The 57,671-nt window shown below is 75.8% G+C and carries 51 protein-coding genes (1 of these 51 running past the window's edge); 22 read left to right on the top strand and 29 right to left on the bottom strand.

Annotated features, from left to right (window positions below):
• The 6 genes from ACI8AD_RS16890 to ACI8AD_RS16865 all read left to right on the top strand — a co-directional run.
• On the top strand, positions 1-932 hold the 3' portion of the coding sequence (locus ACI8AD_RS16890) for a RecQ family ATP-dependent DNA helicase (protein WP_456871677.1). The gene continues 781 nt to the left of window position 1, outside the view; only the last 932 of its 1,713 coding nucleotides appear in the window; its start codon lies beyond the left edge, outside the window; it ends in the stop codon at positions 930-932.
• Positions 933-1,003: 71 nt separating this feature from the next.
• The gene (locus ACI8AD_RS16885; protein ID WP_456871676.1) at positions 1,004-1,204 is read left to right on the top strand and encodes a hypothetical protein; all 201 of its coding nucleotides are present in this window, start codon (positions 1,004-1,006) and stop codon (positions 1,202-1,204) included.
• Between the two features lie 4 nt (positions 1,205-1,208).
• Positions 1,209-2,600: an amidase gene (locus ACI8AD_RS16880; protein WP_456871675.1), complete on the top strand. Its 1,392-nt coding sequence runs from the start codon at positions 1,209-1,211 to the stop codon at positions 2,598-2,600.
• 107 nt (positions 2,601-2,707) lie between these two features.
• Positions 2,708-4,366: a carbamoyltransferase family protein gene (locus ACI8AD_RS16875; protein WP_456871674.1), complete on the top strand. Its 1,659-nt coding sequence runs from the start codon at positions 2,708-2,710 to the stop codon at positions 4,364-4,366.
• A 209-nt stretch (positions 4,367-4,575) separates the two neighbouring features.
• Entirely contained in the window at positions 4,576-5,025 is a 450-nt protein-coding gene (locus ACI8AD_RS16870) for a DUF4383 domain-containing protein (RefSeq protein ID WP_456871673.1), read from the top strand.
• Between the two features lie 124 nt (positions 5,026-5,149).
• Complete coding sequence (locus tag ACI8AD_RS16865; protein WP_456871672.1) at positions 5,150-6,361, top strand: acyl-CoA dehydrogenase family protein; 1,212 nt, start codon at positions 5,150-5,152, stop codon at positions 6,359-6,361.
• Positions 6,362-6,416: 55 nt separating this feature from the next.
• Here ACI8AD_RS16865 and ACI8AD_RS16860 read toward each other — a convergent pair whose 3' ends face one another.
• Together ACI8AD_RS16860 and ACI8AD_RS16855 are read right to left on the bottom strand one after the other, a co-directional pair.
• Positions 6,417-6,617, bottom strand: coding sequence for a hypothetical protein (locus ACI8AD_RS16860; protein ID WP_456871671.1), 201 nt, complete (start codon positions 6,615-6,617; stop codon positions 6,417-6,419).
• A 96-nt stretch (positions 6,618-6,713) separates the two neighbouring features.
• Positions 6,714-6,929 carry a hypothetical protein gene (locus tag ACI8AD_RS16855; RefSeq protein ID WP_456871670.1) on the bottom strand — a complete coding sequence of 72 codons (216 nt, stop codon included), beginning with the start codon at positions 6,927-6,929 and terminating at the stop codon, positions 6,714-6,716.
• A gap of 116 nt (positions 6,930-7,045) precedes the next feature.
• On the opposite strand from ACI8AD_RS16855, the gene ACI8AD_RS16850 reads away from it, so the two are divergent.
• Genes ACI8AD_RS16850 through ACI8AD_RS16840 form a run of 3 tightly spaced genes read left to right on the top strand, consistent with a single transcriptional unit; the run spans position 7,046 to position 8,205 of the window.
• A complete protein-coding gene (locus ACI8AD_RS16850) occupies positions 7,046-7,342 on the top strand; it encodes an ArsR/SmtB family transcription factor (RefSeq protein WP_456871669.1) in 297 nt (98 codons plus the stop codon).
• Positions 7,327-7,719 (top strand): VOC family protein, encoded by a 393-nt coding sequence (locus tag ACI8AD_RS16845; RefSeq protein ID WP_456871668.1) that lies wholly within the window; start codon positions 7,327-7,329, stop codon positions 7,717-7,719. Before ACI8AD_RS16850 ends, ACI8AD_RS16845 begins: the two co-directional genes overlap by 16 nt.
• Positions 7,720-7,755: 36 nt before the next feature.
• Positions 7,756-8,205 (top strand): MarR family winged helix-turn-helix transcriptional regulator, encoded by a 450-nt coding sequence (locus tag ACI8AD_RS16840; protein WP_456871667.1) that lies wholly within the window; start codon positions 7,756-7,758, stop codon positions 8,203-8,205.
• A 9-nt stretch (positions 8,206-8,214) separates the two neighbouring features.
• Here ACI8AD_RS16840 and ACI8AD_RS16835 read toward each other — a convergent pair whose 3' ends face one another.
• Together ACI8AD_RS16835 and ACI8AD_RS16830 are read right to left on the bottom strand one after the other, a co-directional pair.
• Positions 8,215-8,841 (bottom strand): FMN-dependent NADH-azoreductase, encoded by a 627-nt coding sequence (locus ACI8AD_RS16835; protein ID WP_456871666.1) that lies wholly within the window; start codon positions 8,839-8,841, stop codon positions 8,215-8,217.
• A gap of 106 nt (positions 8,842-8,947) precedes the next feature.
• Complete coding sequence (locus ACI8AD_RS16830; RefSeq protein ID WP_456871665.1) at positions 8,948-10,528, bottom strand: LCP family protein; 1,581 nt, start codon at positions 10,526-10,528, stop codon at positions 8,948-8,950.
• A 257-nt stretch (positions 10,529-10,785) separates the two neighbouring features.
• Between ACI8AD_RS16830 and ACI8AD_RS16825 the strand changes: the two genes are divergently transcribed.
• Both ACI8AD_RS16825 and ACI8AD_RS16820 read left to right on the top strand, forming a co-directional pair.
• Positions 10,786-11,589 (top strand): exodeoxyribonuclease III, encoded by an 804-nt coding sequence (locus ACI8AD_RS16825; RefSeq protein WP_456871664.1) that lies wholly within the window; start codon positions 10,786-10,788, stop codon positions 11,587-11,589.
• Between the two features lie 255 nt (positions 11,590-11,844).
• On the top strand, positions 11,845-12,411 hold the full coding sequence (locus ACI8AD_RS16820) for a hypothetical protein (protein ID WP_456871663.1): 567 nt from the start codon (positions 11,845-11,847) through the stop codon (positions 12,409-12,411).
• 58 nt (positions 12,412-12,469) lie between these two features.
• Here ACI8AD_RS16820 and ACI8AD_RS16815 read toward each other — a convergent pair whose 3' ends face one another.
• The 6 genes from ACI8AD_RS16815 to ACI8AD_RS16790 form a co-directional block, all read right to left on the bottom strand.
• Entirely contained in the window at positions 12,470-14,719 is a 2,250-nt protein-coding gene (locus ACI8AD_RS16815; RefSeq protein ID WP_456871662.1) for a putative bifunctional diguanylate cyclase/phosphodiesterase, read from the bottom strand.
• A 143-nt stretch (positions 14,720-14,862) separates the two neighbouring features.
• Positions 14,863-15,135 (bottom strand): UBP-type zinc finger domain-containing protein, encoded by a 273-nt coding sequence (locus tag ACI8AD_RS16810; RefSeq protein ID WP_456871661.1) that lies wholly within the window; start codon positions 15,133-15,135, stop codon positions 14,863-14,865.
• Positions 15,136-15,209: 74 nt separating this feature from the next.
• Entirely contained in the window at positions 15,210-16,664 is a 1,455-nt protein-coding gene (locus ACI8AD_RS16805) for an ATP-binding protein (protein ID WP_456871660.1), read from the bottom strand.
• Positions 16,661-18,355 carry an FAD-dependent oxidoreductase gene (locus ACI8AD_RS16800; RefSeq protein ID WP_456871659.1) on the bottom strand — a complete coding sequence of 565 codons (1,695 nt, stop codon included), beginning with the start codon at positions 18,353-18,355 and terminating at the stop codon, positions 16,661-16,663. Before ACI8AD_RS16800 ends, ACI8AD_RS16805 begins: the two co-directional genes overlap by 4 nt.
• Positions 18,352-21,051, bottom strand: coding sequence for a Na+/H+ antiporter NhaA (gene nhaA, locus ACI8AD_RS16795; protein WP_456871658.1), 2,700 nt, complete (start codon positions 21,049-21,051; stop codon positions 18,352-18,354). Before nhaA ends, ACI8AD_RS16800 begins: the two co-directional genes overlap by 4 nt.
• 20 nt (positions 21,052-21,071) lie before the next feature.
• Positions 21,072-22,634 (bottom strand): MFS transporter, encoded by a 1,563-nt coding sequence (locus ACI8AD_RS16790; RefSeq protein ID WP_456871657.1) that lies wholly within the window; start codon positions 22,632-22,634, stop codon positions 21,072-21,074.
• A gap of 284 nt (positions 22,635-22,918) precedes the next feature.
• Here ACI8AD_RS16790 and ACI8AD_RS16785 point away from each other — a divergent pair, with 284 nt between their 5' ends.
• The 4 genes from ACI8AD_RS16785 (at position 22,919) to ACI8AD_RS16770 (ending at position 28,139) form a co-directional block, all read left to right on the top strand.
• Positions 22,919-24,016, top strand: a complete 1,098-nt coding sequence (locus ACI8AD_RS16785; RefSeq protein ID WP_456871656.1) for a spore photoproduct lyase family protein — start codon at positions 22,919-22,921, stop codon at positions 24,014-24,016.
• A 70-nt stretch (positions 24,017-24,086) separates the two neighbouring features.
• Positions 24,087-24,833 carry a peroxide stress protein YaaA gene (gene yaaA / locus ACI8AD_RS16780; protein WP_456871655.1) on the top strand — a complete coding sequence of 249 codons (747 nt, stop codon included), beginning with the start codon at positions 24,087-24,089 and terminating at the stop codon, positions 24,831-24,833.
• A 150-nt stretch (positions 24,834-24,983) separates the two neighbouring features.
• Positions 24,984-27,596 carry a SpoIIE family protein phosphatase gene (locus ACI8AD_RS16775; protein ID WP_456871654.1) on the top strand — a complete coding sequence of 871 codons (2,613 nt, stop codon included), beginning with the start codon at positions 24,984-24,986 and terminating at the stop codon, positions 27,594-27,596.
• A 93-nt stretch (positions 27,597-27,689) separates the two neighbouring features.
• On the top strand, positions 27,690-28,139 hold the full coding sequence (locus tag ACI8AD_RS16770; protein ID WP_456871653.1) for an iron chaperone: 450 nt from the start codon (positions 27,690-27,692) through the stop codon (positions 28,137-28,139).
• Between the two features lie 15 nt (positions 28,140-28,154).
• Here the strand turns inward: ACI8AD_RS16770 and ACI8AD_RS16765 are convergent, their stop codons facing one another.
• A complete protein-coding gene (locus ACI8AD_RS16765; RefSeq protein ID WP_456871652.1) occupies positions 28,155-29,843 on the bottom strand; it encodes a DEAD/DEAH box helicase in 1,689 nt (562 codons plus the stop codon).
• Between the two features lie 52 nt (positions 29,844-29,895).
• On the opposite strand from ACI8AD_RS16765, the gene ACI8AD_RS16760 reads away from it, so the two are divergent.
• Positions 29,896-31,332, top strand: a complete 1,437-nt coding sequence (locus tag ACI8AD_RS16760; RefSeq protein WP_456871651.1) for an amidase — start codon at positions 29,896-29,898, stop codon at positions 31,330-31,332.
• Positions 31,333-31,404: 72 nt separating this feature from the next.
• Here ACI8AD_RS16760 and ppk2 read toward each other — a convergent pair whose 3' ends face one another.
• The 6 genes from ppk2 to ACI8AD_RS16730 form a co-directional block, all read right to left on the bottom strand.
• A complete protein-coding gene (ppk2, locus tag ACI8AD_RS16755) occupies positions 31,405-32,421 on the bottom strand; it encodes a polyphosphate kinase 2 (RefSeq protein ID WP_456871650.1) in 1,017 nt (338 codons plus the stop codon).
• A 21-nt stretch (positions 32,422-32,442) separates the two neighbouring features.
• Positions 32,443-33,171, bottom strand: coding sequence for a 1-acyl-sn-glycerol-3-phosphate acyltransferase (locus ACI8AD_RS16750; protein ID WP_456871649.1), 729 nt, complete (start codon positions 33,169-33,171; stop codon positions 32,443-32,445).
• A 185-nt stretch (positions 33,172-33,356) separates the two neighbouring features.
• Entirely contained in the window at positions 33,357-33,560 is a 204-nt protein-coding gene (locus ACI8AD_RS16745; RefSeq protein WP_456871648.1) for a hypothetical protein, read from the bottom strand.
• A 273-nt stretch (positions 33,561-33,833) separates the two neighbouring features.
• Positions 33,834-38,723 (bottom strand): NAD-glutamate dehydrogenase, encoded by a 4,890-nt coding sequence (locus ACI8AD_RS16740; RefSeq protein ID WP_456871647.1) that lies wholly within the window; start codon positions 38,721-38,723, stop codon positions 33,834-33,836.
• Between the two features lie 69 nt (positions 38,724-38,792).
• The gene (locus tag ACI8AD_RS16735; protein WP_456871646.1) at positions 38,793-39,161 is read right to left on the bottom strand and encodes a phage holin family protein; all 369 of its coding nucleotides are present in this window, start codon (positions 39,159-39,161) and stop codon (positions 38,793-38,795) included.
• Between the two features lie 99 nt (positions 39,162-39,260).
• Positions 39,261-39,977: a GAP family protein gene (locus ACI8AD_RS16730; RefSeq protein WP_456871645.1), complete on the bottom strand. Its 717-nt coding sequence runs from the start codon at positions 39,975-39,977 to the stop codon at positions 39,261-39,263.
• A 72-nt stretch (positions 39,978-40,049) separates the two neighbouring features.
• On the opposite strand from ACI8AD_RS16730, the gene ACI8AD_RS16725 reads away from it, so the two are divergent.
• Together ACI8AD_RS16725 and ACI8AD_RS16720 are read left to right on the top strand one after the other, a co-directional pair.
• Positions 40,050-40,649: a TetR/AcrR family transcriptional regulator gene (locus tag ACI8AD_RS16725; RefSeq protein WP_456871644.1), complete on the top strand. Its 600-nt coding sequence runs from the start codon at positions 40,050-40,052 to the stop codon at positions 40,647-40,649.
• A gap of 54 nt (positions 40,650-40,703) precedes the next feature.
• Positions 40,704-41,891, top strand: coding sequence for an AAA family ATPase (locus tag ACI8AD_RS16720; protein ID WP_456871643.1), 1,188 nt, complete (start codon positions 40,704-40,706; stop codon positions 41,889-41,891).
• An 85-nt stretch (positions 41,892-41,976) separates the two neighbouring features.
• Here ACI8AD_RS16720 and ACI8AD_RS16715 read toward each other — a convergent pair whose 3' ends face one another.
• Both ACI8AD_RS16715 and ACI8AD_RS16710 read right to left on the bottom strand, forming a co-directional pair.
• Positions 41,977-42,993, bottom strand: a complete 1,017-nt coding sequence (locus tag ACI8AD_RS16715; protein WP_456871642.1) for an alcohol dehydrogenase catalytic domain-containing protein — start codon at positions 42,991-42,993, stop codon at positions 41,977-41,979.
• Position 42,994: 1 nt separating this feature from the next.
• A complete protein-coding gene (locus tag ACI8AD_RS16710; protein ID WP_456871641.1) occupies positions 42,995-43,606 on the bottom strand; it encodes a TMEM175 family protein in 612 nt (203 codons plus the stop codon).
• Between the two features lie 165 nt (positions 43,607-43,771).
• Between ACI8AD_RS16710 and ACI8AD_RS16705 the strand changes: the two genes are divergently transcribed.
• Entirely contained in the window at positions 43,772-44,539 is a 768-nt protein-coding gene (locus ACI8AD_RS16705; RefSeq protein ID WP_456871640.1) for a ZIP family metal transporter, read from the top strand.
• A 17-nt stretch (positions 44,540-44,556) separates the two neighbouring features.
• Positions 44,557-45,471: an alpha/beta fold hydrolase gene (locus ACI8AD_RS16700; protein WP_456871639.1), complete on the top strand. Its 915-nt coding sequence runs from the start codon at positions 44,557-44,559 to the stop codon at positions 45,469-45,471.
• Here the strand turns inward: ACI8AD_RS16700 and ACI8AD_RS16695 are convergent, their stop codons facing one another.
• The gene (locus tag ACI8AD_RS16695) at positions 45,472-47,247 is read right to left on the bottom strand and encodes a SpoIIE family protein phosphatase (RefSeq protein WP_456871638.1); all 1,776 of its coding nucleotides are present in this window, start codon (positions 47,245-47,247) and stop codon (positions 45,472-45,474) included.
• A 176-nt stretch (positions 47,248-47,423) separates the two neighbouring features.
• Here ACI8AD_RS16695 and ACI8AD_RS16690 point away from each other — a divergent pair, with 176 nt between their 5' ends.
• Together ACI8AD_RS16690 and ACI8AD_RS16685 are read left to right on the top strand one after the other, a co-directional pair.
• Positions 47,424-49,100: a SpoIIE family protein phosphatase gene (locus ACI8AD_RS16690; protein ID WP_456871637.1), complete on the top strand. Its 1,677-nt coding sequence runs from the start codon at positions 47,424-47,426 to the stop codon at positions 49,098-49,100.
• A gap of 89 nt (positions 49,101-49,189) precedes the next feature.
• Complete coding sequence (locus ACI8AD_RS16685) at positions 49,190-49,648, top strand: ATP-binding protein (protein WP_456871636.1); 459 nt, start codon at positions 49,190-49,192, stop codon at positions 49,646-49,648.
• A 45-nt stretch (positions 49,649-49,693) separates the two neighbouring features.
• Here the strand turns inward: ACI8AD_RS16685 and ACI8AD_RS16680 are convergent, their stop codons facing one another.
• The 9 genes from ACI8AD_RS16680 to ACI8AD_RS16640 form a co-directional block, all read right to left on the bottom strand.
• On the bottom strand, positions 49,694-50,185 hold the full coding sequence (locus tag ACI8AD_RS16680) for a hypothetical protein (RefSeq protein ID WP_456871635.1): 492 nt from the start codon (positions 50,183-50,185) through the stop codon (positions 49,694-49,696).
• Positions 50,182-50,544, bottom strand: coding sequence for a response regulator (locus ACI8AD_RS16675; protein ID WP_089406307.1), 363 nt, complete (start codon positions 50,542-50,544; stop codon positions 50,182-50,184). The genes ACI8AD_RS16680 and ACI8AD_RS16675 overlap by 4 nt, the downstream gene beginning before the upstream one ends.
• Entirely contained in the window at positions 50,541-51,068 is a 528-nt protein-coding gene (locus ACI8AD_RS16670) for a chemotaxis protein CheX (protein WP_456871634.1), read from the bottom strand. Before ACI8AD_RS16670 ends, ACI8AD_RS16675 begins: the two co-directional genes overlap by 4 nt.
• Positions 51,065-51,454, bottom strand: a complete 390-nt coding sequence (locus ACI8AD_RS16665) for a response regulator (protein WP_456871633.1) — start codon at positions 51,452-51,454, stop codon at positions 51,065-51,067. Before ACI8AD_RS16665 ends, ACI8AD_RS16670 begins: the two co-directional genes overlap by 4 nt.
• Complete coding sequence (locus tag ACI8AD_RS16660; protein WP_456871632.1) at positions 51,451-52,275, bottom strand: CheR family methyltransferase; 825 nt, start codon at positions 52,273-52,275, stop codon at positions 51,451-51,453. The genes ACI8AD_RS16665 and ACI8AD_RS16660 overlap by 4 nt, the downstream gene beginning before the upstream one ends.
• Complete coding sequence (locus ACI8AD_RS16655; protein ID WP_456871631.1) at positions 52,272-53,381, bottom strand: protein-glutamate methylesterase/protein-glutamine glutaminase; 1,110 nt, start codon at positions 53,379-53,381, stop codon at positions 52,272-52,274. Before ACI8AD_RS16655 ends, ACI8AD_RS16660 begins: the two co-directional genes overlap by 4 nt.
• A gap of 369 nt (positions 53,382-53,750) precedes the next feature.
• Positions 53,751-54,641: a hypothetical protein gene (locus ACI8AD_RS16650; RefSeq protein WP_456871630.1), complete on the bottom strand. Its 891-nt coding sequence runs from the start codon at positions 54,639-54,641 to the stop codon at positions 53,751-53,753.
• 157 nt (positions 54,642-54,798) lie between these two features.
• On the bottom strand, positions 54,799-55,251 hold the full coding sequence (locus ACI8AD_RS16645) for a chemotaxis protein CheW (RefSeq protein ID WP_456871629.1): 453 nt from the start codon (positions 55,249-55,251) through the stop codon (positions 54,799-54,801).
• A 1-nt stretch (position 55,252) separates the two neighbouring features.
• Positions 55,253-57,580: a chemotaxis protein CheA gene (locus tag ACI8AD_RS16640; RefSeq protein WP_456871628.1), complete on the bottom strand. Its 2,328-nt coding sequence runs from the start codon at positions 57,578-57,580 to the stop codon at positions 55,253-55,255.
• Positions 57,581-57,671 lie beyond the last annotated feature (91 nt).

The raw sequence follows: 57,671 nt of genomic DNA, 5'->3' as shown, positions 1-57,671 counted from the left end.
CCACCCGCAAGGGCACCACCGACCTCGCCGACGCCCTCGTCGAGCGCGGCCTGCGCGCCCGGCCGTACCACGCGGGCCTCAAGAAGAGCGAGCGCGAGGACACCCAGCGCGCGTGGATGGAGGACGAGCTCGACGTCGTGGTGGCCACCACCGCCTTCGGCATGGGCATCGACAAGCCCGGCACCCGGTTCGTCGTGCACGCCGAGCCGGCCGACTCGATCGACAGCTACTACCAGGAGATCGGCCGCGCGGGCCGCGACGGGCAGGCGGCGCTCGCCGTCCTCGTGTACCGGCAGGAGGACCTCGGGCTGCGGCGGTTCTTCGCCGGGGGCGCCCCCGCCGAGGAGGAGCTGCAGCAGGTGGCCGGCCTGGTCGCCGCCGCACCGGCAGCCGGCCTCGAGGACGGCGTCGACGTCAGGCAGCTGCGCGAGGAGACCGGCCGGGGCGCCACGCCGCTGGCCCGCGACCTCAACCTGCTCGAGCAGGTGTCGGCCGTCGTCCTCGACGACGAGGGCGCGGCCCACCCCGCCGACGGCGCCCCCTCCCCCGGCCAGGCCGCCGCCGCGGCCCGCGAACTGGCCGAGCACCACGAGCGGGTCGACCAGAGCCGCGTGGAGATGATGCGCGGCTACGCCGAGACCACCGAGTGCCGCCGCCAGTACCTGCTCGGCTACTTCGGCGAGCAGCTCGAGGAGCCGTGCGGCAACTGCGACACCTGCTCGGCGGGCACCTCGCACGAGCAGCCCTCCGGCGCCGACGCCGACACCCCGTTCGCGCCCGAGACCCCGGTGGAGCACACCGAGTGGGGCCCGGGGGTGGTGATGCGGGTGGAGGACGACCGCGTCGTCGTGCTGTTCGAGGAGGTCGGCTACAAGACCCTCGCGCTCCGGGCGGTCGAGGCCCACGACCTGCTGCGGGTCCGCGGCGGCTGAGCAGGAGCCGGCGGCCCGGGACCCGGGCATGCTGTGGGCCACCACACACCCCGACCGGAGGAGGTGGACCCGTGGCCTCGACACCACGGTCGCCGCTCGGCGACGAGGTCCTCGACCAGCTGCTCGCCCACGCCCGCCTGGACCTCACCGACGACCGGCGGGCCGCGGCCGGTCCGGCCGTGACGATGGTCCTGGGGCTCTACGACAGCCTCGACGACGTCGCGGTCGGGGAGACCCCGCCGGCCTCGGCGTTCGACGCGCGGTGGCGGTGAGGGAGTGCAGCCCCACGAGCTGAGCATCGCCGAGGCCGCCCGGCAGATCGAGCAGCGGACGCTGTCCCCGGTCGAGCTCGTGCAGTCCGCGCTCGACCGCATCGAGCAGGTCGAGGACCGGCTGGGCGCCTTCGTCGTCGTGACCGCCGAGCAGGCGCTGGAGGCGGCCCGCCGGGCCGAGCAGGAGATCGCCGGCGGCGGGTACCGCGGGCCGCTGCACGGCATCCCCGTGGGCATCAAGGACCTCTACGACGCCGTGGGCCTGCCGACGACGTCGAGCTCCGCGGTCCGCGCCGACCACCAGCCGACGGAGGACTCCGCGTGCGTGGCCCGGCTCCGCGACGCCGGCGCGGTCGTGGTCGGCAAGACGCACACCCACGAGTTCGCCTACGGCGTGCTCACCCCGACGACCCGCAACCCCTGGGACACCGGGTGCGTGCCGGGTGGCTCCAGCGGCGGGTCCGGCGCCGCGGTGGCCGCCGGGGAGTGCCTGCTGGGGATGGGCACCGACACGGGCGGCTCGATCCGCATCCCGGCGTCGGTGTGCGGCACCGTCGGCCTCAAGCCCACCTTCGGCCGGGTCTCCCGCGCCGGCATCACGTCGCTGTGCTGGTCGCTGGACCACGCCGGGCCCCTCACGCGGACCGTGCGCGACGCCGCCCTGGCCCTGCAGGCCGTCGCCGGCTTCGACGCCCGCGACCCGGGGTCGGTCCAGGAGCCGGTGCCCGACTACACCCGCGACCTCGACGCCGGGGTCGGCGGCCTGACCCTCGGCGTGCCGACCACCTACTTCTTCGACGACGTCGACCCCGAGGTGGAGGCGGCCGTCCGGGAGGCGATCGCCGTCCTCGAGGCCCAGGGCGCGCGGCTGCGGGAGGTGGAGATCCCCTACGCCGGCCAGATGATGGCCGTCGAGTTCGGCATCGTCATCCCCGAGGCCAGCGCCTACCACCAGGAGATGCTCCGGGAGTCCGGTGAGCGGTACACCACCGACGTGCGGGTGCTCCTCGAGGCCGGGGAGACGGTGCTCGCCACGCAGTACATCAAGGCCCTGCGCGTGCGCACGCTGGTGCAGCAGGAGTTCCGCCGCACCTTCGAGGGCCTCGACGCGCTGGTCTGCCCCACCCTGCCGACCGCCGCGGCCCAGGTGGGCCAGGAGGGCTTCACCTTCCCCAGCGGCGCCCGGAAGTCGGTGATCGACGCCTGGGTCGGCCACTCGGCCCCCGGCAACGTGACCGGCCTGCCGGCGCTGTCGGTGCCCTGCGGGTTCACCTCCGCCGGGCTCCCGATCGGCCTGCAGGTCATCGGCCGGCCCTTCGACGAGCCCGGGGTGCTGCGCGTGGGCCAGGCGTACGAGTCGGCGACGGACTGGACCAGCCGGCGGCCGCCGCTCTGACCCGGCGATCCGCCACCCCGTCGGGTGCTCGCCCTGCGGGGCGGCCGCACCGCGGCGATGATCACCCGAGGACCCGGGCGCGGCGCCCGGGCGGGAGGAGTGCGCACGTGAAGGTCCTCGGCATCAACGCCATCTACCACGACCCCGCCGCGGCGCTCGTCGTCGACGGGCGGGTCGTGGCCGCGGCCGAGGAGGAGCGCTTCAGCCGGCGCAAGCACGGCAAGCGCCCCCTGCCCTGGAGCGCCTGGGAGCTGCCCGAACTGTCGGCCGCGTGGTGCCTGCGGGAGGCCGGCATCCGCCCGGAGGAGCTCGACGCCGTCGCCTACTCCTTCGACCCCGCGCTCATGGGCACCCCGGAGGACTCCGGCCTCTTCGACGACGGCGACACGATGCGCAAGAAGTACGCCGAGATGGCGCCGGACTTCCTCGCGCACGCGCTGCCCGGCCTCGACCCGGCGAAGGTCCGCTTCGTCAAGCACCACGTCGCGCACGCCGCCTCCGCGGGCAAGGCCGCTCCTCAGCGGGACAACGCCGTCCTGGTGCTCGACGGCCGCGGCGAGGCGCACAGCCACCTGGCCGGCCGCTACGTCGACGGGCAGCTGGAGGTCCTCGCCGGGCAGGCGCTGCCGCACTCCCTCGGGCTCATGTACGAGGAGCTCACCGACCACCTCGGCTTCCTGCGCAGCTCCGACGAGTTCAAGGTCATGGCGATGGCCTCCTACGGCAAGCCGCGCTTCCTCGGCGAGCTGTCCGAGCTGATCCGGCCCACCGGCGACGGCGGGTTCGTCACCGAGCGGATCGACTTCACCGAGTTCGCGCCCCGCCTCGGCAAGGGCGACGACTGGACCGAGGCGCACGCCGACCTCGCCGCCAGCGTGCAGACCCGGCTGGAGGAGGTGCTCGTCGACCTCGCCCGCTGGGTGTACGAGCAGACCGGCGAGAAGACGCTGACCATGGCCGGCGGCGTCGCGCTCAACTGCGTGGCCAACACCCGCATCCTGGCCGAGACCCCCTTCGAGGAGGTCTGGGTGCAGCCGGCCGCCGGCGACGCCGGCACCGCGCTGGGCAGCGCCCTGCACGTCGCGCACGAGCTGGGCGAGCGCACCGAGCCCATGCCCGGTGCGGCGCTCGGCCGCGGCTGGGACGACGACGAGATCGAGCGGTGGCTGCAGACCGCGGCCATCGACTACGAGCGGCCCGACGACGTCGCCGAGGCGGTCGCTGAGGTCCTCGCCGACAACGGCATCGTCGCCTGGTTCCAGGGCCGCAGCGAGTACGGCCCCCGCGCACTCGGGCACCGGTCGCTGCTGGCGCACCCCGGCTTCGAGGCGAACCTCGAGCGGATGAACGACGTCAAGGGCCGCGAGCAGTTCCGCCCGGTCGCGCCGATGGTGCTGCTGGAGCGGGCGCCGGAGATCTTCGGCCGCGGCCCGATCCCCTCGCCCTACATGCTCTTCGTGCACGACGTCGCCGAGGAGTGGCGCGACCGCATCCCCACGGTCACCCACGTCGACGGCACCGCGCGCATCCAGACCATCGACCCGCAGACCGAGCCGCTGGTGCACCGGATGATCGCGGCCTTCGAGCGGCGCACCGGGTTGCCGGTGGTGGTCAACACCAGCCTGAACACCGCCGGGCGGCCGATGGTCGACGACCCGCGCGACGCCCTGGAGTGCTTCGGCTCCGCGCCGGTCGACCTGCTCGCCATCGGGCCCTTCGTCGTCCGCCGGCCGCGTCCCACACCGCGTCCCACACCGCGTCCCTGACGGCCTCGCCCCTCCCCCGGACGGGGGAGGGGCGAACCGCGACGGCCACTCCCTGCGAAGACCGGGTGCACGGGATCCGATCGGTGACGATCCGGTAACGACCCTCCCCTGATGGGGGGGTGGTCGTTGCCGGCCCGTTCCCGCCGGGTACTGCCGGACCAGCGCCCGCCAGGACGGCGGAGCGCGACGCACGCGAGGAGACGGACACCATGGCTACCACTGGCAACACCGGCGCGCGGCAGGGGATGACCTGGCCCCAGACGCTCGCACTCGTCTTCGGGGTGGTCTACCTCCTGGTCGGCATCGTCGGTTTCTTCATCACCGGCTTCGACGGCTTCGCCAGCAACCGCACCGACGGCAACGAGGACATGCTCCTCGTCTTCATGATCAACCCGCTGCACAACGTCGTGCACGTCGTGATCGGCGTGGCCGGGATCGCCCTGTCGCGCACGCTGGCCGGCGCCCGCACGTACGGCTGGCTGCTCGCGATCGGCTACGGCGCGGCCTTCGTCTACGGCCTGGTCGCGATCGGCCAGGACTGGGACTTCCTCAACATCAACGCGGCGGACAACGTGTTGCACGTCGCCACCGCCGTCATCGGCCTGGTGATGGCTCTGGGCCCGGTCAACGACCGCACCGCCCGCCCCGCCCGCGCGTAACCGAGGGCCGTTCCGGTACCGCTCCCGGAGCCGGGTCCCCGCCACCTCGGCGGGGGCCCGGCTCCTGCCGTTCCCGGCGCCCCCCGGTGCGACGCCGGTCACGCAGCGGTCTACCTTCCGGGACATGGACTTCGCCCTCTCCGCCCGAGCCGAGGACGTCTGCGGCCGGATGTGGGACTTCATGCGTGAGCAGGTCTTCCCCGCCGAGACCGTCTACGAGGAGTGGCGGGCCGCCCGCGGCCACGACGACCACGCCCACCCGCCGGTCCTCGAGGACCTCAAGAAGGAGGCCCGCGCCCGGGGCCTGTGGAACCTCTTCCACCACGAGCTCGGGGGGCTGACCAACCTCGAGTACGCCTCGGTCGCCGAGATCATGGGCTGGTCGCCGGTGATCGCGCCCGAGGTGACCAACTGCGGCGCCCCGGACACCGGCAACATGGAGACGCTGATGATGTTCGGGACGCCCGAGCAGAAGCAGCGCTGGCTCGAGCCGCTGCTCGAGGGCGAGATCCGGTCGGCCTTCGCCATGACCGAGCCCGACGTCGCCTCCTCCGACGCCCGCAACATCCAGACCTCGATCGTGCGCGACGGCGACGAGTACGTGATCAACGGCCGCAAGTGGTGGACCAGCGGGGCCGCCGACGAGCGCTGCCAGATCTTCATCGTCATGGGCAAGACCGACCCCGAGGGCGCTCCGCACCGGCAGCAGTCGATGATCCTCGTGCCGCGGGACACCCCCGGACTGGAGATCCTGCGCCACCTGCCGGTGTTCGGGTACCAGGACCAGCACGGGCACTCCGAGCTGCGGCTGACCGACGTCCGCGTCCCGGCGTCGAACCTGCTGGCCGGCGAGGGCGACGGCTTCATGATCGCCCAGGCCCGGCTCGGTCCCGGTCGCATCCACCACTGCATGCGCGCGATCGGCATGGCCGAGCGGGCGCTGACGCTCATGGTCGACCGCGCGCAGAAGCGGGTCGCCTTCGGCCGCCCGCTGGCCGAGCAGGGCACGGTCCGGGAGACCATCGCCCGTTCGCGGATGGAGATCGACCAGGCCCGGCTGCTCGTGCTGCGCACCGCCGACCTGATCGACAAGTACGGGGCGAAGGGCGCCCGCACCGAGATCGCCGCCATCAAGGTGATCGCGCCCAACGTCGCCTGTGACGTCATCGACCGGTCCATCCAGGTGCACGGCGGCGCCGGCGTCAGCGGCGACACCCCGCTGGCCCGCTTCTACGCCGCGGCCCGCACGCTGCGCATCGCCGACGGGCCCGACGCGGTGCACCTGCGGTCGGTGGCCAAGGAGGAGCTCGCCCGCGAGCGCCCCTACGTGGGCTGAGCACGACGACGACGGGGCCGGCACCGCGTGGTGCCGGCCCCGTCGCGTGCCCGGGTCAGGGCGTGAGGCTCGAGCCGAACCCCCCGCCGGCGAGCTTGGCCATCAGCTGCGTGCGATCGAGTCCCACGCCGGCCAGCGCGTCGCCGTCCCGGTCGGTGTCGATGTGGTCGGGCAGCTGCGCCTCGACCTTGTCGGCCGTGTCGTTGTCGCCCTCGGTGCGCAGCACCCGCACCAGCTCCTGCTTGTCCAGCTTCACGCGCTTCCTCCGTCCTGGGGACCGCCGATCCTCCCGGAGTGTGGTGCGCCCCACCCCGGGGCGGCAACCGGACGGCGGTCTCAGCGGATCCGGCCCTCAGCGGGGACGGGAGCGCCCGAACAGGAACGCGCTCACGGCGAGCAGGAGGACGCCCACGGACAGCTGGGCCGCCCCGACGCCGCCGCGCTGACCGACGAACCACGTCGACGCGGACACGAGCAGCACGACGCCGACGCCGAGGACGAGCAGCGCCACCAGCCGCCTGCGCCGCGACCGCCCGTCGTCGTCCCGTGGTGCCGGACCGCCTGCCATCTCGCCTCCGCTCCCGGCCCGGCGCCCCGCCGCGGCCTGCCGTCGAGCCAACCAGACGCCCGCAGCCGGCGCGCCGGGACTCGACAGGCAAGCACCAGCTTGCGTATCGTCCCGACGTGGGCGACGTGTTCCGGGCCCTCGCCGACCCGACCCGGCGCGCTCTTCTCGACGAGCTGCAGGAGCGGGACGGCCAGACGTTGTTCGAGCTGTGCACCCGGCTGGTCCAGCGCCACGGGGTGGGCTCGTCACGCCAGGCCGTCTCCCAGCACCTGGAGGTCCTCGAGGAGGCGGGCCTGGTGCGGACCCGTCGGGAGGGTCGCTACAAGTTCCACCACCTGGACACCTCGCCCCTGCGCGCCATCGTCGAGCGGTGGCGGCTGGACACGGAGGAGGGCCCGTGCGGATCACCCTGACCAGCGTCCTGGTCGACGACCAGGACGAGGCGCTGCGCTTCTACACCGAGGTGCTCGGCTTCGTGAAGAAGACCGAGATCCCGATGGGCGAGCACCGCTGGCTGACCGTCGTCTCGCCCGAGGCGCCCGACGGCGTCGAGCTGGTGCTCGAGCCCGACGGCCACCCGGCGGCGCGGCCGTGGAAGGAGGCGCTCGTGGCCGACGGCATCCCCTACACGTCCTTCACCGTGGCCGACGTGCACGCCGAGACCGCCCGGCTCAAGGCCCTCGGCGTGCGGTTCACCCAGGAGCCCCTGGAGATGGGGCCGGTGACCACCGCCGTCTTCGACGACACCTGCGGCAACCTGCTGCAGATCGCGAGCGCCCCGGCCGGCTGAGCCGGCGCCGGGCCGGACATGGCCTAGGGTCCTCCCGTGCCGGAGCCGGGGGACCGCGTGCTCCCGTGGGCGCTGCTGCTGCGGGTCCACGCCGCCGTCCTCCCCCGGCTGGAGCGGGCGCTGGCCGCCCACCAGCTGCCGCTGGCCTGGTACGACGTGCTGCTCGAGCTCAACGCGGCCCCCGGCCGGCGGCTGCGGATGAGCGAGCTGGGCAGCCGGGTGGTGCTCAGCCGGGAGCGGGTCAGCCGGGTCGTCGACGAGCTGCAGCGGGCGGGCCTGGTCCACCGGGAGCCCAACCCGGAGGACCGCCGCTCGCTGTTCGCCGTCCTCACCGACGAGGGCCGGGAGCGGCTGCGCGCCGCCGCCCCGGCCTACCTCGCCGGCATCGAGGAGCACTTCACCGCCCACCTCGACGACGAGGAGGTCGCCGTCCTGACCCGCGCCCTGGGCCGGGTGCTCGCGGCCGAGGAGCCGCCCCGCACCTGACCCGCGGGCTCAGAACGCCTTGCCGGCGTCGCGGGCCTGGGCGTGGGCGAGCGCCCGCCGGACGTCGACGTCGTCGGCGACGAGGTCGGGGCGCAGGTGGATCTCGGTGACGTCCTCGATCCCTGCCCAGCGCAGCCAGTCGGCGAAGAAGGTGCTCTGGAAGTCCGACCCGAAGGCCGGTCCGCGCTCGGGCCCGTAGACGGCGCTGGTGTAGACGACGGCGGCCCGCTTGCCGGTCAGCAGGCCGCGGTAGCCGGTCACCGGGTCGAAGCCGAAGAGCATCCCGGGCTGGCTGACGACGTCGATGAACTGCTTGAGGACGTAGGGCACGCCGGCGTTCCACATGGGGACGCTGAACAGGTAGCGGTCGGCGGAGTCGAACCACCGGAAGGTCGCCTCGACCGCCTGCCAGGCCGCCGCCCCCTCCCCCGTCGGCTCCCGGCCGGCGAAGACGGCCATCTTGGCCTCGACGGCCGCGGGCCCGAAGGCGGGCAGCGTGCCGTCCCACAGGTCGAGGGTCTCGACCGGGACGTCGGGGTGCGTCTCGGCGAAGGCGTCGAGGAAGGTCGCGGCGAGGGCGCGGGACTCGGAGGCGGCGCCGCGGGGCGAGGCGGAGACGTGCAGGAGGGTGGACATCGGGGGTCCTCTCGGTCAAGTGCGTGCGTGCGCACACAGTATGTCCAGATGCGTGCGCACGCACAAGAGTTCCCTCACAGTGGAGGCTGCAGGCCCTCCGGCGGCGTCAGCCCTCGCGGGTCGGCGGCTCGCCCTCGGCGAGCGCGGCCTGCGCCTGCGCGGGGTCGTAGGCGCAGGCGTCGGCGACGTCGGAGGCCGGCGGCGCACCCTCCTGCGGCTGCGGCGGCGACCCGTCGGGCACGTCCCCCGCGGCGTTCGTCCCCGGCGCGGGGGCGGGCGCGGGTGCCGGGGTGTCGGTCAGCGTCTCCTGGACGATCTGCCGCATCCGGTCGTAGTCGGGGTAGGCCGGGTCGATCAGGCTGGTGTCGAAGACGACGCTGCGCACCTCGGCGTCCTTGACGAGGAAGGCGAGGTCGACGAAGTCGTCGAGGGCCGCGCGCGGGATGTCGGTGCTGACGATGTCCTGCGTCGTGGCCGCGAGCTCCTGGTACTGCTCGAGCAGGGTGATCGGGTCGGCCGCCTCGATGATCGCGTCGATCGTGCAGCGCTGCCGGGCCATGCGGTCGTAGTCGCTCAGGCCGAAGCGGCCGCGCGCGAAGTGCAGCGCCGTCGCGCCGTCCATGTGCTGGTCCGGGCCGGGGGCGATGTAGCCGTCGGGGAGGATGCCCAGCGTCGGCTCGCCGTTGATGGGCACGTAGTAGTTGACGTCGACCGTGATGCCGCCCAGGGCGTCGACCAGCCGGCTGAACCCGTCGAGGTTGACCAGCACGAAGTAGTCGATGGGCAGGCCGAGGGCCTCCCCGACGCCGAGCTTGAGCCAGTCGGCCCCCGGGTCGTCGGTCGGCCCGAGGACGTCGGGGTGGTCGGTGGGGCCGTTGCGGTACACCGCGTTGAGCAGGCTCTCGCTCTCGCTGCCGGACTCGAAGCCGTCGGGGTAGAGGGCGGCCAGCGGGCTGTCGGCCGGGAAGGGCAGGTCCTCCAGGTTGCGCGGGAGGCTGAACAGCGTCGTCTCGCCGGTCGCGGTCTCGATGCTGGCCACGATGACGGTGTCGGTGCGCACGCCCTCGCGCCCCTCACCGCCGTCGCCGCCGAGCAGCAGGACGTTCACCCGCTCCTTGTCCCCGAAGGGGTCGGGGGTGTCGATGACGGTGGCCGACCGGCGGTCGCTGGCGAAGACGCCGTCGAGCAGACCGCGCTGGGCCACGGCCACCGTGCCGACCCGGTAGGCCGGGTAGGCCACGGCCGCCACCAGCGCGGCGACCAGCACCGCGCCCACCAGGAGCCGGGGGCGGCTGCTGCGGCGGGGCAGCAGCGCCCGGTAGCCGGTCACGATCACCACGATCCAGGCCAGGGCGAGCACGGCGATGCCGCCGACCAGCCAGGCCAGCTGGTTGGTGTCGACGGCCAGGCGCACCGCGGTGCGCCGGCCTCCGGTGGCCAGCCACACACCGCCGGCCACGAGCAGCGCGGCGACCAGGAGCACGAGGGCACCGATCCGGCGCCGTCCCGTGGCGAGGAAGGCGGTACCGGGGACGAGGGCGTTGAGCGCGGTCAGGCCGAGGACGGAGGCCAGCGACCGCGAGCCCGCGCGTTCGTGCCGGCGGCTGCTCCCCCGGCTGCCGGGCGGCACGGGAGGCAGCGCCGGCTTGTCGCCGATGGGGCGGGTGAGGTCGGAGTCGTCGGTCACAGGCGCACCCGGGACGGGCCGGGCCCGCTCCCGTCGGCTCCACTCGTCCGGGCCACGGTCATCCGCCCATGATCCCACTCGCGACACGTCCGCACGGGCCTCTCGTACCCCGTGGGGGCCGGAGCCACCCGACGCGGGGTGAGCTGCGTCTCCCCCGCAGCCGGGCCGGTCCGGAGCGTCGTCGCAGGTGTGCGGTGGGTGAGCAGCGACCCGGGCGCGGGAGCCGGGAGGACCGCCCGCTCCTAGGCTCGGGGGTCGTGCGCCTCGCCACGTGGAACGTGAACTCCATCCGCACGCGGGTCGACCGGGTGGTCGCCTGGCTGCAGCGCCGCGACGTCGACGTCCTGGCGCTGCAGGAGACCAAGTGCCGTGACGACCAGTTCCCCGAGGAGCGCTTCCGCGAGCTCGGCTACGAGGTCGCCCACGTCGGGTACTCGCAGTGGAACGGCGTGGCCGTGGTCTCCCGGGTCGGGCTGGCCGACGTCGAGGTCGGCTTCCCCGGCATGCCGACGTGGGCGGCCAAGGAGGGTGCCGAGCCCGCCGCGGAGGCGCGCGCCCTGGGCGCCACCTGCGGCGGGGTGCGGGTGTGGAGCCTGTACGTCCCCAACGGCCGGCAGCTGGGCGACCCGCACTACGACTACAAGCTGGCGTGGCTCGCCGCGCTGCGCACCGCCGCCGGCGGCTGGCTGGCCGCCGACCCCGCCGCGCAGGTGGCCCTGGTCGGCGACTGGAACATCGCCCCGCAGGACGACGACGTGTGGGACACGAGCGTCTTCGCGCACTCCACGCACGTGTCCGAGCCGGAGCGGGCCGCGTTCCGCGCCGTGGTCGACGCCGGCTACGCCGACGTCGTCCGGCCCCTGGCGCCGGGCCCCGGGGTCTACACGTACTGGGACTACACCCAGCTGCGCTTCCCCCGCCGCGAGGGCATGCGGATCGACTTCACGCTGGCCTCCCCGACGCTGGCCGGCCGGGTGACCGGCGCGCTGATCGACCGCGAGGAGCGCAAGGGCAAGGGCGCCAGCGACCACGCCCCCGTGGTGGTCGAGCTGGCCGGCTGAGGGGCGTCACGCCGGGCCGGTCGCCAGGGCCCGCCGGATCGCGTCGGCGATCTCGGACAGCGCGGGCTCGGCGTCGGCCTGCGGGTGCAACGGCATGCCGGCGGCCCTACCCACCCGCGGACGGGGACGCCCCGTCGTCGTCGAGCCGGCCGCCCGGTCCACAGGGACGTCACTCTCCGCTGCCAGTGCGTTGACAGGCTGTCCCCGCACGGTGGGGCGACGGTCGGAGACGCCGACCCGGGACGAGGAGCACACGTGCGCAAGAAGCTGGTCATCGCCGCCACCACCGGTGCGCTGACCCTCACCGGCCTGGCCGTGGCCGTGCCGGCCATGGCCGACACCGGCGACACAGGGGACGCGTCGTCGTCCCGGGTGGAGCGCATCCGGGACGCGCTGGCCGACCTCGTCGAGGACGGCTCGCTCACCTCGGAGCAGGCCGACGAGGTGGCCACCACGCTGGGCGAGGCGGACCCGGGGCCCGGCGGAGGGCACGCCGGGAGGGGCGCGGACCTGGCGACGGCCGCCGAGGCCCTCGGCACGAGCGAGGACGACCTCCGCACCGCGCTGGAGGCCGACGGCGCGACGCTCGCGCAGGTCGCCGAGGACCGGGGCATGGCCCTCGACACGCTGGTGCAGGCGCTGGTCGCCGCCGAGCAGGAGCGGATCGCGCAGGCCGTCACCGACGGGCGCCTGACCCAGGAGGAGGCCGACGAGCGGCTGGCCGACCTGGAGCAGCGGGTCACCGACCGGGTGGAGAGCACGGTCCCCGACCGCGGCCCCGGCCGGGACGGCACCGCACCGGAGCGGCCCGCCGGCGACTGAGCGGCGCGGGACGTCCGCGGCGGCGTCGTCCTCCCCGGGACGGCGCCGCCGCGGCCGGCTACGCCACCGGCACCGGCGCGCGGGCGGCCAGCCAGGCGGTGAGGTCGGCCGCCGTCATGGGCCGCCCGTGCAGGTAGCCCTGGACGCTGGTCGCCCCCACGGCGCCGGCGAAGTGCTCCTGCTCCGCGGTCTCCACGCCCTCGGCCACGGTCTCCAGGCCCAGCCGGTGGGCCATCTCCACGATCGCGTAGACGACGGCCTCGTCGGCGACCGAGGTGGCGGCGCCGGTGACGAACGACTTGTCGATCTTGACGACGTCGACGGGCAGCTCGCGCAGCGCGGTCAGCGCCGCGTACCCGGTGCCGAAGTCGTCGATGGCGATCCCGACGCCGAGGCCGTCGAGCTCCTGCAGCGCGGCGCGCACCACGGGGGTGTCCAGCGCGGAGGACTCGGTGACCTCGATGACCAGCCGGTCGGCGGCCAGCCCCTGCTCGACGAGGTTGCGGGTGACGTCGGCGACCACGCCCGGCGCGGACAGCTGGGCGGCCGAGGCGTTGACGTGCACGGCGACGGGCCGCCCGGCGTCATACCAGGAGGCGACGTCGGCGCACGCCCGGGCGAGCACCTGCGCGCCCACCGGGACGATCAGCCCGCGGGCCTCGGCGACGCCGAGGAAGGTGGCCGGCGAGAGCAGGCCCCGCTCGGGGTGCCGCCAGCGGACCAGCGCCTCCACCGCGGTGCAGCGGCCGTCGGCGGTGGCCACGATCGGCTGGTACAGCACCTCGAGCTGCCCCTCGGCGAGGGCGACGCGCAGCTCCGCGGCGAGCGCGGCGTCGTCGTCGGCGGCCAGCAGGTCGGGGGTGAACCGGTGCACCCGGCCCTTGCCGTGGCGCTTGGCGGCGTACAGCGCCAGGTCGGCGTGCTGCACCACCAGCTCGGCGGTCAGGCCCGGGCGGGCGCACGCGATCCCGACGCTGGCGCCGACCTGCGCCGGCCGCCCGTCGAGCTCCACCGGCAGGCCGGAGAGCTCGACCAGGCGCTCGGCGACGTCGACGGCGGTCTGCTCGCTCGCCCGCGGCAGCAGCACGGCGAACTCGTCGCCGCCCAGCCGCGCGAACAGGTCGCCGTCGCGGAGGGACGCCGACAGCCGCCCGGCGATCGCCCGGAGCAGCCGGTCGCCGGTGCCGTGCCCGCGGTTGTCGTTGACGGTCTTGAAGTCGTCGAGGTCGACGAACAGCATCCACGCGGGCTCGCCGTCGGGGTGCAGGCCGGCGACGGTCTCGGCCAGCGCGGCGGTGAACGCCGTGCGGTTGGGCAGGCCGGTCAGCGGGTCGGTGGAGGCCTGCACGACCAGCTCCTGCTGGCGGGTGACGCTGCTGATGGCCAGGGCCATCTTGTCCCGCAGCCGGGCGGCGGCGGCGACCACGTCGTCGGGGAGCCCGCCGGGCGCCCCCAGGTAGAAGCGGCCCGGCAGGCCGCGGTGCGGGAAGGCCCACCACCGGGCCGGGGTGCCGGCCACCGCGTCGAGCACGGCGGGGTCCTCGACCGGGGACCCGCTCAGCACCGCGGTGCCCGGGACGGCGAGGACGTCCGGCACGGCGGCGAACTCCCCGACCGAGCCGACGACGCGGTCGTCGGTGCCGACGGCGACCGCCCGGCCACCGGGCACGACGCGGCAGAGGTCCCCGAGCGCCCGCCACCCGGCGTCGACGACGCGGTCGAGGTCGTCGGCCGCCAGCAGGTCGGCGGCCAGCTCGGCCAGCAGGGTGCCGCACCGGTGGGCCCGGTCGCGCTCGACGACGCCCACCGCCAGGTGGCGCGCCACGACGGTGGTCAGGACCACGCCGGGCAGCGCGGCGGCGAGCATCGCGGCCGGCAGCGCGCCGGTGTGCCAGGGCACGGAGTCCCACAGCAGCACCGCGACGGCCAGGGCCGCCGACAGGCCGATCCCGTAGCAGGCGACGTGCAGCGTGGTGCCGAACAGGGCCCGGAACCACACCAGCGCCATGAGCACGCCGACACCGGTGACCGGGTTCGAGCAGGCGAGCAGGAAGCCCGCCGCGACCAGGCACTCCAGCCAGCACAGCCGGGTGACCTCGTCCCCGTGGCGGTAGCGGTGGACCCAGGCCAGGACCATCACGCCCGCCGAGGCGAGCAGCAGGCCGGCGGCCGGGGCGGACGAGCCGGGCAGCGAGGTGGCGACCGCGACGGCCAGCGACGTCAGCGCCAGCAGCAGGAACAGCGCCCTGGTCCGGCGGACGAGGCTCGGTCCACCCCGGCCCAGCGCGTCGTGCAGCAGAGCGGTCACGGGAGCCTCCAGGGATCGTCGGCCCGCGCAGGTGCCGCGTGCCGTCCCGACCGGTGTCGGCTCGTGCTCCGGGGCGGCTGGAGGCCCGGGCGGACCGCTCTCACCCCTCGGGGGCGGACGTGCCTCCCCGCCCCCGTCCCGTGTCAGGCGCGCGGCTCGACCAGCGTCTGGTCCTGGTAGCACCACCACCACGACTCGCCGGGCTCGAAGGAGCGCACGATCGGGTGCCCGGAGCTGCGGGAGTGGGCGGTGGCGTGCCGGCGGGGCGAGCTGTCGCAGCAGGCCACGTGCCCGCAGGACAGGCACTCGCGCAGGTGCACCCAGGAGCTGCCCTCCCGCAGGCAGTCGGTGCAGCCCTCCGTGCTGTCGGGGGAGACGCCGGGGTCGACCTGGTCGATGTGCGTGCACGCGGCCATGCCAGCAGTCTGCTCGCCGCGGGCCGTCCGTCCAATGCCCCTGGCGATCGCCGGGACGCATGCCCGGCCGGCGCTCACCCGGTCGCGGCGACCTCCGACAGCGGCAACCGCACGACGAACCGGGTGTCGCCGGGGGAGGACCGGACCTTGAGCACCCCGCCGTGCCGGTTGGTGACGATGCGCCAGGCGACGTCGAGCCCGAGCCCGGTCCCCTGGCCGACCGGCTTGGTGGTGAAGAACGGCTCGAACACCCGCCGGCGCACCTCCTCGGGGATGCCGGGGCCGGTGTCACCGACCACGACGACGGCGGAGTCGCCCTCGACGGCGGTGCTCAGGGTCAGCGTCCCGGACCCGCCCATGGCGTCGAGGGCGTTGTCGATGAGGTTGGTCCACACCTGGTTGAGCTCGGCGGCGTAGGCCGGCACCGGCGGCAGGTCCGGGGCGTAGTCCTTCACCACCCGGACGCCGGGCGGGATCTTGGCGCTGAGCACCACCAGCGTGGCGTCGAGTCCCTCGCGCAGGTCGGTCATCTGGTGCGGCGAGCGGTCCATCTGCGAGTACTGCTTGGCCGCCGAGACCAGGTGCGAGATGCGGCTGGTGCTCTCCAGCACCTCGCCGATGAGCATCTCGGTCTCCACGGTGTAGGACAGCCACCGCAGCGCCGGCTCGAGGAACCCCTCGTCCACCGCCTCGGCGACCAGGTCCAGGCACTCGACGTCGAGCCCCGCCGGCACGAACACCGCGGCCAGCTCCCAGGGCCGGGCCAGGCCGTGGTCGTCGAGCCAGTCGGTGAGCTCGTCCTCGCGGTCGGACCGCTCCAGCGCCGACAGCTCGCCGGTGGTGCCGATCCGCGCGACGAAGCGTTCCTGCAGGTCGGTGAGCCGGCGCAGCTGCTCGCCGTCGATCGTGCCCTCCGACAGCAGCGCCAGCTTGTGCCGCATGCCGGCCACCCGCTCGCGCAGCGCCGCGGTGGCCCGGGCCGCCGCGGCGGCGGGGTTGTTGAGCTCGTGGGTCAGCCCGGCCGACAGCTTCCCCAGCGCCAGGAGCCGCTCGCGCTGGCCGACGAGCTCCTCGGAGTTGCGGATCCCGAGGAACAGGCCCTGCAGCAGGTGCACGGCCATCGGGTACCAGCGGCGGAACACGGCGGCGAACTCGGCGGCCGGCAGCGCCAGGAACGTGGTGTCGGTGACCGCGCGGACCGTCGCGGGGTAGACCTGCTCGACCTGGTCACCGAGGTAGAACTGCACCGCGCCGCTGTAGACGCCCGGGGAGTCGCTGCGGACGGTCTCCACCTCGTCGCGGCCGACCTGGCGGACCATGCTCAGCGTCCCCGACAGCAACACGAAGAAGCACTCGGCGGGCCGGCCCTCGACCGAGACCTCGCTGCCGGCCGGGTGGCTGACCACGTCACCGGTGCGCGCCACCCAGTCCAGCTGGTCGTCGTCGAGGTCGGCGAAGAGGAACAGCTCGCGCAGCTGCTCGCGGGTCAGCGCGACGCCGGGGGTCGGCGTCCCGACGGTGGTGGTCATCTCTCCTCCAGGTACCGGTGCACCAGGGTGACGGCCATGGCGCCCTCCCCCACCGCGGAGGCCACCCGCTTGACCGACTGGGCGCGGACGTCACCGGCCACGAACACCCCGGGCACGCTGGACTCGAGGAAGTAGGGGTCGCGGTGCAGCCGCCAGCCGGCGGGCCGGGCGCCGTCGAGGAGCAGGTCGGGGCCGGTGCACACGAAGCCCCGGGCGTCGCGGGCGAGCACGCCGTCGAGCCACTCGGTCCGGGGCGCCGCGCCGATGAAGACGAACAGGTGCTCGGCCGGGACGGTCTCCACCCGCCCCGAGGCCTCGCGCAGGTCCAGCTCCTCCACGTGCTCCCCGCCCCGGACGGCGGCCACGGTGGTGCCGGTGCGCACGACGACGTTGGGGATGCCGGCCAGCTGCTGGATCAGGTAGTGCGACATCGAGGCCTCCAGCGACGGCCCGCGGACCAGCAGCGTCACGCAGCTGGCGTGCCGGGAGAAGAACACCGCCGACTGCCCGGCGGAGTTGGCCCCGCCCACGATGTAGACGTGCTTGCCCGCGCAGGCGGCCGCCTCGGTGAGCGCCGAGCCGTAGTAGACGCCGCGCCCGGTGAACTCCTCGGCGCCGTCGGCCTCCAGCTGCCGGTAGGCGACCCCGGTGGCCAGCACGACGGCGTGCGCGGCGACGCTGCCGCCGTCGGCGAAGTGCACGACCCGCGCCGAGCCCTGGGCCTCCAGCCGGACGACCTTGCGGGTGGTGAGCACCTCGGCGCCGAACTTGGCCGCCTGCCGCCGCGCCCGGTCGGCCAGCGCCCCGCCGGAGACGCCGTCGGGGAAGCCGAGGTAGTTCTCGATCCGGCTGCTCTGCCCGGCCTGGCCACCGGTGGCCTGCCGCTCCACCAGCACGGTGTGCAGCCCCTCGGAGGCGCCGTAGACCGCCGCGCCCAGGCCGGCCGGACCGCCACCGATGACGACCAGGTCGAAGAAGTCGGTGCTCGGCTCGACGGTGAGCCCGACGGCGGCGGCGAGCTCGGCCTGGGAGGGCGCCAGCAGCGGGTCCCCGTCCGGCGGCACCACGACCGGCAGGTCGTCGGGCCCGGCCCCCGCGGCCTCCAGCAGCCGGCGCCCCTCCGGCTCCTCGACGCTGTACCACTGGTAGGGCACGGCGTTGCGGGCGAGGAAGTCGCGGGCGGCGAAGGACGGCGCCGACCAGCGGTGCCCCACGATCCGCACGTCGAGCACCGGCGCGTCCGGGCTGGCCCGCCAGGTCTCGAGCATGGCCCGGACGACCGGGTAGAGCTTCTCGTCCGGCGGGTCCCACGGCTTGAGCAGGTACTGGTCGACGTCGACGAGGTTGATCGCCTGGATGGCGGCGTCGGTGTCGGCGTAGGCGGTCAGCAGCGCCCGCCGGGCCGAGGGGAACAGGTCCATCGCCTGCTCGAGGAACTCGATGCCGTTCATCTGCGGCATCCGGTAGTCGGCCAGCAGCACCGCCACCGGGTCCCCGCGCAGCTTCAGCTCGCGCAGCGCGGCCAGCGCCTCGTCGCCGGAGGAGGCGCGCACGATGCGGCACTCGCCGCCGAATTCCCGGCGCAGGTCCCGGGCGACGGCGCGGGAGACCCCGGGGTCGTCGTCGACGGTGAGCAGGACCGGCAGGGCCTTGCCGGCGGTCCGGGCGGGGGTGCCGGCTGGCTCGGTCATGTGCCCTCCTGGGCTGCTGGTCGCGCGTCGGCCGACGCGGCGGTCGCGCCCGCGCCGGGGGACGCGGCGAGCGCTTCGAGGTCGGCCTCGGTGGGGTGGCGCAGGACGCGCTCGGAGCGCCACACGACCACGGGCAGATCGTCCTCGGTGACGTCGAGGTCGGCCAGCAGCTCGGCGACGTCGTCCTCGTCCTCGACGTCGACGACGACGGCGCTGAGCCCCCGCTCCTCGGCGACGCGGCGCAGCCGCTCGGTCTCCGGCGACGAGCCGCTGCCGACGATGCGCACGTCGGCGGCGAGGGCGAGCAGGAGGGAGCGGCGGATCAGGAACGCGCGCAGCACCGTCTCCTTGAGCGCGTGGTCCTCGGCGAACGCCGCGCGCACCTGCGCGTCGGGGACGGTGACCACCTCGGCCGGCTGCAGGACGACGGCGGTGAGGAACACCGGGCGGTCGCTGAACAGGTCCAGCTCGCCGAGGAAGCGCCGCGCGCCGTGCACCGAGACGACCCGCTGGTCGGGGTGGCCGTGGTGCTCGACGACGGCGACGGTGCCCGACAGGAGGACCTGGAAGTCGTAGCCGGGGTCGCCCTCGCGGAACAGCGTCTCCCCCGGCGCCCACGTGCGGCGGGTCCCGTGGCGCTCCAGGAGGGCCAGCTGCTCGTCGGTCAGCAGCGGGTAGGCGCCCTGCCGGTCGGGCGTCTCCTCGAGGTCGGCCGGCAGCGGCGCCGCCCGCGTCAGGGACACCACGTCCGGTTCCCGGCGCCGCGGGCCCAGCACCGGCAGCACCGGGCTGCCGGGCTCCCCCCGCGGCGCCATCGGCAGCGCGTCCTCCCCGCCGACGTCGGCCAGCAGCGCGGCGGCCAGCGAGTCGGCGTCGTAGGGCCCGGTGTGCCGGCGCCCGCCGACGAAGAAGGTCGGGGTGCCCTCGACCCCGCTGGCCTCGGCGGACTCGACGTCCTGCTCCACCCGCCGGGCGTACTGGCCCGAGCCGAGGTCGCGGGAGAAGCGCACGACGTCGAGGCCGACGGCGGCGGCGTGCTCGAGCAGGTCGCCGGGGTCCAGCCGGTCCTGCTCGGCGAAGAGCCGGTCGTGCATCTCCCAGAAGCGGCCCTGGGCGGCGGCCGCCTCGGCGGCCTCGGCGGCCAGCCGGGCGTGGGGGTGGACGTCGGTCAGCGGCACGTGCCGGAAGACGTAGCGCAGCCGGTCGCCGAACCGCTCCCGCAGCTCCTCGACCGCGCCGGTGGCCCGCCCGCAGAACGGGCACTCGAAGTCGCCGTACTCGACCAGGGTGAGCGGGGCGTCGACCGGTCCCCGCACGTGGTCGCGGGCCGGGTCGACCGGCGGGTCGAGCAGCACCGGCCGGCCGGTGCCGGACGGGCGGCGGCGGTCGGCGAGGCGGAACAGCGCCCAGCCGAGCAGCGCGGCGAGCACCGACGCCGCCAGCACCCCGACGCGGGCCTGGTCGGCGGTGCGCTCCTGCCCCTCGTCGAAGGCCAGGTCGACGATGAACAGCGAGATGGTGAAGCCGATGCCCGACAGCGCGGCGCCGCCGGCCAGCTGCATCCCGGTGAGTCCCGGGGCGAGCCGGCCGAGCCCCAGCCGGACCGCCAGGCCGGTGCCGAGCAGGATCCCGACCAGTTTGCCGAGCACCAGGCCCGCGACGACGCCGATGGTCACCGGGGAGGACGCGGCGTCGCGCAGCGTCTCCCCGCTGAGGGAGACGCCGGCGTTGGCCAGCGCGAACACCGGCACGATGACGAAGCTGGTCCACGGCTGCCACAGCGCCTGCAGCCGCTCGCTGGCCGACACCGACCGGTCGATCGACAGCCGCGCCGCCCGGGCGAACTGGGGGTTGGGCGACTGCTGGTAGGCCCGCATCAGCCGCGCGGCGTCGGCGACCTCCTCGCGCCGGGCCGCGTAGGCGGGGGTGAACAGCGCGATGACGACCCCGGCGAGGGTGGGGTGCACCCCGGACTCGTACATCGCCACCCACACGGCCAGGCCGAGCACGAGGTAGGCCGGCCCGCGCCACACGTGCAGGTACCGCAGCATGACCATCAGGCCCAGCCCGACCACCGCGACGGCCAGCGGCCCCAGCCGCAGGTCCTCGGTGTAGAAGAGCGCGATCACGCTGAGCGCCCCGACGTCGTCGGCGATGGCCAGCGTCAGCAGGAACAGCCGCAGCTGGGCCGGGCAGGCCGGGCCCACCAGCGCCAGCACGCCGAGCAGGAAGGCGGTGTCGGTGGAGATGACCACCCCCCACGCCGCGGCCGCCTCGCCGTCGAGGTTGAACACGACGTAGACCAGCGCCGGCACCACCAGCCCGGTCACGGCGGCCAGCGCCGGCACCGCGGCGCGCCGACGGTCGGTGAGGTCGCCGATGACCAGCTCGCGCTTGATCTCCAGGCCGACGACGAAGAAGAAGAACACCATGAGCCCGTCGTTGACCCAGTGCTGCAGGCTCAGGGACAGCTCGGTGTCGCCCACCCGGACGGCGAACTCGGTGTGCCAGAAGGTCGCGTAGCTGTCCCCCATCGGGGAGTTGGCCCACGCGAGCGCGGCGAGGGTGGCCAGGAGCAGGAGCCCGGCGCTGCCCGCCTCGGTGCGCAGCGAGCGCCGCAGCGGCGCGACGCGGGCGAGCAGCCCGCGCCCGCCGGCGGCCGACTGCCCCATCGGCTCCCGCGCGTCGGCGGCCACGCCCGGGACGCTGCCCGCGCTCACCGGGCACCGTCCCCGGGGACGGCGACCGGCCCGCGCGGGTGCAGCCGCGGGCCGTCGAGGTCGCAGTGCAGGCACTCCTCCACGGGCAACCGCCCGGCGCCCGGCTCCGGCCCCCCGCCGGCACGGCCCAGCGGCCGGCGGATGGTCAGCACGGCCACCAGCGCGCCGACGACCAGCAGGCCCGCGCAGATGAGCATCGCCGTCCGGAAGCCGGAGTCGAACGCCGCCGGGTCGGTCCAGTCGTCCCCGGAGATCCCCGCCGCGACGGGGACCACCGCGACGGCCAGCAGGCCGGCGGCACGGGCGACGGCGTTGTTGACGCCCGAGGCGACGCCGGCGAAGCGGTTCTCGGCGGAGTCGAGCACGGTCGCGGTGAGCGGCGCGACCAGCAGGGTCAGGCCGGCGCCGAACAGCAGGGCACCCGGGAGCACGTCGAGGACGTAGTCCGCCGTCGGCCCGACCTCCCGCAGCAGCAGCAGCCCGCCCGCCGACAGCAGGGGCCCGACCGTCATGAGCAGCCGCGGCCCGATCCGCTGGGCGAGCGCCCCGACGCGGGCCGAGAACAGCAGCATCAGCACGGTGACCGGGAGCAGCGCGGTCCCCGCGAGCAGCGGGCTGTAGCCGGACACGACCTGCAGCTGCAGGACCAGCAGCACGAACACCACCCCGAGCGGTGCGTAGACCAGCAGCGTGACCACGTTGGCCGCGGTGAACTGGGGGTTGCCGAACAGCGCCGGCGGCACGAGCGGGTACGCCGAGCGCCGCTGGACGACGGCGAAGGCCACCAGCGCGAGCACGCCGACGGCGCCCCAGACGGCGACCTCGACCTCGCGGCCGGTCCCGCCCGCGGCGGTCAGCGCGTACGTCAGCCCGCCGAGTCCGACGACGACCAGCGCCGTCCCCGCCCAGTCCAGGCGCGGCGCGGCGTCGGGGTCGCGGGTCTCGGGCACGTGCCGGGCGGCGACCGCGACGATGACGACGGCGACCGGCAGGTTGACGAGGAAGACCGCCCGCCAGCTCCACTCCACCAGCCAGCCGCCGAGGAACGGCCCGACCGCCCCGGCGACCCCGCCGAGCCCGGACCAGGCGCCGACCGCGGCAGCGCGGTCCTCACCGGCGAAGGACGCCGAGATGATCGCCAGGCTGCCGGGGGTCAGCAGCGCTCCCCCCACGCCCTGCAGCGCGCGGGCGGCGATCAGCATCTCCACGTTCACCGCCAGCCCGCACAGCAGCGACGCCGCGGCGAACCAGACCACGCCGACGACGAACACCCGCCGGCGGCCCAGCCGGTCGCTGAGGGAGCCGCCGAGCAGGATCAGCGAGGCGAGGGTGAGCGTGTAGGCGTTCACCGTCCACTGCAGGCCGCCGAAGCCGGCGCCGAGGTCGGCACCGATCCGCTCCAGCGCCACGTTGACGACGGTGGCGTCGAGCATCGCCAGGCTGGAGCCGAGCACCGTCGTCAGCAGCACCCACCGCGCCCGGCGGGTCCCCATGCGCAGCCCGGCGGACTCCGGCACCGCCGGACGCGCGGCCGCGGCCGGCCGGTGGTCAGCCGACACCGGGGACCGTGCGGATCCGACACCGGCGAGCTCGTCGCGGCACTCGAGCCTCCTCGGGTTGCCTCCGGAGCCTGTGGACGCGGGCCGGGGGCTGTCCAATAGCGGGACCGATAGCGGTGAGGCATCGTCGCGCGCCGACCCGCCCCAGGTCCATGCCCGGCGTCCGGAGCGCCCGCGGCACACGCCGCGGGAGGCCCGCCCGTGGTGGCCCACCTCACCGCCTGACCTGCACGGACGTCCTCCGGAGGGGCATCGGCGCGACGCCGGCGGTGTTGTACCCGGCGATGACCGCGCCCGCTCTCCCCGAGACCCCCACCCCCTCCCGGCTGTGGACCCCGAAGCGGGTCCTCGTCACCCGGTCGGCCGCCGAGCGCCCGCACGGGCAGCGGGTGCTCGCCCGCCTCGAGGCCGCCGGCGTCGACGCGATCGAGCTGCTGCCCGGCGACCGGCTGCCGTCGCTGCGGGGGGACGACGACCGCGCCGCCTTCATGGCCGCCAAGGACACGATGGCCCTCGTCGTGCCGCCGCCGTCGAAGCGGAAGCTGCAGCCCATCCCGCCGTCGGCGGACTTCCGGCTCGACCTCGCCGAGGGCTGCCCCGCGCACTGCCAGTACTGCTACCTGGCCGGGTCGCTGGGAGGCCCGCCGATCACCCGCGTGTGGGCCGACCTCGACGAGGTGCTCGAGACCCTCGACGGCTACGTCGGCCGCGGTGCCGTCACCTCCGGCACGGTCGAGCGCGGCGGCGAGGGGACGACGTTCGAGGCCTCCTGCTACACCGACCCGCTGGCGATCGAGCACCTGACCGGCGGCCTGTCGCGGATGGTCGAGCACTTCGGCACCCACGCGTGGCCGGGCCACGTGCAGCTGCGCGCCACCACCAAGTTCGACGACGTCGCCGACCTGCTGAGCCTCCCCCACGGCGGGCGCACCCGGCTGCGGTTCTCGGTCAACGCGACGTCGGTGGACCGCCGCTTCGAGGGCGCGACGGCCAAGGTGCCGGCGCGGCTGCGGGCGATGTCGGCGGTGGCCGCGGCCGGCTACCCGGTCGGCGCCACCATCGCCCCGATCATGCCGGTGGAGGGCTGGCGCGAGCAGTACGCCGAGCTGCTCGACGGCATCGCCGCCGCCGTCCCGGCCGGGCACGACCTCACCGTCGAGTGCATCACCCACCGGTTCACGCCGGGCAGCAAGGAGACGCTGCTCGACTGGTACCCGCGGACCAGGCTGGAGATGGACGAGTCCCGCCGCACCACCAAGCGGGGGAGGTTCGGCTCGGTCAAGCACGTCTACCGGAAGGAGACGATGGCCGAGCTGCGCACCTGGTTCGAGCGCGAGGTGGCCGAGCGGCTGCCCGGCGCCCGCCTCCTCTACTGGACGTGATGGAGGACCCCCGTGCACGTCCGCGGAAGTGCACGGACCCGAGTCCGACCGCCACGTAGCCTCGCTCGTCGTGCTCGTGCTCCTGCCGCCCTCGGAGACCAAGTCCCCCGACGGCGACGGCGGCCCGCTGGACCTGACCGCGCTGTCTTCTCCCGAGCTGACGCCGGTCCGCGAGCGGCTGGTCGACGCGCTGGTCACCCTGGCCGCCGACGCACCCGCCGCCCGCGCCGCGCTCGGCCTCTCCCCCGGCCAGGACGCCGAGCTCGCCCGCAACGCCGCGCTGCGCACCAGCTCCACCGCGCCGGCGGTCGAGCGCTACACCGGCGTCCTCTACGACGCCCTCGGCGTCCGCACGATGACCCGCGCCCAGCGGGCCCGCGCCGACCGCCGGCTCGCCGTCGGCTCGGCGCTGTTCGGCGTGGTCCGCGCCGGCGACCGAATCCCCGCGTACCGCCTGTCGGCCGGCTCGGCGCTGCCCGGGCTGCCGGGGCTGCGCGCGCAGTGGCGGCCGGTCCTCGGCCCCGCCCTCACCGGGGCCGGCGAGCTCGTCGTCGACCTGCGCAGCGGCGCCTACCAGGCACTGGCACCGGTGCCCGGCGCGGTGACCGTCGACGTGCTCAGCGAGCGCGCCGACGGCCGCCGCACGGTGGTCAGCCACGCCAACAAGGCGCACAAGGGCCGCGTCGCCCGGCTGCTGGCCACCACCACCGCAGAGCCCGACGGCGTGGTGCGCCTCCGGGCGCTGCTGCGGCGCGCGGGGTTGCACGTGGAACACGACGGCGGGACGGCGCTGACCCTCGTGCTGCCGCCGTCCTGAGCGGCCGGTCCTCACGTGCGGTGAGACGAGGCGCACCCCTCGTCAGGCCTGTTGGCCGCAACCGGCGTCGCTTACGATGTACACCGCCCGCGCCGAGCAACGGCCGTTGCGGCGATGTCGAGTCGGCCACGAGCCGGGCGGAGAGGTTCGGTGGACGACACGTCGCGACTCCGCGAGGGGGGTCGGGCCGCCGACCGGCGCGCCGCCGCGCAGGTGCTGCAGGCCGACCGCCCCCGGACGCGGGCGGCCCGCCGGCTGCGGCTGCGCGACGCCAGCTCCGCGCTCGACCGGCTCACCGAGCTGGCCGCGCGGCTGCTCGCGGCCCCCGTCGCCCAGCTGTCCCTGGTCGACGACGTCCAGGTCATCGTCTCGGGCACCGGGCTGCCTCCCGGGACCGTCGGCGCCGAGCAGCCGCTGGAGGCCAGCGCCTGCACCATCGCCGCCGCCGACCGCGTGCCCTACGCCGTGCCCGACGCGCACGCCGACCCCCGGGTGTCCGACCTCCCGCCCGTCACGGCCGGCGTGGTCGGCGCCTACCTCGGCGCACCGCTGATCGACCCCGGGGGCCAGGTCGTCGGCGTCCTCTGCGTGGTGGCGCCGGCGCCGCGGCCGTGGTCGGACACCGACGTCGCCACCCTGCGCCAGCTCGCCGCGGCGGCGATGACCGAGCTGGAGCTCGCCGCGCTGCGCACCGAGTACGAGAGCGACCGGCTGCGCTGGGGGCTGGCCATCGACGCGGCCGGCATCGGCACCTTCGACTGGGACCTGCGCACCGGCGAGCTGGCCTGGGACGCCCGGCTGATCGAGATGTTCGGCTACGACGCCGACGGCTTCGGCGGCACCATCGAGGCCTTCAACGACCGCGTGCACCCCGACGACCTGCCGCGGGTGACCGACGCGCTGCAGGCCAGCATCGCCACCCGCGGCGACTACCAGGCCGAGTACCGCGTCGTGTGGCCCGGCGGGGAGACCCGCTGGGTGCAGGCCCGCGGGCGCACGCTCAGCGACGACGACGGCGCGGCCGCCCGCGTGCTGGGCGCCGCCTACGACACCACCGCCGAGCGGGCCGCGGGCATGCGCGTCACCCGCGTGCTGGAGGCCATGCCGGCCGGCTTCTACTCCCTCGACCGCGCGTGGCGGTTCACCCACGTCAACGCCGAGGCCGAGCGGCTGCTGGGCCGCAGCCGCGAGGAGCTGCTCGGCCAGGAGCTGTGGACGGCGTTCCCCGCGGCGCTCGACAGCGCCTTCGAGGAGAGCTACCGCGCGGCCGTCCGCACCGGGACGCCGGTGCAGTTCGACGCCTACTACCCCGCGCCGCTCGACGGGTGGTACGAGCTGCGCGCCTGGCCCAGCCCCGAGGGCCTGTCGGTCTACTTCCTCGAGGTCACCGAGCGCCGCCGGGTGCAGGACCGCGCCGAGCGCGGCGCGCAGCGGCTGGCGCTGCTGGCCCAGGTCAGCGCCGAGCTGGCCGGCGCCCTCGACGCGCAGACCGCGACGGCGCACCTGCCCCGGCTGGTGGTCCCCGCGCTGGCCGACTGGTGCATCGTCACCGTCGTCGACCCCGACGGCCGGCCCCGCGACGTCGGCCACTGGCACGCCGACCCGGCCGCGCGCCCGCTGCTGGAGCGCTACGTGGACCTGCGGCTGGACGCCATGCCGGCCACCGCCCCGCTCATGCGGGCGCTGCTCACCGGCGAGGCGGTCATGGAGCGCGCCGAGTCGGTGCTCGACCTGCTCGGCGACGGCGAGGCCGGCGACCTGCTCGGCGCGCTGGCGCCCGAGTCGGCCGTCTCGCTGCCGCTGCGCGGCCGCGACCGCACCCTCGGCGTCATGACGCTGTACTTCCGCCGGGGCTGGACCCCGCGGGAGGAGGACCTCGCCACCGCCCAGGACGTCGCCGACCGGGCGGGCCTGGCGCTGGACAACGCCCGCCTCTACGGACAGCAGCAGGCGCTGGCCGAGGGCCTGCAGCGCAGCCTGCTCACCGAGCCGCCCGAGCCCGACCACGCCGAGATCGCCGTGCGCTACCTGCCGGCCGCCGAGGCCGCCCGGGTCGGCGGTGACTGGTACGACGCGTTCCTGCAGCCCGGCGGGGCGACGATGCTGGTCATCGGCGACGTCGTCGGCCACGACACCGAGGCCGCCGCGGCCATGGGGCAGCTGCGCGGGCTGCTGCGCGGCATCGCCACCTACAGCGACGCCGGCCCGGGCGAGGTGCTGCGCGGGCTGGACGCCTCGATGGCGCTGCTGCAGACCCGGGTCCTCGCGACGGCGACCGTGGCCCGCTTCGAGCAGACCGACGACGAGCTCCGCCGCGGCGTCACCCGGATGCGCTGGGCCAACGCCGGTCACCTGCCGCCGCTGGTCACCAACCCCGACGGCAGCGTGGCCGAGCTGGCGTCCTGGCGCGGGGACCTGCTGCTGGGGGTCGACCCGGAGGCCCGCCGCGAGGAGTCGGTGGTGACCCTCGACCGCGGGGCGACCGTGCTGCTGTTCACCGACGGCCTCATCGAGCGGCGCGACGCCGACCTCGACGCCGGCATGGCCCGGCTGCGCGAGGCGCTGCGCGAGCTGGCCGACCGGCCGCTGCAGGAGCTGCTCGACGAGGTGCTCGAGCGGCTGGTCGACGGCCGCCCGGAGGACGACGTCGCCCTCGTCGCGGTGCGGCTGCACCGGCAGGACCGCCCGCGGCCCGCGGTCGCCGGCCCCAACCGGGTGCCCGACGTCGTCCCCGAGGACCCCGCCGGCCCGCTCCGCCGCTGACCGGCCGGACCGGTCAGGAATCGAGAAGCTCCGGGGGTCCCCGCGCCCCTAGCGTCGTCGGCACAGGCACCGGATGACGAGAGGGAGCTGGAGATGCCCACGAGGGACGCCACGCAGGAGTCCGGCGGCTTCACCGCCGAGGAGCGGGCCGCGATGAAGCAGCGCGCCGAGGAGCTGCGCGCCGAGGGGAGGAAGGGCGCCAAGCGGGCCGACGGGCTGCAGGCGGTCCTGGACGCGATCGCGGGCATGGCACCCGAGGACCGCGCCCTCGCCGAGCGTGTGCACGTCGCGGTCACCACGACCGCCCCCAGCCTGTCCCCGAAGACCTGGTACGGCATGCCGGCCTACGCCGACGCCGACGGCAAGGTGGTCGTCTTCTTCCAGGACTCGGGCAAGTTCAAGGCCCGGTACTCCACCCTCGGCTTCAACGACGCCGCGCGGCTCGACGACGGCGACCTCTGGCCGACGTCGTTCGCCCTGCGGGCCTGGAGCCCCGCGGTGGAGGCCCGGGTCGTCGACCTGGTCCGGACCGCGACGTCCTGACCCGGCCCGCCGGGCTCAGCGCTCCCGGCGGACGGTGACCTTGCGGCCCTTGACGCTGCTGGCCCGCAGCGCCGCGATGACCTCCTCGGCGGCCGCGGCGGGCACCTCCACCAGGCTGAACCGCTCGGCGATCTCGATCGCCCCGACGTCGCGGCCCCGCAGCCCGGTCTCCCCCGCGATCGCGCCGACCAGGTCCCCGGGGCGGACCCCGGCGCTGCGGCCGGCGCCGATGAACAGCCGCTCGGTGTCCCCGCCGGCCGAGCGGGACCGCGGCGGCCGCCCCTGGCCGCGGTCGCCGCGGTCGGCGTCGCGCCGCGGCCGCTCGGGCCGCAGCGTGACCTCGGGGATCTCCTCCTCGTCGTCCGGGCCGCCGGTCGCCTCGTGCGCGAGCTTGACCGCGGCGAGGGCCACCTCCACGACGTCGAACTCGTCGGTGAGCGTCTCGACGACGGCGCGGAAGCGCTCGAGGTCGTCGCCGAGCAGGCTCTCCCGCAGCGCGGCGCGGGTGAGCTCGAGCCGGCGGGCGCGCAGGTCGGCCACGGTGGGCACCCGCTCCACCTTGATCGGCGCGCCGGTGACCCGCTCGATCGTCTTGAGCATGCGGTGCGCGCGCGGCTCGACCAGCGTGATGGCCACGCCCTCGCGCCCGGCCCGGCCCACCCGGCCGATGCGGTGCACGTAGGTCTCGGCCGCGGCCGGCACGTCGTAGTTGACGACGTGGGTGAGCTGCTCGACGTCCAGCCCGCGGGCGGCCACGTCGGTGGCCACCAGCAGCTCGGCGGTGCCGCTGCGCAGCCGGCCCATCACCCGGTCGCGCTGCTCCTGGCTCATCCCGCCGTGCAGCGCCTCGGCGCGGTAGCCGCGGCCGTTGAGGGTCTCGGTGAGGTCGTCGACCTCGTCGCGGGTGCGGCAGAAGACGATCGCCGCCGTCGGGCTCTCGACGTCGAGGACGCGGCCGAGCGCCGCGGGCTTGGCGGCCCGGGCGACGACGAACGCCGTCTGCCGGACCCGCGGGGCCTCACCCTCGCTGGGCACCTCGCGGGCGACCTGGATGCGCAGCGGGTCGCGCAGGTGCCGGCGGGCCATGCTGTCGAGCCGGCGCGGCATGGTGGCGCTGAACAGCACCGTCTGGCGCTCCTCGGGCACCTCGTCCAGCAGCGCCTCGAGGTCCTCGGCGAAGCCCATGTCGAGCATCTCGTCGGCCTCGTCGAGCACCACGGTGGTCACGGCGCCGAGGTGCAGGCTGCCCCGCTGGAGCAGGTCCAGCGCCCGCCCGGGGGTGGCGACCACGACGTCGACCCCGGCGGCCAGCGCGCGCAGCTGCCGCGGGATCGGCTGGCCGCCGTAGACCGGCACGACCCGGGCGCCGAGGTCGCGGCCGTAGCGGTGCAGCGCCTCCGACACCTGGATGGCCAGCTCGCGGGTCGGCACGAGCACCAGAGCCAGCGGGTCGCCGCCGGGGCGGTCGTCGGGCAGCCGCTGCAGCACCGGCAGCGCGTAGGCGGCGGTCTTGCCGGTGCCGGTGGCGGCCTGGCCGAGCAGGTCGCGGCCGGCGACCATCGGCGGGACGGCCTCGCGCTGGATCGGCGTCGGCTCCTCGTAGCCGAGCCGGGACAGCGCCGCCAGCAGCTCCGGGCGCAGGCCGAGGTCGGCGAAGGCGCTGGTCTCGTCGGGTGCGTCCACCTGCGTCGTCTCGCCGTCCACCCGCCCAGTGTCGGCCATGTCCCCCGCTGCACCGACGTGGCACCCTCCCCGGGTGACCCGCGACACCCCGGCCCCTCCCGGCGACGACCTCTGCCTGCGCCCGGCCACCGAGCTGGCCGCCCTCGTCCGCACGCGCGAGGTCTCGGCGCGCGAGCTGCTCGAGGCCCACCTGGCGCGCATCGAGCGGGTCGACCCGCAGGTCAACGCGATCGTCACCCTCGACGCCGAGGGCGCCCGGGCCGCCGCCGACGCCGCCGACGCCGCGCTGGCCGCCGGCGAGCAGGTCGGCCCGCTGCACGGGCTGCCCGCGGCGCACAAGGACACCCACGCCACCGGCGGCATGCGCACCACCTGGGGCTCGCCGCTGCACGCGGAGACGGTGCCCGCGCGCGACGAGCTCGTCGTCGAGCGGCTGCGGCGGGCCGGGGCGGTCCGGGTGGGCAAGACCAACGTGCCCGAGTTCGCCGCCGGCTCGCACACCTTCAACCCGCTCTTCGGCGCCACCCACAACCCCTACCGGCACGGGCTGTCGGCGGGGGGCTCCAGCGGCGGGGCGGCCGCGGCGCTGGCCGCCGGGCTGGTGCCGGTGGCCGAGGGCAGCGACATGGGCGGCTCGCTGCGCAACCCGGCCGCCTTCTGCAACGTGGTGGGGCTGCGGCCCACCCCCGGCCGGGTGCCGACCTGGCCGGCCGCGATGGGCTGGTCGACGCTGTCGGTGCAGGGGCCGATGGGCCGCACGGTGGCCGACGTCGCCCTGGTCCTCTCCGCGATCGCCGGGCCCGACCCGCGGGTGCCGATCGCGCTGGCCGACGACCCGGCGGGCTTCGCGGCGCCGCTGCCGGAGGACCTGCGCGGCCTGCGGGTGGCCTGGACCCCCGACCTCGGCGGCCTGGTCCCGGTCGACCCGGCCATCCCCGCGGTGCTGCGCGAGGTGCTGCCGGTGGTCGAGTCGCTCGGCGGCGTCGTCACCGAGGCCTGTCCCGACCTGCGCGAGGCCGACGAGGTGTTCGGCACCCTGCGCGGCTGGCTGTTCGAGGCCACCTTCGGTGAGGCCGTCCGCCGCTCGCCGGACCAGGTCAAGGCGGCCATCCGCGGCAACGCCGCGATCGGGGCGGCGCTCACCGGTGCCGACGTCGCCCGCGCGGAGACGGCGCACACCCGGCTGTACGAGGAGGTCGTGCGCTTCTTCGGGGAGTACGACGTGCTGCTCGCCCCGACGACGCAGGTGCTGCCGTTCCCCGTCGAGCAGGAGTACCCCGCGGAGGTGGCCGGCGTGCCGCAGGCGGACTACCTGGGCTGGATGCGCTCCTGCACGCTGGTGTCGGCCACCGGCTGCCCCGCGCTGTCACTCCCCGGCGGGTTCACGGCCGGCGGGCTGCCGGTGGGCCTGCAGCTGGTCGCCGCCCCCCGCGCGGACCGGCGGCTGCTGGAGATCGCCCACGCGATCGAGCAGGCCACCGGCTTCGGCCGCCGTCGTCCGGTCCTCTGAGGCCGTCTGCGGCTCTCTAGTTCCCCGGCTAGAGAGCCGCAGACGGCGGCATCGAGCGGCTGGGCGGCGTCGTCAGCGGCGCGCGTACCGCGGCAGCGGCGGGGCCACCGGGGTGTCGGAGGACTCCTCCAGCACGTCGGCGGCCGAGCCCACGATGAGCGGGTCGGGGTCGCCGACGACGTCGCAGTCCTTGCCGTCGTAGTCCAGCCGGCACAGCACGTGGCGCATCGCCTCGAGGCGGGCGCGCTTCTTGTCGTTGCTCTTGATCACCGTCCACGGCGCGTGCGCGGTGTCGGTGTGCAGGAACATCGCCTCCTTGGCCTCGGTGTAGGCGTCCCACTTGTCGAGGCTGGCGAGGTCGGTGGGCGAGAGCTTCCACTGCCGCACCGGGTCGATCTGGCGCACGATGAACCGGGAGCGCTGCTCGCCGCGGGAGACCGAGAACCACAGCTTGAACAGCAGCACACCGCTGTCGACGAACATCCGCTCGAGCTCGGGGGCCTGGACGAGGAACTGCTGGTACTGCTCCTCGGTGCAGTAGCCCATGACCCGCTCGACGCCGGCGCGGTTGTACCAGGACCGGTCGAACAGCACGATCTCGCCGGACGCCGGCAGGTGCTGCACGTAGCGCTGGAAGTACCACTGGTTCTGCTCGCGCTCCGAGGGCTTGTCCAGCGCGACGACGCGGGCGCCGCGCGGGTTGAGGTGCTCGGTGAAGCGCTTGATCGTGCCGCCCTTGCCGGCGGCGTCGCGGCCCTCGAAGACGATGACCAGCTTCTGGCCGGTGTCCTTCACCCAGCCCTGCAGCTTGAGCAGCTCGATCTGCAGCCGGCGCTTCTCGATCTCGTACTCCCGGCGCTCCATGCGCTCGGTGTAGGGGTAGCCCTCGCGCCAGGTCTCCACCCGCAGGCCGTCGGGCCCGAACAGCTCGCGGTCGTCGTCCCAGTCCTCGTCGCTGTTCTCGTCGGGGAGCGCGTTGAGCCGCCACTTCGACAGGTCGACGACCTCGGCCTTCGCCGGTACCCGGATCGGGGGCCCGCTGTCGGCACCGTCGTCGTCATCGCGATCCACCAGGGTGTCGGGCTGCACGGGAGCCTCCTCCCGGTCGGGTCAGGGACGTCCGCGGCCGTACCCGGCACGGGCGCGGACAGTCCTGCGCGGGCGCGGCGCGGCGCCCGGCACCGGGGACCCGGTCCCGCCGGCCTCCAGCACGTGGGCGACGGCGTACTCGGCCAGCGCGGCGAGCGGGCGGGGGTCGGTGCCCGGCTGCAGGGCCGGCAGCAGGTGCACCTCGACGACGCGGCCGCCGTCGGCGTGCCGCACGGCGACCGGGCAGACGGGCGCCCCGGCGTCGACGGCGGCGGCGAGCGCGCGGGCGCGGAACCGGCCCGGCTCGCCGTCGGTCGCCGTACCGCCGGGGTGGGTGGTGACCGTGGCGCCGCGGCGCAGCAGCTCGGCGACCTCGCCGCGCACGGCGCCGCTGCCGTCGTCGACGAGCAGGCCGCCGCGGCGGGTCAGCGCGCGCAGCAGCGCGGTGTCGACGAGGCCGGCGTCGACCACCGGCGTGCCGGGGACGACGGTGGCCAGCGCCAGCACGTCGGTCCAGCCGGCGGCGTTGGCGACGACGAGGCGGGGGCCGCGCGGCCAGGCGACCGGTGAGGGGACGACCCGCACCCGCAGCCCCCGGGCGCAGAGCAGCTCCGCGGCGGTGCGGACCCGGAGGCGCTCCCGGCGGCGGTCCCCGCCCCAGGTCGCGGTGGCGGCACGGACGGCGGTGCGGGCCAGCACCGGCGTCAGGGCGGGGCGGGCGGCGGTCGGGGCGTCGGGCGGGGTGGTCATCGGGGCCTCCCGGGTGGGCCGGTGTGTCCGGGGGCCAGCGTCGGCGGCGCAGGTGTCCGGCGGGTGACGGCGGTGCGGAGGGCTCCCGTCGGGGGCGTGCACGTCCGTGCGGGGTGTCGCCCGACCGGGTGGACCCGGGCCCGGGACCGGCCGGTGCCGGCCCCGGGCCCGGGGGGTGGTGCGGCTCAGTCGAGCAGCGCCGAGCTCATGACCTCGTGCAGGTGGGTGTTCGGGTAGATGCCGGTCAGCTCCTCACTGCCCGGGCCCTCGGCGGTGACGACGGTGGGCGCCCCCGTGTGACCGGTGGTGCTCCAGTCGAGGACGAACTCCCTCTCACTGCCGGCGACGGCGAACGGGCCGTCCTCGCCGGACTCCGTCTCGCCCTCCACCGCGCATCCGGAGTCTCAGGCGCCGTTGATCATCGGATACGTGCACGGGACACGCGCGGACACGCCGACGCGAGCGGCACGCATCCGATGATCAACTCCGGTGGCCTCGCTCGCGCCAACGCGGTGGCGTCCGCGGTCCCCTGGTCGGCCCGGCGAACCACTCCCCTGCGACCGGCTCCACGGTCGTCGATCATCGGCTGCGTGCACGGGACACGCGCGGACACGCCGACGCGAGCGGCACGCATCCGATGATCAACTCGCGGGAGGCACCCCTCAGCGGCCGCGCAGCCCCCGCAGCGTGCGGACGGCGACCACCAGCTCGGGCAGCTCGTGCCGGTCGCCGGCGGCGATGTCGGCGAGCTGCGCGGCCGCACGGCGCTGCGGGGCGTCCCAGCCGCCGACCCAGTCCGCCACCAGCCGGGCCGCGTCGGAGCCGCTCCGCCCGGACAGCACCTCCACGGCCAGCTCGGCCTGCTCGGCGGCGAGGTCGTCGCGCAGCGCGGCGCGCGCCATCGACGGCCAGCGCCGGTCCCGCGGCAGGGCGATCACCAGCTCACGCAGCGGCACCAGCGACAGCCGGTCGGCCAGCTCCTGCGCCACCCGCCCGACCAGCTCGATCGGCGCCCCGGTGCGCTCGGCGACGACGGCGAGGTCCAGCGCTGCGGGCAGCAGCGCCGCCGCGGCCAGCTCCCCGGCCAGGTCGGTGGGCACCCCCGCGGCGCGCAGCTCCTCGGCGCGCGCGGCGTAGGCGGCCGCCTCGTCCCCGAGCAGCCAGCCCGGCAGACCCGCGCGCACCGCGGCCACCGGCGCGGCGAACCGCTCGGTCACGGCGGTGATGCCGACCGCCGGGCGGCCGGCCAGCTCGGGCAGCCGCAGCAGCCACCGCGCCGCCCGCTCGGCCAGGCGCGTCGCCTCGACCCGCAGCTCGACCTGCACCGGCGCGGGCACCCGGTTGTCCAGCGGCCGGACGGCGTCCCACAGCCGGTCGACCTCGAACACCGCCCGGGCCACCGCGTGCGCCCGCACCACCGAGGCGAGGTCCAGGCCGGTCTCCTCGGCCAGCCGGAAGACCCCCGTCACCCCCGCGGTGTTCACCGCCCGGTTGGTCAGCGCGGTGGCGACGATCTCCCGGCGCAGCGGGTGGGCGTCGACGGCCGCGGGGAACCGCTCGCGCAGCGGCGCGGGGAAGTAGTCGCGCAGCAGCCGGGCCAGCGCCGGGTCGTCGGGCAGGTCGGAGGCCAGGACGGCGTCGTTGACCTCGAGCTTGGCGTAGGCCAGCAGCACCGACAGCTCCGGGCTGGTCAGCGCGTGCCCGTCCCGGCGCCGCTGGGCCAGGGCCCGGTCGTCGGGCAGCGCCTCCACCGCCCGCACCAGCCGGCCCGAGCGCTCGAGGTGCCGGATGAACCGCTCGTGCGCGTCGAGCAGGCTGCGCGCCCCGGCCACCTCGGCGGCCAGGGTGGCGTTCTGCGCGTGGTTGTCGGTGAGGACGGCGGTGGCGACCTCGTCGGTCATCTCCTCCAGCAGCGCCGCCCGGCCCTCGGCGTCGAGCTGCCCGGCGTCGACCACCCCGTTGAGGGCGATCTTGATGTTCACCTCGTGGTCGGAGGTGTCCACGCCGGCGGAGTTGTCGATGGCGTCGGTGTTCACCCGGCCGCCGGCCAGCGCGTACTCGACCCGGCCCCGCTGGGTGAGGCCGAGGTTGCCGCCCTCCCCCACGACCCGCACCCGCAGCTGCCCGCCGTCGACCCGGACGGCGTCGTTGGCCTTGTCGCCGACGTCGACGTGGCTCTCGGTGGCCGCCTTCACGTAGGTGCCGATGCCGCCGTTGAACAGCAGGTCCACCGGCGCGAGCAGCACCGCCCGCACCAGCTCCGGCGGGGTGAGGGTGTCGACGTCGTCGTCGAGGCCCAGCGCGGCGCGCATCGGCTCGCTCACCGGGATCGCCTTCGCCGTGCGCGGCCACACCCCTCCCCCGGCGCTGATCAGCGCGGGGTCGTAGTCGGCCCACGAGGAGCGCGGCAGGTCGAACAGCCGCCGGCGCTCGGCGAACGACGTCGCGGCGTCCGGGTCGGGGTCGACGAAGACGTGCCGGTGGTCGAAGGCCGCTACCAGCCGGATGTGCTCGGACAGCAGCATGCCGTTGCCGAACACGTCGCCGGACATGTCCCCGATGCCGACGACGGTGAAGTCCTGGCTCTGCACGTCGACGTCGAGCTCGCGGAAGTGGCGGGTCACCGACTCCCACGCGCCGCGGGCCGTGATGCCCATGGCCTTGTGGTCGTAGCCCACCGAGCCGCCGGAGGCGAAGGCGTCGCCCAGCCAGAACCCGCGCTCGACGGCAACGGCGTTGGCGATGTCGGAGAACGTCGCCGTCCCCTTGTCGGCCGCGACGACGAGGTAGGCGTCGTCGCCGTCGTGCCGGACGACCCGCGGCGGGGGCTGCACCCGCCCGCCGACGATGTCGTCGGTGAGCGAGAGCAGGGCGCCGATGAACAGCCGGTAGCAGGCCTGCCCCTCGGCCTGGACCTCCTCGCGGGAGGCGCCCTCGGGGGGCGGGTTCCGGACGACGAAGCCGCCCTTGGCACCGGTCGGGACGATGACGGTGTTCTTCACCATCTGGGCCTTGACCAGGCCGAGGACCTCGGTGCGCAGGTCCTCGCGGCGGTCGGACCAGCGCAGCCCGCCGCGCGCGACCGCGCCGAAGCGCAGGTGCACGCCCATCACCCGCGGCGAGCTGACGAACACCTCGCGGGCCGGCCGCGGCTCGGGCAGGTCGGGGACGGCGTGCGGGTCGAGCTTGATCGCCAGCGGCCCGCCCGCGTAGTAGGTGGTGCGCTGGGTGGCGAGCACGGCGGCCAGCAGGCTGGTGAGCACCCGGTCGGCGTCGAGGGACTCGACCCGGCCGATCGACTCGCGCAGCGACGCGGCGAGGTCCTCCTGCCGGGCGGCGCGGCCGGCCTCGCGGTCGGGCGAGAAGCGGGTCTCGAACAGCGCGACCAGCCGGGCGACGACGTCGGGGTGCCCGGCCAGCACCGACTCGACGTAGGACATGCCGAAGGGCAGGCCGGCCTGGCGCAGCCACTGCACGTAGGCGCGCACCACGGTGACCTGGCGCCAGTTCAGCCCGGCCAGCAGCACCAGCGCGCCCAGGCCGTCGTCCTCGGCGTCGCCGCGCCAGACCGCCGCCACGGCCTCGGTGAACCGCTCGGGCAGCGAGCCCGGGAACGGCAGCTCCCCGCCGGGCGCGGTCAGGCCGAAGTCGTAGATCCACGCCGGCCGGGCGCCGATCCGGTCGATCTCGTAGGGCCGCTCGTCGACGACGTCGACGCCCATGTGCTGCAGCACCGGCAGCACGTCGGAGAGCAGCAGCCGCTCCCCCACCCGGTAGACGGTCAGCCGCGGCTCGGCGGCGTCGGCGCCCCGGGGACGGCGCAGCCGCAGCCCCAGCTCGCCCGGCGCGAGCGCGTGGAGGCGGGCGAGGTCCTCCACGGCCGTCGTCGCGGGGAAGTCGTCCTGGTAGGCGGCCGGGAAGGCGTCGGCCACCCGGGACAGCACCTGCTCGGCCTCGGCGCCGTACCGCTCGCCGAGGGCGTCGGAGAGGTCGTCGGTCCAGCTGCGGGCGACGGCCGCCAGCTCCCGCTGCAGCAGGTCGACGTCGACGCCGGGCAGCGTGGGCGCACCGCCGCGGGCGACCGGCACCCGCACGACGAAGTGCAGCCGGGTGAGCACCGACTCGGTGGAGTAGGCGCTGAACTCGATCTCGCGGCCGCCGAGCCGGGACAGCAGGATCTGCTGCATCGCCAGCCGGACCTCGGTCGTGTAGCGGTCGCGCGGCACGTAGACCAGCGCCGACCAGAACCGGTCGTAGGGGTCGCGGCGCAGGAACAGCCGGGTCCGGCGGCGCTCCTGCAGGTGCAGCACGGCCATCGCCACGGGCAGCAGCTCGCCGGCCGAGGCCTGGAACAGCTCGTCGCGCGGCAGGGTCTCCAGCACGCCGACGAGCTCCTTGCCGGTGTGGCTGTCGGCCGGCACGCCGGAGCCGGTCACGACCTCCTCGACCCGGCGGCGCACCAGCGGCACGTCGCGCACGCCGGTCGCGGCGGCGGTGGTCGGGAACAGCCCGACCAGGCGGTGCTGGCGGGCCGGGCCGCCGTCGGGGCCGGGGAGGGTGACCGCGACGAGGTCCAGCCAGGCGCGCCGGTGCACGGTGGAGCGGATGTCGGCCTTGGTGACGGTCACCAGCGCCGGTCCCAGCGGCCCGGCGGCCTCGGGCAGGCCCGCGGCAGTGTCGCTGCGCAGCACGCCCAGGCCGGACCCGGGGACGGCGCGCGTCGTCGTCCCGACCTCCACCTCGCGGGCCCCGAGCAGCACGAGGTTGCCGTCGGCCAGCCAGCGCAGCAGGGCGGCGACCTCGGCGGGGTCGTCGGCGGGGTCGGCGGTGTCGAGGGTGCCGATCTCCTCCAGCCGGGTGGCCAGCTCCAGCGCGCGGGCGGCGATGCGCGGCGCGTCCTCGTCGACCGCCCGGACGTCGGCCAGCACGGTGCGCAGCCCGGCGACCAGGTCGTCGGCGGCCTCGTCGTCGAGCGGGCCGTCGAGGACGACGGCCATCCACGACTCGGCCAGCGCGTCGGGCCCGCAGTCGGCGGCCTCGGTGCCGCCGCTGTTGCAGAAGGCGCGCAGGCCCCCGGAGACGTCGCGGCGGACCACCACCACCGGGTGCACCACGTGCTGCAGGCCCACGCCCTGCCGGACCACCTCGGCGGTGACCGAGTCGACGAGGAAGGGCATGTCGTCGGTGACGGTGAGCAGCAGGCCGCGGCCGTCGTCGAGCCGCTCGACGACGACGGTGGCGGCGCCCTGCGCGCGGACGGCGGCCACCCGCAGGTGGCGCAGCGCCAGCGCGGCGAGGTCGGCCGGGGCGTGGCCGAGGACCTCGGCGGGCGGCTCGCTCCAGTAGTAGCGCTGCAGCAGCGCCGGGAGGTCGGTCCGGCCGCAGCCGGCCGGCAGCCCCGGCCCCTCGTCGAGGGTGTCGGCGGCGACGCCGGCGGCCTCGGTCAGCAGTGCCCGTTTGCGGTCGTTGGCCGCCTCGAGGGCGACCAGTCCGGGCGGGACCTCGTCCTCCGGTCGACCGGGGACGACGGTGTCCACGGCGTCGGTGCTCATGTACAGCGAAACTACTGCGGCTGCGGGCGCGCGTCAGCGGTAGGTCACCCGACCGGCGCGCCGCGGCGGTCAGCCCCGGTCGAGCACGAGGTCGGCGGCCCACCCGACGACGGCGAGCACCAGGCCCCCGAGGACCGCGGTGCCGAACCCGTCGACCGACAGCCGGTCCGACAGCCAGGCGGTGAGCCCGAGCAGGGCCGCGTTCACGACCAGCAGGAACAGCCCGAGGCTGAGCAGGATCGCGGGGAAGGACAGGAGCCGCAGGATCGGCCCGACCACGGCGTTGACCACCGCGAAGACGAGCGCGACCCAGAGGAAGGTGCCGCTCACCCCCAGGGCGCCGTTCTCGTTGCCCTCGACCTCGATGCCCGGCAGCAGCCGCGTGAGGCCGTAGAAGGCCAGGGCCATGACGACGACCTTGAGCGCGAACCTGATCACGGCGCCACGCTAGCGGCGCTCCCTGGCAGTCCCCTCGGTCTCGCCGTCTCCAGGTCCGTCTCGGGTCGGCGCCAGAGAGCCCTGGAGGCCGGTCGGGGATCAGCGCAGCGGCAGGGCGTCGGAGACGAGGTAGACGCCGAGCAGGACCAGCACCCAGGCCGTCGCCTCCCCCGCGTTGCGCGACAGCCACGCCTCCATCCGGGCCAGGGCCGGGGTGAGCCGGTCGTGCAGGGCGACGCGGGCGCCCAGCAGCACGAGGGCGGGGAGGACCATGACCAGGCAGTAGCCGGCCAGGACCGCGACGGCGGTGCCCGCGCCGGTACCCGCGGTGACGAGCAGGGCGATCGCGGCCAGGTACGGGACCATGGAGACCGCCTCGATCCCCACGGCGGTCGCGGCGAGCACCACGACGGCGCCGGGCGGCCCGTCGCCGCGGGCGCGCTCGCGCCAGCGCGCCAGCCGGCCCGGTCCCCGGGCGGCCCGTGCGGCGCGCCGCCGCTCCTTGCCCGCCCGCGTCCACGGCTCGACGGTCAGGCCGAGGACGACCAGGACGACGCCGACCCCGACGAGCACGGCCCGCCCGGGGGTGCTGTCGAGCGCGGTCCGGAGGGGGTCGAGCAGCTCGCCGGCGCCGAGCACGAGCGCGACGCCCAGCAGCAGGTAGGCACCGGCGACGGTGCCGAGGAACAGCAGCACCCGGCCGACCCGGACGCGGCCCGGGGCGGCCATGAGCCACAGCGGGAGCGCCAGGGTGCCGATGCTCGTGCTGTCGACGAGGGCCAGGCCGGCCAGCGGCAGCAGCAGGGCGGGGTCCACGGGTCCTCCGGCGGTTGGCAGCACGACTGTGCTGGTACGGCGACGGTAGCACGGTCGTGCTAGAACGGGGCCGTGCCCAGGACCGTGGACGCCGAGCAGCGCCGGCGCGAGATCGCCGAGGCGGTGTGGCGGGTGATCCGGCGCGACGGGGTCTCCGGCGCGTCGGTGCGCAACGTGGCTCGGGAGGCCGGCACGTCGATGGGCTCGCTGCGGCACTGGTTCGCCACCCAGGACGAGCTCCTGCACTTCGCGATGACCCTGGTGATCGAGCGGGTCCGGGCGCGGGCGCAGGGGGTCGCGACGGCCGGCGGGCCCCTCGTGCCGCGGCTGCTGCGGGTGCTCGAGGAGGCCCTCCCCCTCGACGAGGAGCGGCGGGCCGAGACCGAGGTCTGGCTGGCGCTCACCGCCCGGGCCCTGGTCGACCCCGGGCTGGCCGGGCTGCGCGACCGGTCGGCCACCGAGCTGCGGGAGTTCTGCGGTTCCGTCGTCCGGGCGCTCACGGAGTGCGGCGAGGCACGCGCCGGCCTGGACCCCGACCTGGAGGGGGAGCGGCTCTACGCCGTCCTCGACGGGCTGGCCGTGCACTCCGCGACCCGCCCGTCGGCGCTGCCCCCCGACCGGGCCCGCGCGGTGCTCGCGGCACACCTGGACTCGCTCCGCGACACGACGTAGCGGGCTCTACCGATCTCTACCGCGACGGCTAGACGGGGCCATACGGTGCTCGACGTGGACCCCGTGCGGAACCCCTACGCCCCGGGCGCCGGCCAGCGGCCGCCCGAGCTGGCCGGCCGCGACGACGAGCTGTCGGCCTTCGACGTCGTCCTGGAGCGGATCGCGCGCGGCCGCCCGGAGCGCTCGCTGGTGCTCACCGGGCTGCGCGGGGTCGGCAAGACCGTGCTGCTCAACCAGCTGCGGTCGGCGGCGATCGGCCGCGGGTGGGGCACCGGGAAGATCGAGGCGCGGCCGGACCAGTCGCTGCGCCGGCCGGTGTCCTCGGCGCTGCACATGGCGCTGCGCGAGCTGCGCCACCCCGACCAGGAGTCGATGGACGCCGTCCTCGGCACGCTCAGGGCCTTCGCCCAGCGGCTGGCCCCGGCCGATGCGAGGGTGCGCGACCGCTGGCAGCCGGGCATCGACGTCCCCGCCACCACCGGCCGCGCCGACTCCGGCGACATCGAGATCGACCTCGTCGAGCTGCTCACCGACGCCGCCGGGCTGGCCGCCGACGTCGGCAGGGGCATCGCGCTGTTCGTCGACGAGATGCAGGACGTGCAGCCCGCCGACGTCTCGGCGGTCTGCGCCGCCTGCCACGAGCTGTCCCAGCAGGGCGCGCCGCTGATCGTCGTCGGCGCGGGGCTGCCGCACCTGCCGGCCGTGCTGTCGGCGTCGAAGAGCTACTCCGAGCGGCTCTTCCGCTACCTGCGCATCGACCGGCTCGACCGGCCCGCCGCCGACCGCGCGCTGCTGGCCCCCGCCGAGCGCGAGGAGGTCACCTTCGAGCCGGCCGCGCTCGACGCCCTCTACGACGCCGCCGACGGCTACCCGTACTTCGTGCAGGCCTACGGCAAGGTCACCTGGGACGTCGCAGCCGCCTCCCCCATCACCGCCGCCGACGTCGCGATGGCCGCGCCGGTGGCCGAGGCCGAGCTCGCCGTCGGGTTCTTCGGGTCGCGCTACGACCGCGCCACCCCCGCCGAGCGCGAGTACATGCACGCGATGGCCGAGCTGGGCGGCCCGGCCGGCGCCCCGGTGGCGACGTCGGAGGTGGCCGCGACGCTGGGCCGCAAGCCGGCGTCGCTGTCCCCGGCGCGCGACTCGCTGATCAAGAAGGGGCTGGTCTACTCCGCCGAGCGCGGCCAGATCGCCTTCACCGTGCCGCACTTCGGCCGCTACCTGCTCCGCCACCCGGACTGATCGGGCGAGGCAAAGGAAGCTATGCGCACGTTCTCGGGCGCAGGACGTGCGGATAGCTTCCCATGCCTCGGCGGGCGGCGGTGGCTCAACGCACGAGGACGAGCTTGGTCGCCGGCTGGAGCCACACCTCGGCGGCGTCGGCGAACGGCGCGGTCGTCGTGGGGACGGCGAGCGGGTCGAACACCCCCGACGCGACGAGCGCGAGGACCTCGGGCAGGTGCCGGCGGGAGTCGGCGCGGGACAGGTGCACGGTGATCCCGCGGGTGTACATCTCCAGCAGCGGCAGCGAGGCGTCGCCGAAGAGGATGCCGACGACGGTCAGCAGCCCCTGGTCCTCCGTCGAGCGCACCGCGCAGGCCAGCCCGGCCGGGTCGGCGGTGCCGTCGACCACCACCTCCGCCCGGTCGAACCGGCGCGGCCAGTCGCCGTCGAGCCGGGTCACCTCGGCGCCCAGCGCGGCCGCCGCCACACACCGCGGCCCGTCCCGGTCGACGTAGCGCACCCGTCCGGCACCGAGGGCACCGGCGAGCGCGACGGCGTAGAGCCCGATCGAGGGCACCGCGCCGGCGAGCACCAGCACCTCGGCCCAGGGCCGCTCCCGCAGCTGCGGCCCCACGGTGCGCCAGGCGTCGACGGCGTTGTCCGGCAGCGTCGCCAGCGCCGCGTCCGGCAGGTCCTCCGGCGCGGGGAGCAGCGCGTGGTCGGCGTGCGGGACGGCGAGCAGGTCGGCCACCGCGCCGCCGTGACCACCGCCGCGCTCGCCGAACCCGTACGCCGCGCCGGCCGGGGCCCGGTACGTCGTGCACGCCACGGTGCGCCCGGCCCGGCACGGCCGGCAGGAGCCGCAGGAGACCTGGAACGGCACGCTGACCCGGACGCCGGGCCGCAGCGCGACGTCGGCACCGACCTCGACGACCTCGGCCACCACCTCGTGGCCGACCGGGTACGGCCCCGGGAAGAGCCCGAGCGCGGCCATCGGCGCGTCGAGGTCGCAGCGCGCCACCGCCAGCGGACGGACGAGGGCGCCGTGCGGCTCGACCCGCGGGTCGGGCACCTCCTGCCACGCGACGCGGCCGGGCCCGGTGGAGACGAGGGCGCGCACGTCAGGCCGCCCCGGTCGCACGGCGCGCCACCACCCGCCGGACGGGGCCGGCCAGGAACAGCAGCAGCAGGGACAGGTAGTTGGGGACCGGGGAGAGCACGCCGAGCAGCAGCGCCACGGCGAACAGGCCCGTGGTCACCGCGGAGGCCGCCGGGTCGACGTCGCCGGCGTCCACGCCGGGACGGCGCAGGGCGGGCCGGCGCGACACCAGCAGGGCCAGGGCCGACTGGCAGGCCGAGGTGAGGGTCATGGTCCCGACGTAGACGGCGACCGCGAGCCGGTCGGCGCCGTAGACGGCGGTCACCTGGGTGGCGAAGGGCAGCAGCACGATGCTCAGCACCCACAGCAGGTTCACCACGAGGAACGCGCCGTCGTAGGCACCGACGAGCTCCACGAGCCGGTGGTGGGCCAGCCAGAGCTCGGCGATGACGAAGAAGCTCAGCCCGAAGGCCAGGAACTGCTGCCACTCACCGGCGAGCAGCGCGCCGAGCGACTCCTGCGGCGCGCCGGAGGGCAGCACGTCGACCAGCGGCAGGACCAGCAGGGTGATCGCGATGGCCACCACGGCGTCGACGAACGCGGTCAACCGGTCCAGCCCTCGGTCGGTGCGCACGGGGGGAGGCTAGGGCGGGAGCAGCCGCCGCGACCGCGGTCCGTGCACACAGCGCGCCCGAGGAGGCCCCGCGACGACCGCAGGTGCACGAACCGTCGTCGCCCGGCTGCCGCCCGCCCCGCCGCCCGGTGGTTGAGCAGCGCAACCGGGGGAAGACAGCCGTCCGTGCCGGGTGCGCTCGAGGCGGGGCTGTGGGGGCTGCTGGGCGGCGCCGCCCTGGTGCTGGGCGCGGCGGTCGCCTGGTTCGTGCGGGTGCCGCGCACGCTCATCGCGTCGGTCATGGCGTTCGGCTCCGGGGTGCTGATCTCCGCCGTCGCCTTCGACCTCGTGTCCGAGGCCGCCGACACCGGCGGGCTGGGCCCGACCGCGATCGGGTTCCTCGGCGGCGCGTTCGCCTACCTGGGCGCCAACGCCCTGCTGGCCCGCCGCGGGGCGCAGCACCGCAAGCGGTCCGGCGGCGAGGGGTCCCAGAAGCAGCCCTCGGAGGAGGAGCAGTCCGGCAGCGGCGCGGCGATCGCCGTCGGGGCGCTGCTCGACGGCGTCCCGGAGTCCGTGGTCCTGGGCCTGGGCCTGCTCGGCGGCGGTGCGGTGAGCCCGTCGGTGCTGGCCGCGGTGGTCATCTCCAACGTGCCCGAGGGGCTCTCCAGCGCCGCGGGGATGAAGGCCAGCGGGCGGCGGGCGGGCTACGTCTTCGGGGTCTGGGGCGGCATCGCGGTCGCCAGCGGCGTCGCGGCCCTGGTCGGCTACCTGGCCCTCGGCGACGCCGCGCCCGAGGTGGTCGCGGTCATCACCGCCGTCGCGGCGGGCGCGATCCTGACCATGGTCGCCGACACGATGATCCCCGAGGCCTTCGAGCGGACCCGCACCTGGACCGGCGTCATCACCGCCGTCGGGTTCCTCCTGGCGTTCGCGATCGAGCGCCTCGACGTGTGAGCGGGCAGGGTGGCGGCATGACCGAGCCCGTGCAGATCAGCATCCCGGTCGACGGCGGGGACCTCGCGGCCCTGCACTGGGCCGCCGACGCCCCCGGCTCCCCCATCGCCGTCCTCGTCCACGGCATCACCGCCAACGCCCTGGCCTGGGCTCCGGTGGCCGCGGCGCTGGCCGGGGAGTTCGAGGTCGTGGCGCCGGACCTGCGCGGCCGCGCCGGCTCGGCCGGGCTGCCCGGCCCCTACGGCCTGGAGCGGCACGCCGAGGACGTCGCTGGCCTGCTGGACCGCTTCGGCGCCGACGACGACGCCGGTGCCGACGCCACCGTCCTCGTCGGCCACTCGATGGGCGCCTTCGTCGCGGCCCTGGCCGCCGCCGGCACCGCCCGCGACCGGGTGCACGGCCTGGTGCTCGTCGACGGCGGCCTGCAGCTGCCCGAGCCGCCCGGCGCCGACGTCGACGCCAAGCTCGCCGCCGTCCTCGGCCCCGCGCTGGACCGGCTGTCGACGACGTTCCCCGACCTGGCCGCCGTCCGCGCGTTCTGGGCGCAGCACCCCACCGTCGGCCCGTGGGTCGACGTCCCCGCGGTCGCCGCCTACCTGGCCCGCGACCTCGTCCCCGGCGCGGTGCCGCTGCGCAGCGCCTGCGTGCCCGCGGCCGTGCGCGTCGACGGCGGCGACGTGCTGCTCAACGAGCGGGTGCTCGAGGCGACGGCGAACCTGCCGGTGCCCGCGACGCTGCTGTGGGCCCCCGCCGGCATGCTCGGCCAGCGGCCCGGGTTCTACGACGAGGTGCGGCTGGCCGGACTGGGTCTGGAGCCGGCGGGCATCACCGCCCGCGAGGTGCCCGGCACCGACCACTACTCGATCCTGTGGGCCGAGCAGGGCGTGGCGGCCGTCGCCGACGCGGTGCGCGCCGCGGCCGCCCGCACCTAGTCAGCGCGCCGGGCGGCCCACCACCGGCGGCAGCACCTCGGGCCCGGCCTCGGCCGGCCGCTCGCGGCCCACCGGGTGCGCCCGCACGGCGAGCACCGCGACGTCGTCCTCCACGCCGTCGCCGAGCATGCTGGCCAGCAGGTCGTCGCACAGCGCGGACAGTCCCCTGCCGGCGGAGGCGGCCAGCAGCCTGCGCACCGCGTCGCGGCCCTCGTCGAGGGGGACCCCGCGGCGCTCGAAGAGCCCGTCGGTGAACAGCAGCAGCGTGGCGCCCTCGGGCACCAGCACCTCGCCGTCGGCGCGCGGGCCGCGCCAGCCGATGCCCAGCGGCGGGCCGACCGGGGCGCTCAGGTCGCGGACCGTGCCGTCGGGCAGCAGGAGCATCGGGTCCGGGTGCCCGGCCGAGGACCAGCGCAGCCGGCGCACCCCGGCCGCGCGCTCGGCGGCGTCCTGCTCGACCCGGCAGACCAGCGCGGTGGCCATCGCGGGGACGGCGAGGCCGACCAGGGCGTGGTCGACCCGGCGCAGCACCCCGGCCGGCTCCTCCAGCCGGTCGAAGGCGATGCCGCGCACCAGCGTCTTGACCTGCCCCATGGCCGCGGCGGCCTCGATGTCGTGCCCCATGACGTCGCCGATCACCAGCACGGTGTCGCCGTCGGGCTGCAGGAAGGCGTCGTACCAGTCGCCGCCGATGGACACCCCGCGGGTGGCCGGCCGGTAGCGGACGGCGAGCTCGAGGGAGTCCGGCTGCACGGGCGGGGAGAGCAGGCTGTGCTGCATGCGCTCGGCCACCTGCTGCGCCGCGCTGGAGAGGCGGGCGTTGTCGAGGGCCAGCGCCGCCCGGCGCGAGGCGATCTCTGCGGTGCGCAGCTCGGCGTCGGTGTGCGGTCCCCGCTCCGGGCCGTTGACCAGCGTGAACGCCCCGAACAGCTCGCCGCGCGCGAGCAGCGGGAACGTGGCGACGGCGGAGACCCGCAGCGCCGCCAGCGCCTCGCGGCCGGCCTCGTCGGCCACCATCACGCGGACGTCGTCGTCGGTGACGTGCCGCAGCACCACCGGGTGGCCGCTGGCCAGCGCCGTGGGCACCGGCGCCGCGGGCCGGTTGCTGCGCACCCGCAGGTCGGCGTAGCGGTGCATCGCCGCGACCATCGCGGGGTCGCTGTGCGCGCGGCCGACGTCGCGGCGGCTGCCGTCGGGGTCGACCACGCTGACCAGGCACCAGTCGGCCAGCAGCGGGACGACGAGGCGGGCGAGCCGGGCCACGGCCTCGTCGACGTCGGTGGTGGCGGTCATGGCCTGGCTGATGTCGCCGAGCAGCACCAGGTGGCGGGCCGCGTCCTCCGCCCGCGCCGCGGACTCCGCGGCCGCGGCGGCGGCCTGCTCGCGGGCGGCGGTGGCCGCCGCCCGCTCCTCCTCGGCGCGGCGCTGCGCGGTGACGTCGTCGTAGGTGACGACCAGGCCGGCGTCGGTGAGGAAGGCGTCGGCGTGGAACCAGGTGTCCAGCGGCGCGTACCAGGCCTCGGTGGAGCCCGACCCCCCGCTGCGGCGGACCTGCCGGTAGAGCTCGTCGAACGGGCCGCCGACGGCCTCCGGGAACTCCTCCCAGATGCCGCGGCCGGTGAGGTCGGCGGCGGTGCGCCGGAGCAGGGTGGCGCCGGCGGGGTTGACGTAGGCGAAGCGCCAGTCCTCGTCGAGCACGAACAGCGGCCGCTGCATGCCCTCGACGACCTGCACCAGCAGGTCGTTCGGCGGCGGGGCCAGGCCGTCCGGGGTCACGGGAGGACATGCTGCCGCACGCCCCCACCCGCACCCGCCCTCCGGTACCGGACCGCCCCGTACAGGTGACGCGCCGGCGCGTCGGCCGGTTGGCAGCCGGGGGCGCCTCCGCCACGATCACGGTGGTGTCCGAGGGAGCCGACCTCGCCCCGACGGCACCGGGAGGACCTCCGACGATGGCCGATCCGCTCGCCGACCCCGGCTCCGGGTACGGCGTGCCTCCCGGCCCCCAGCCCACCGTCCCCCTCCCCCGCCGCACGCCCCCGCCCGGCGACCCGGCGGCGCTGGCCGCGCTCGTCGACCGGCTGCCGGCCGCCGTCCTCGCGCTGGACCCGGAGGGCCGGCTGACCTGGCTCAACGCCGCTGCCGAGCGGCTGCTCGGGCACCCGCAGGCCGACCTGCTCGGGCAGGTGCTCACCGAGGTGCCCGGCACCGCGGGACGGGCCCTGGCCTCGGCGGGGGCCGAGGCCGCCGACTCCGCCGAGCCGGTGACCGTGCAGGCCGGCGGCGGCTGGTACGAGGTCCGCGCCGCGCGGGCGGCCGAGGGGCTCGCGCTCACCGTCTCCGACGTGTCCGGCCGCCGGACGGTGCAGGAGCGCGCCGACCGGGCCGCGGCCCGCGCGACGTTGCTGGTGCGGGTCGCCGCGGAGCTGTCCGGCGCGCTGGACGACGTCTCGGCGCTCGGCCGGCTCGCCCGGCTGGTCGTCCCGGTGCTGGCCGACGGCTGCGTGGTCACCGTCGTCGACCGGGAGGGCCGCACGCGTGACGTGGGCTCGTGGCACGCCGACCCCGAGCGCCGCGACCTGCTGGCCCGCTACGCGCGGGTGCGGCTGGACACGCTGCCGCCGGAGTCGCCGGTGGGGCGGGCGCTGCGCACGGGGGAACCGGTGTCGGCCCCGGTGACCGAGGTGCTCGCGCTCATGTCCGACGAGCGGACGCGGGAGATGCTGCGGGACCTGCGCGCGGAGTCGGTGCTGGTGCTGCCGCTGCCGGCCGAGTCGCGGACCGTCGGCGTCCTGTCGCTCTACCTCGACGCCGGCCGGCTCACCACCCCCGAGGACCACGCCACCGCCCGCGCGGTGGCCGTGCAGGCCGGCCGCGCGATCGACCGGGTGGGCCGGCAGAGCCGCCAGATCCAGCTCGCCGAGGCGCTGCAGCGCAGCCTGCTCACCGCACCGCCGGCCTTCCCCGGCGTGGAGCTGGTGGTCCGCTACGTGCCGGCCGCCGAGGCGGCCCGGGTCGGCGGGGACTGGTACGACGCGTTCTCCCACCCCGACGGCGACGCGGTGGTGGTGATCGGCGACGTGGTCGGGCACGACACCGCCGCCGCGGCCGCGATGGGCCAGCTGCGCGGCCTGGTCCGCGGCATCGCGCACTCCAGCCGGGGCGGGCCGGCCGAGGTGCTGCGCGGCCTGGACGAGGCGATGGCCGCCATGCACGCCGGGACGCTGGCCACCGCCGCCGTCGCCCGGCTGGAGGCCGGGGGCACGCGGCTGCGCTGGGCGAACGCCGGCCACCCGCCGCCGGTGCTGCTGCGGCCCGACGGCGGCGTGACGGCGCTGGCCCACGAGGAGGCCGACCTGCTGCTCGGCGTCGACCCGACCGCGGAGCGGCGGGAGGACGTGGTCCCGCTGGCCCCCGGGTCCACGGTGCTGCTGCACACCGACGGGCTGGTCGAGCGGCGCGGCAACACCCTCGACGAGGGCACCGAGCGGCTGCACCGGACGCTGGCCGAGCTGGCGGGGCTCCCGCTGCCGCGGCTGTGCGACGAGCTGCTGGCCCGGCTGCTGCAGGGCACCCCGCAGGACGACGTCGCGCTGGTGGCGCTGACGGTCAGCCTGCCCTCCTCCTGAGTGACCCTGCGGCGCGGGACACGGTTGGGCCGGCGGTGGGCTGGGCACCCCGGGAGCGTCCGAGAACGGGACCACGACGGAGAGAGGACATGGGCCGACTCACGTGGCCGCTGCGGCCTCTGCCCGACGGGCGGGGTGAGCTGTGGCGATGGGACCTGGAGGACGTCGCCGAGCTCCCCGGGGCGCGGGCCGGACTGCGCGAGCACCTCGGCTCCCTCGGCTTCTCGCACGACCCCGACGACCCGGCGTCGGACCGACTGGTGCTCGCCTTCGACGAGCTGGCCTCCAACGCGCTGCGGCACGGGCGGTCCCCGGTGGTGGCGACGGTGGTCGCCGGCACCGGCGGCTGGCTGCTCGACGTGAGCGACCGGGACGCCGACACGATGCCCTCCCCCGCCGTCGGGCGGGACCCGTCGAAGGGCGGCCTGGGGCTCTACCTGGTGGCCCGCCTGTCGGTGGCGCACGGCTGGTACGTCGACGACGGCTGCAAGCACGTGTGGGCGTGCCTGCCGACGAGCGTCGAGGAGTGCGCGGTCACCTCGGCGTGACGCACCCGGGGCGGCGGACCGTGGTCTCGCCGCCCCGGGGAGTCGTCAGGGGACGACGAGGGAGAGCCGGCCCCTGCCGTAGCCGGGGACCTCGACGGCGAGGTCGAGCCGGTTGAAGGCGGCGAGCATCCCGGCGACGTCGCCGGGCAGGTCCTCCCCCGGCACGTACAGCCGGTAGAGCTTCGAGTGCGGGGCGCCGGGCACGTTGAACAGCGCCGAGAGCACGTTGACGACCTCGTGCAGGGCCTCGGCGAGCATCGCGGTGAGCTCGCCGTCCTCCTCGACGGCGTCCTGGACGCCGCCGGGCGGCAGCAGGGCCAGCGCGCCGCCGGTCCAGGCCGACAGCGGCAGGTCCATGACGCACAGGGCGTTGACGGCCATCGAGGGGCTGACGTAGACCGCCACCGAGACCGGGTCGCGCTCCGTGGGCGTGACCGGGGCACCGGGGGTCACGCCCACCGGCTTGCCGACCAGCCCCGACAGCATGTCCTTGACGGCCTTGGCGTCGGGCAGCGAGACGGTCAGGGGCGCGGTCACGACAGCACCCCCTCGAGGTTCTCCCGGAAGGACTCCTCGGTGAAGGGCTTGGCGATGAGGAACAGCGCGCCGGCGTCGGCGGCCTTCTCCCGCATCTCGGCCGACCCCTCGGAGGTGACGAACCCGAAGGGCACCGCCGAGCCGGAGGAGCGCAGCGCCTGCAGGAACTCCAGGCCGGTCATGTTCGGCATGTTCCAGTCCGACAGGACCAGGTCGGGGTTCTCCGACCGGACCTTGTCGTAGCCGTCGCGGCCGTCCTCGGCCTCGACGACCTCGTGGTCGTCGTAACCGGCCTGCCGCAGGGTGCGGATGACGATCTGCCGCATCACGCGGCTGTCGTCGGCGACCAGGATCTTCACAGGGGCACCTCGTTCTCTCGCTCGGTGTGCAGGGGGGACTGCACGGAGACGGTCAGCGGCTGACCGCGCCACAGGACGGCGACGCGGCGGGTGTCGGCATCGGAGCCGGCGGGTGGGGTGGCGCCGACCTCGGGCAGGCCGAGGACGGACGGTCCGGGGAGGACGGCCTTGACGTTGCCGCCCACCACGTTGGCGAGCTCGCCGAGGGCGTCGTCGACGTCCTCGGCCTCGAGCACCGCCGGGGCGTGCTCGCCGAGCAGCGCCCGCGTGAGCTCGGTGGCGGTGTCGCGGCCGCAGGTGAGCACGACGGCGCCGGTCCACGGGCCGACGATCTCGACCCAGGAGCTGCCGGTGTCGGCCGGCAGCGGCGCCGGCAGGGGGACGAGCACCTCGTCCTCGCCCACCAGGGCCAGCCACGCCTGCTCGGTGATCTGCAGCAGCGTGTCCTCGTCGAGCAGGTCGACGACGGCCGGCGGGCGGTCGCTCGCGCGGCGGCGCAGCCCGGTGTCGCGGGGAGCGCTCACAGCGCGACCTCCTGCGGGAGCAGGCCGAGCAGCGCGAGCTTGTCGCGGATGGCGTCGGCGGTGAACGGCTTGATGACGTACTCGTGGGCGCCGGCGGCCAGCGCGCGCACGATCTGGCCGTGCTCGCTCTCGGAGGTGACCATCACCAGGGTCACCGCGCGCCAGGCCGGGTTGGCACGGACGGCGTTGACGAACTGCAGGCCGTCCATCACCGGCATGTTCCAGTCGATGGTGCACAGGTCCGGCGTCCAGCCCTCGTGCAGGACGTCGAGCGCCTCCTGCCCGTGGCCGGCCTGCCGGGTCTCGTAGCCGAGGCCCTCGAGGATCCCGGTCACGATGCGCCGCATGGCGCGGGAGTCGTCGATCACCAGAGCACGCACGGTCATGCCCCCTTCAGCGGGCGGTAGGCGGAGGTCCGGCCGAGCACGACGCGGCTCCAGGAGTCGTCGACGCCGAGGGTGGTCTCGGCGGCACCGAGGAACAGCCAGCCGTCGGGGCGCATGAGCTCGCGGACCCGGCGGAGGATCGCCTGCTTGGTGGGCAGGTCGAAGTAGATGAGGACGTTGCGCAGGTAGACCACGTCGAACGGGCCCATCCGCGGCAGCGGGGCGGCCAGGTTGCACTCGCGGGCGGTGACCATGCGGCGCAGGCCGGGGGCGACCTCCCACTCGCTGCCGGCCCGCTGGAAGTGGCGGACCAGCATCGGGGCGGGCAGGCCGCGGTTGACCTCGAGCTGGCTGAACCGGCCGGCCCGGGTCCGCTCGACCATCTCGCGGGAGATGTCGGTGGCGGTGATCGTGACCCGCGAGGCCGCGCCGGGCAGCGCGTCCTCCAGCAGCATCGCGATCGTGTAGGGCTCCTGGCCGCTGGAGCAGGCCGCCGACCAGATCTGCAGCCGCTCGGCCGGGCCGCGGGCGGCCTGCAGCGCGGGCAGCACGGTCGAGGTCAGTCCGGTGAACGGGTCGCCGTCGCGGAACCACGACGTCTCGTTGGTGGTGAGCGCCTCGACGATCTGCCGGGTGTCGTCCGGCCGCGGGCGGCTGCGGACGGCGTCGACGAGCTGGTCGACGTCGGACAGGCCCATCCTGCGGGCCAGCGGCAGCAGCCGGGCCTCGACGAGGTACTCCTTGCCCGGGGCGAGCACGATCGCGCTCTCCCGGTGCACCAGCTGGCGCACCCAGTCGAAGCGGGTGGCGGTGAGGGTCATCGGAGGGCTCCCCTCGCGAGGGCGGGCGACGCCGGGGCGTGCGGCACGGCGCGCGCCAGGTGGCGGGTGATCGCCTCGGCGATGCGGTCGAGGGGCAGCACCTCGTCGGCCAGGCCGGCCGAGGCGACGGCGCCGGGCATCCCCCAGACGACGGAGGTGGCCTGGTCCTGGACGACGACGGTGCCGCCGGCGTCGCGGACGGCGCTCGCGCCCTCCCGCCCGTCGGAGCCCATGCCGGTGAGCACCACCGACAGCACCGCGCCGTCGTAGGCGGTGACGGCCGAGCGGAACAGCGGGTCGACGGCGGGCCGGCAGAAGTTCTCCGGCGGGCCCTGCGAGAGCACCGTCGTCGCGCCGCGGCCGCTGCCGCGCACGGTGAGGTGGTGGTCGCCGGGGGCGAGGTGGACGGTGCCGGGCAGCAGCGGCGAGCCGTCGACGGCCTCGACGACGCGCAGCGCCGACAGCCGGTCGAGGCGCTGGGCGAACTGGCGGGTGAACACCGGCGGCATGTGCTGCACCACCAGGACCGGCACCGGCAGGCCCGCCGGCAGCGCCGGCAGCACCCGCGCGAGGGCCTCCGGGCCACCGGTCGAGGAGCCGATCACCAGCACGGCCGGGGTCTTGTGCGCGGCGGTGCGGGGCGCCGGGGTGCGGGGGGCGACCGGGGCGGCCGCGGGCCGGGTCGGGCTCGTCACCGGGCGGCCGGTGAGGGCCTTGATCCGGGGGATGAGCTGCTCGCGCACGCTCTCCATCGACGCGGCGACGCTGCCGACGTTGGCCGGCTTGGTCACGTAGTCGTTGGCGCCGGCCGAGAGGGCGTCCAGGGTGGCCGCGGCGCCGCGCTCGGTCAGCGTGCTGAACATGACGATCGGCACGCGGTTGCGGGCGGCCCGCAGGGCGCGCACCGCCTCGATGCCGTTCATCTCCGGCATCTCGATGTCCATCGTGACCAGGTCGGGGCGCAGCTGGTCGACCTTGCCCAGCGCGAGCTTCCCGTTGACCGCCGTCCCGACCACCTCGATGGCGGGGTCGGAGGACAGCACGTCGGTCACGATCTTGCGGACGACGACCGAGTCGTCGACCACCAGCACCCGTGTCGGGTCCACACGTCCTCCTGCTCCGGCGGCGTCCGGCCGCGGAGGGCCGTTCACCGGGTTCTCGGCAGCGGCGGGTCGGATCCGGGGGTCACCCGGCGTCCCACGCGCACCGCCTGTCCCAGGAGTTGTCGGCCGTCCCACCGGTCGTGTTGACGCGGGGCGCGCAACCGTTACGGCGCCGGGCGGTCACCGGCGGGCGGTCGGGCACATGTCGACCGCGCCGCGCCGCACCCGTCCGGGAGCGCTGCGAGCTGACCTGCGCCGACCCGATGCGGCCGCCGGTCGATCACCGCCTCGTTGCCGCTCGCGGCGGCGGGTCGTCCCGTGTCGGCGGCAACGAGCCGATGATCAACGGTGAGCCGGCGCCCCGGCCCCTCCTCAGCGGGAGGTGACGCGGTGCCAGGGAGCCAGGAGGACGTCGAGGGCGCCGCCGTCGAGCAGGTCGCCCATCGTCAGCCCCTGGACGACGCCGGCGAGGGCGTTCCACGAGCCGGAGGCGCCGTCGCGGGCGTCGAAGCCGCCGTCGGCGAACGCGCGGACGGCGAGCAGCTGGGCGGTGGCCAGCGTGCGGGTGCGGCCGGAGACGTGCGCGGCCCACGAGGCCTCGTGCATGGCGGTGGCCCACGGGCGCTGCTCGGCACGGCCGTCGTCGACGGCGCTGCGCCAGCGCTCGCGGCCGCGGGCGTCCAGCCCGGCGAAGGTCGCCAGCAGCGAGCAGAGCTCGGGCGTGGCCGGGCCGAGGTCGGCGTCGGCGCCGCGGGTGGCCGCGTCGGGGACGGCGGCGGTGAACGGCGCGACGAGCTCGCGGCGGACCAGCGGCGGCAGCACCCCGGCGGCCCACTCCCCCACCACGGCGTCGGCCAGCACCTCGGCGGCCAGCTCCCGGACGTCGTCGTCGGCCTGGAGGAAGGCGGCGTGCTCGGGCCCGAGGACGTCCTCGCGCAGCACCCGCTCGACGGCGGCGGCCGTGCCGATGGTGCCGCGCTCGAGCTGGGCGACGAGGACCGCGGTGCGGTCCCCCGCGCCGGGGGTGACCGAGCGCAGCTGCGGGACGGCGGCGGCCAGCTCGCGGGCCCGCCGGGCGCGCACGGCCAGCACGGCGCGCTGCTCGCGGTCGGCGCGGCCGGTGCGGGAGGCGTCGGCCAGGGCGGCCAGCCCGCCCGGCCCGGCGGTCAGGCCGGTGAGGAGCACGTCGGCGGCGGCGCGGCCACCGGGCAGGCGCACCAGGTCGAACCCCAGCGTCGCGGCACTGACCAGCGAGTACGGCACGTCTCCCCCTCCGACGGCACCGTCCGGACACGGACGGCCCGTCCATGCTGGGGGTGATCACGCCGCGACGCCACGCGGCCGTCACCCGATCGCCGGAGAGGCGGAGGGTGACGGCCGCGTGTCGGGACCGGTCAGGTGAGGAGGCGGTGACGCTCCGCTACGAGCCGACGGCCTTCTGCACGTCGAGCGCCAGCAGCAGCGTGCCGTCGAGCTTGTAGGCGCCGCGGATCAGCTCCCGGGCCTGCCCGTCGAGGGTGTCCGGCGGGGCCTCGAAGTCGGCGGCGTCGACGTCGACGACGTCGGCGATCGAGTCGACCAGCAGGCTCACCGCCTCACCGTGCAGCCGCACCACGATGACGACGGCGTCGGTGCCGGCCGGCCGCGGCGGGCGGCCCAGCCGCTCGCGCAGCTCGATCGCGGTCACCACCTGCCCGCGCAGGTTGATCAGCCCGGCGACGGCGGGGGGCGCCAGCGGCACCCGGGTCAGCTTCTGGCTGCGCAGCACCTCCTGCACGTGCTCGACCTCGACGCCGTAGAGGTCGCCGTCGAGCCGGAAGGTGGCCAGCTGCCCGCTGGCGGCCCGGGTCGTGGTGTCGGTCGCGCTCGTCACGTCAGGCCTCCAGCAGGGCGGTGGGGGAGGGGTGGTCGGCGGCGTAGAAGGCCGGGTCGGCGGCGAGGATGGCCGCGCGGACGTCGAGCAGCTCGGTCACCCGGTCGCCCAGGACGGCCGAGCCGAGCAGGCCCAGGTCGTCGATGTCGCTGCGCACCGCGGCACCGCCGTCGACGATGTCCAGGATCTCCTCGACGACGATCGCCACGCTGCGGCCGTGGTCGCTGTAGACGATCACCTCGAGCACCTCCCGGTCGCTGCCGCCGTAGGCGCCCAGGTGCCGGTCGAGGCGCACGATCGGCAGGATCGCGCCGCGGTACTGCACCACCTCGCGGTTGCCCACCCGCTCGACGGCGTCGGCGCGCACCTGCTCCAGGCGGGTGACGGTGTCCAGCGGGATGGCCACCCGCCGGCCCTCGCCGATCGCGGCGAGCAGCATCCGCTGCCGCTCGGTCTCGACGGCGGCGGTGCGCGCGGCGGCCTCGCGGGCCTCCTGCCGCTCGGTGGTCTCGGTGCGCAGCGCCCGGCGGGCCAGGGCCTGCACGTCGAGGATCAGCGCCACGGCACCGTCGCCGAGGACCGTGGCGCCGGAGTAGAGGCCGATCGCCTTGAGCTGGCCACCGACGGCCTTGACGACGATCTCCTCGGTGTTGATGACCCGGTCGACGACGAGGCCGAAGCGCCGGCCCTCGGAGCGCAGCACCGCGATGACGACGTGGCCGTCGTGCCGGTCGGAGGCCAGGCCGAGGACGTCGGTGAGCCGCACGAGGGGCAGCAGCTCGCCGCGCAGCCGGTAGACCGGTGCGCCGCCGACCTCCTCGACGGCGTTGGCGGCCTTCTCGGCGTCGAGGCTGACCAGCTCCTGCAGGCTGATCTGCGGGATGGCGTAGCGGTCGCCGGCGCACTCGACGGTGAGCGCCGGGACGATCGCCAGGGTCAGCGGGATGCGCAGCCGGCAGACGGTGCCGCGGCCGGGCTCGGACTCGACCTCGATGGTGCCGCCGATGGCCTCGATGTTGGTCTTGACGACGTCCATGCCGACGCCGCGGCCGGAGACGTTGGTGACCGCGGCGGCGGTGGAGAAGCCGGGCAGGAAGATCAGCTGCAGGACGTCCTGCGGGCTGGTGCGGGCGAGCTGCTCGGCGGTGACCAGACCGCGCTCGAGCGCCTTGGCGCCGATCCGCTCCGGGTCGATGCCGGCGCCGTCGTCGGCGACCTCGACGACGACCTGGCCGCTCTCGTGCCGGGCGCGCAGCGTGAGCACGCCCTCGGCGGGCTTGCCGGCGGCGCGGCGGCGGTCGGGGGACTCGATGCCGTGGTCGACGGAGTTGCGGACCAGGTGGGTCAGCGGGTCCTTGACCGCCTCGAGCAGGGTCTTGTCGAGCTCGGTGTCCCGGCCCTCCATCTCCAGGCGGACGGTCTTGCCGCACTGGATGCCGAGGTCGCGGACGACGCGCGGCAGCTTGGACCAGATGTGGTCGATCGGCTGCATGCGCGTCTTCATGACGCCCTCCTGCAGCTCGCTGGCGATGAGGTTGAGCCGCTGCGAGGCGCGCACCAGGTCGGTGTCGGTGGAGCGGCCCACGTACTGGACGATCTGGTTGCGGGTGAGCACCAGCTCGCCGACCAGCAGCATGAGCGAGTCGAGCAGGTCGACGTCGACGCGGATCGTCGAGTCGGCCACGCCCCGGCGGCCCTGCGGACCGCCGGCCCCCTCCGGGCGGGTGGCACCGGAGGGCGCACCGCCGTCGGTGTGCTCGTCCCCGTGCTCACCGTGCTCGTCGTCGGCGTGCTCGTCGGGCAGCTCGTCCGGCACCACCTCGACGGCGGCCTCGGCGACGGGCTCGGCGGCGGGCTCGGGGGCCTCGACCGCCGGCTCGACGACCTCGGGGGTCCCGACGACCTCGGCCGGCGCGGGGGAGGTGACGGCGGCCGGCGCCGGCCGGTCCTCCATGGCGGCGCTGATCTCCGCGACGACGGCGGAGACGTCCACGCCGCCCTCGCCGCCGGTGGCCTCGATGGAGGCCAGCAGGGAGCGGACGGTGTCGACCATCCGCAGCAGCACGCTGGTGCGCTCGGGGGTCAGCGCCAGGACGCCGTCGCGCAGGCGGGAGAGCATGTTCTCCCCGACGTGGGTGACCTCCTCGAGCCGGCCGAAGGCGAGGAAGCCGCTGGTGCCCTTGATCGTGTGGATGGTGCGGAAGATGCTCGACAGCCGCTCGCGCGAGTCGGGCTCCTGCTCGAGGGCGACCAGGTCCGTGTCGAGCTGGTCGAGGTTCTCGTGGCTCTCGACGAGGAACTCCTCGACGATGTCGTCCAGACCGTCCACCGTTGCCTTCTCTCTCGCTGCTGCCGGGGGGCCGTGGGGTCCCCGATGGGTCTTCGGCGGTGGGGTGGCGGACTCAAGGTGAGTCCGCCAC

The organism is Geodermatophilus sp. SYSU D00766 (assembly GCF_054049915.1).
Note: the sequence above shows the minus strand (reverse complement) of the source record. Positions and strands in the feature narration are given on the sequence as shown.

Bases quoted from the DNA above. Each gene is read 5' to 3' on its own strand.
- ACI8AD_RS16870 (WP_456871673.1), top strand. From the start codon at position 4,576: ATGGCTACCACTGGCAACACCGGCGCGCGGCAGGGGATGACCTGGCCC.
- ACI8AD_RS16865 (WP_456871672.1), top strand. From the start codon at position 5,150: ATGGACTTCGCCCTCTCCGCCCGAGCCGAGGACGTCTGCGGCCGGATG.
- ACI8AD_RS16855 (WP_456871670.1), bottom strand. From the start codon at position 6,929: ATGGCAGGCGGTCCGGCACCACGGGACGACGACGGGCGGTCGCGGCGC.
- ACI8AD_RS16835 (WP_456871666.1), bottom strand. From the start codon at position 8,841: ATGTCCACCCTCCTGCACGTCTCCGCCTCGCCCCGCGGCGCCGCCTCC.
- ACI8AD_RS16810 (WP_456871661.1), bottom strand. From the start codon at position 15,135: ATGGCCGCGTGCACGCACATCGACCAGGTCGACCCCGGCGTCTCCCCC.
- ACI8AD_RS16805 (WP_456871660.1), bottom strand. From the start codon at position 16,664: ATGACCACCACCGTCGGGACGCCGACCCCCGGCGTCGCGCTGACCCGC.
- ACI8AD_RS16800 (WP_456871659.1), bottom strand. From the start codon at position 18,355: ATGACCGAGCCAGCCGGCACCCCCGCCCGGACCGCCGGCAAGGCCCTG.
- ACI8AD_RS16785 (WP_456871656.1), top strand. From the start codon at position 22,919: ATGACCGCGCCCGCTCTCCCCGAGACCCCCACCCCCTCCCGGCTGTGG.
- ACI8AD_RS16770 (WP_456871653.1), top strand. From the start codon at position 27,690: ATGCCCACGAGGGACGCCACGCAGGAGTCCGGCGGCTTCACCGCCGAG.
- ACI8AD_RS16750 (WP_456871649.1), bottom strand. From the start codon at position 33,171: ATGACCACCCCGCCCGACGCCCCGACCGCCGCCCGCCCCGCCCTGACG.
- ACI8AD_RS16740 (WP_456871647.1), bottom strand. From the start codon at position 38,723: ATGAGCACCGACGCCGTGGACACCGTCGTCCCCGGTCGACCGGAGGAC.
- ACI8AD_RS16700 (WP_456871639.1), top strand. From the start codon at position 44,557: ATGACCGAGCCCGTGCAGATCAGCATCCCGGTCGACGGCGGGGACCTC.
- ACI8AD_RS16690 (WP_456871637.1), top strand. From the start codon at position 47,424: ATGGCCGATCCGCTCGCCGACCCCGGCTCCGGGTACGGCGTGCCTCCC.
- ACI8AD_RS16685 (WP_456871636.1), top strand. From the start codon at position 49,190: ATGGGCCGACTCACGTGGCCGCTGCGGCCTCTGCCCGACGGGCGGGGT.
- ACI8AD_RS16665 (WP_456871633.1), bottom strand. From the start codon at position 51,454: ATGACCGTGCGTGCTCTGGTGATCGACGACTCCCGCGCCATGCGGCGC.
- ACI8AD_RS16660 (WP_456871632.1), bottom strand. From the start codon at position 52,275: ATGACCCTCACCGCCACCCGCTTCGACTGGGTGCGCCAGCTGGTGCAC.